Annotated in this window: 50 protein-coding genes and 1 pseudogene (1 of these 51 running past the window's edge); 29 read left to right on the top strand and 22 right to left on the bottom strand. The window is 66.1% G+C overall.

The window, feature by feature from the left end:
• A protein-coding gene (gene eccE, locus NN4_RS22840) for a type VII secretion protein EccE (RefSeq protein WP_147134953.1) crosses the window boundary here: on the bottom strand, positions 1 to 911 show its 5' portion. The gene continues 742 nt to the left of window position 1, outside the view; the window shows 911 of its 1653 coding nt (coding positions 1-911); the start codon lies at positions 909 to 911; the stop codon falls past the left edge of the window.
• A gap of 111 nt (positions 912 to 1022) precedes the next feature.
• Between eccE and eccB the strand changes: the two genes are divergently transcribed.
• Positions 1023 to 2510: a type VII secretion protein EccB gene (gene eccB, locus NN4_RS22835; RefSeq protein ID WP_147134950.1), complete on the top strand. Its 1488-nt coding sequence runs from the start codon at positions 1023 to 1025 to the stop codon at positions 2508 to 2510.
• A 4-nt stretch (positions 2511 to 2514) separates the two neighbouring features.
• Here the strand turns inward: eccB and NN4_RS22830 are convergent, their stop codons facing one another.
• The 3 genes from NN4_RS22830 to eccD all read right to left on the bottom strand — a co-directional run bounded on the left by NN4_RS22830 (position 2515) and on the right by eccD (position 6403).
• A complete protein-coding gene (locus tag NN4_RS22830; protein ID WP_147134947.1) occupies positions 2515 to 3315 on the bottom strand; it encodes a potassium channel family protein in 801 nt (266 codons plus the stop codon).
• 209 nt (positions 3316 to 3524) lie between these two features.
• Positions 3525 to 4940 carry a type VII secretion-associated serine protease mycosin gene (gene mycP / locus NN4_RS22825; RefSeq protein WP_246181022.1) on the bottom strand — a complete coding sequence of 472 codons (1416 nt, stop codon included), beginning with the start codon at positions 4938 to 4940 and terminating at the stop codon, positions 3525 to 3527.
• Positions 4937 to 6403 carry a type VII secretion integral membrane protein EccD gene (gene eccD, locus NN4_RS22820; protein ID WP_147134943.1) on the bottom strand — a complete coding sequence of 489 codons (1467 nt, stop codon included), beginning with the start codon at positions 6401 to 6403 and terminating at the stop codon, positions 4937 to 4939. Before eccD ends, mycP begins: the two co-directional genes overlap by 4 nt.
• 239 nt (positions 6404 to 6642) lie before the next feature.
• Here eccD and eccCa point away from each other — a divergent pair, with 239 nt between their 5' ends.
• Together eccCa and NN4_RS22810 are read left to right on the top strand one after the other, a co-directional pair.
• A complete protein-coding gene (gene eccCa, locus NN4_RS22815) occupies positions 6643 to 10677 on the top strand; it encodes a type VII secretion protein EccCa (protein WP_147134940.1) in 4035 nt (1344 codons plus the stop codon).
• 17 nt (positions 10678 to 10694) lie between these two features.
• Positions 10695 to 12134 (top strand): type VII secretion-associated protein, encoded by a 1440-nt coding sequence (locus NN4_RS22810; protein WP_186818579.1) that lies wholly within the window; start codon positions 10695 to 10697, stop codon positions 12132 to 12134.
• An 89-nt stretch (positions 12135 to 12223) separates the two neighbouring features.
• Here NN4_RS22810 and NN4_RS22805 read toward each other — a convergent pair whose 3' ends face one another.
• From NN4_RS22805 to NN4_RS22770, 8 genes are all read right to left on the bottom strand, one after another.
• The gene (locus NN4_RS22805) at positions 12224 to 12526 is read right to left on the bottom strand and encodes a WXG100 family type VII secretion target (RefSeq protein WP_147134934.1); all 303 of its coding nucleotides are present in this window, start codon (positions 12524 to 12526) and stop codon (positions 12224 to 12226) included.
• A 40-nt stretch (positions 12527 to 12566) separates the two neighbouring features.
• Positions 12567 to 12884 (bottom strand): WXG100 family type VII secretion target, encoded by a 318-nt coding sequence (locus NN4_RS22800; protein WP_147134931.1) that lies wholly within the window; start codon positions 12882 to 12884, stop codon positions 12567 to 12569.
• Between the two features lie 390 nt (positions 12885 to 13274).
• Positions 13275 to 14534, bottom strand: a complete 1260-nt coding sequence (locus tag NN4_RS22795; RefSeq protein WP_147134928.1) for a DUF7373 family lipoprotein — start codon at positions 14532 to 14534, stop codon at positions 13275 to 13277.
• Positions 14535 to 14539: 5 nt separating this feature from the next.
• Positions 14540 to 15727 (bottom strand): DUF7373 family lipoprotein, encoded by a 1188-nt coding sequence (locus NN4_RS22790; RefSeq protein WP_147134925.1) that lies wholly within the window; start codon positions 15725 to 15727, stop codon positions 14540 to 14542.
• Between the two features lie 148 nt (positions 15728 to 15875).
• The gene (locus tag NN4_RS22785) at positions 15876 to 17429 is read right to left on the bottom strand and encodes a serine/threonine-protein kinase (RefSeq protein ID WP_147134921.1); all 1554 of its coding nucleotides are present in this window, start codon (positions 17427 to 17429) and stop codon (positions 15876 to 15878) included.
• Between the two features lie 76 nt (positions 17430 to 17505).
• Positions 17506 to 18726, bottom strand: a complete 1221-nt coding sequence (locus NN4_RS22780) for a DUF7373 family lipoprotein (RefSeq protein ID WP_147134918.1) — start codon at positions 18724 to 18726, stop codon at positions 17506 to 17508.
• Positions 18723 to 19937: a DUF7373 family lipoprotein gene (locus tag NN4_RS22775; RefSeq protein WP_186818578.1), complete on the bottom strand. Its 1215-nt coding sequence runs from the start codon at positions 19935 to 19937 to the stop codon at positions 18723 to 18725. The genes NN4_RS22780 and NN4_RS22775 overlap by 4 nt, the downstream gene beginning before the upstream one ends.
• A gap of 85 nt (positions 19938 to 20022) precedes the next feature.
• Positions 20023 to 21228 carry a DUF7373 family lipoprotein gene (locus NN4_RS22770; protein WP_147134915.1) on the bottom strand — a complete coding sequence of 402 codons (1206 nt, stop codon included), beginning with the start codon at positions 21226 to 21228 and terminating at the stop codon, positions 20023 to 20025.
• Positions 21229 to 21374: 146 nt separating this feature from the next.
• On the opposite strand from NN4_RS22770, the gene NN4_RS22765 reads away from it, so the two are divergent.
• Positions 21375 to 22664, top strand: a complete 1290-nt coding sequence (locus NN4_RS22765) for an FHA domain-containing protein (RefSeq protein ID WP_147134912.1) — start codon at positions 21375 to 21377, stop codon at positions 22662 to 22664.
• A gap of 20 nt (positions 22665 to 22684) precedes the next feature.
• Here the strand turns inward: NN4_RS22765 and NN4_RS22760 are convergent, their stop codons facing one another.
• Positions 22685 to 24133 (bottom strand): neutral zinc metallopeptidase, encoded by a 1449-nt coding sequence (locus NN4_RS22760; protein ID WP_147134909.1) that lies wholly within the window; start codon positions 24131 to 24133, stop codon positions 22685 to 22687.
• A gap of 107 nt (positions 24134 to 24240) precedes the next feature.
• Between NN4_RS22760 and NN4_RS22755 the strand changes: the two genes are divergently transcribed.
• The 5 genes from NN4_RS22755 (at position 24241) to glmM (ending at position 31404) form a co-directional block, all read left to right on the top strand.
• Entirely contained in the window at positions 24241 to 26772 is a 2532-nt protein-coding gene (locus tag NN4_RS22755; protein WP_147134906.1) for an FHA domain-containing protein, read from the top strand.
• A gap of 76 nt (positions 26773 to 26848) precedes the next feature.
• Positions 26849 to 28633, top strand: a complete 1785-nt coding sequence (locus NN4_RS46235) for a hypothetical protein (protein WP_246181021.1) — start codon at positions 26849 to 26851, stop codon at positions 28631 to 28633.
• Positions 28634 to 28791: 158 nt separating this feature from the next.
• Complete coding sequence (gene rplM / locus NN4_RS22745) at positions 28792 to 29235, top strand: 50S ribosomal protein L13 (protein WP_135234871.1); 444 nt, start codon at positions 28792 to 28794, stop codon at positions 29233 to 29235.
• On the top strand, positions 29232 to 29747 hold the full coding sequence (gene rpsI, locus NN4_RS22740) for a 30S ribosomal protein S9 (RefSeq protein ID WP_107654233.1): 516 nt from the start codon (positions 29232 to 29234) through the stop codon (positions 29745 to 29747). The genes rplM and rpsI overlap by 4 nt, the downstream gene beginning before the upstream one ends.
• Positions 29748 to 30027: 280 nt before the next feature.
• Positions 30028 to 31404, top strand: coding sequence for a phosphoglucosamine mutase (gene glmM / locus NN4_RS22735; RefSeq protein WP_147134903.1), 1377 nt, complete (start codon positions 30028 to 30030; stop codon positions 31402 to 31404).
• Between the two features lie 40 nt (positions 31405 to 31444).
• Here glmM and NN4_RS22730 read toward each other — a convergent pair whose 3' ends face one another.
• A complete protein-coding gene (locus tag NN4_RS22730) occupies positions 31445 to 33100 on the bottom strand; it encodes an ABC-F family ATP-binding cassette domain-containing protein (protein WP_147134900.1) in 1656 nt (551 codons plus the stop codon).
• A gap of 259 nt (positions 33101 to 33359) precedes the next feature.
• On the opposite strand from NN4_RS22730, the gene NN4_RS22725 reads away from it, so the two are divergent.
• From NN4_RS22725 to NN4_RS22705, 5 genes are all read left to right on the top strand, one after another.
• A complete protein-coding gene (locus NN4_RS22725; RefSeq protein WP_107654236.1) occupies positions 33360 to 33551 on the top strand; it encodes a PspC domain-containing protein in 192 nt (63 codons plus the stop codon).
• A gap of 105 nt (positions 33552 to 33656) precedes the next feature.
• Complete coding sequence (locus tag NN4_RS22720; protein ID WP_135234874.1) at positions 33657 to 33965, top strand: DUF6802 family protein; 309 nt, start codon at positions 33657 to 33659, stop codon at positions 33963 to 33965.
• A gap of 106 nt (positions 33966 to 34071) precedes the next feature.
• On the top strand, positions 34072 to 34404 hold the full coding sequence (locus NN4_RS22715) for a hypothetical protein (protein ID WP_147134897.1): 333 nt from the start codon (positions 34072 to 34074) through the stop codon (positions 34402 to 34404).
• Between the two features lie 39 nt (positions 34405 to 34443).
• The gene (locus tag NN4_RS45785; RefSeq protein WP_222595138.1) at positions 34444 to 36336 is read left to right on the top strand and encodes a hypothetical protein; all 1893 of its coding nucleotides are present in this window, start codon (positions 34444 to 34446) and stop codon (positions 36334 to 36336) included.
• Positions 36337 to 36497: 161 nt separating this feature from the next.
• Positions 36498 to 36845, top strand: a complete 348-nt coding sequence (locus NN4_RS22705) for a hypothetical protein (RefSeq protein ID WP_147134894.1) — start codon at positions 36498 to 36500, stop codon at positions 36843 to 36845.
• Positions 36846 to 37030: 185 nt separating this feature from the next.
• On the opposite strand, the gene NN4_RS22700 is transcribed toward NN4_RS22705, so the two are convergent.
• Positions 37031 to 37888, bottom strand: a complete 858-nt coding sequence (locus NN4_RS22700; RefSeq protein ID WP_147134891.1) for a dienelactone hydrolase family protein — start codon at positions 37886 to 37888, stop codon at positions 37031 to 37033.
• Positions 37889 to 37924: 36 nt separating this feature from the next.
• On the opposite strand from NN4_RS22700, the gene glmS reads away from it, so the two are divergent.
• Complete coding sequence (gene glmS, locus NN4_RS22695; RefSeq protein WP_147134888.1) at positions 37925 to 39808, top strand: glutamine--fructose-6-phosphate transaminase (isomerizing); 1884 nt, start codon at positions 37925 to 37927, stop codon at positions 39806 to 39808.
• 157 nt (positions 39809 to 39965) lie between these two features.
• On the opposite strand, the gene NN4_RS22690 is transcribed toward glmS, so the two are convergent.
• On the bottom strand, positions 39966 to 41162 hold the full coding sequence (locus NN4_RS22690; RefSeq protein WP_147134885.1) for an MFS transporter: 1197 nt from the start codon (positions 41160 to 41162) through the stop codon (positions 39966 to 39968).
• Between the two features lie 138 nt (positions 41163 to 41300).
• Here NN4_RS22690 and NN4_RS22685 point away from each other — a divergent pair, with 138 nt between their 5' ends.
• A complete protein-coding gene (locus tag NN4_RS22685) occupies positions 41301 to 41792 on the top strand; it encodes a MarR family winged helix-turn-helix transcriptional regulator (protein ID WP_107654246.1) in 492 nt (163 codons plus the stop codon).
• 139 nt (positions 41793 to 41931) lie between these two features.
• On the opposite strand, the gene NN4_RS22680 is transcribed toward NN4_RS22685, so the two are convergent.
• Positions 41932 to 42363, bottom strand: a complete 432-nt coding sequence (locus tag NN4_RS22680; protein WP_228540937.1) for a cupredoxin domain-containing protein — start codon at positions 42361 to 42363, stop codon at positions 41932 to 41934.
• A 111-nt stretch (positions 42364 to 42474) separates the two neighbouring features.
• Between NN4_RS22680 and NN4_RS22675 the strand changes: the two genes are divergently transcribed.
• On the top strand, positions 42475 to 43923 hold the full coding sequence (locus tag NN4_RS22675; protein ID WP_147134882.1) for an NAD(P)H-hydrate dehydratase: 1449 nt from the start codon (positions 42475 to 42477) through the stop codon (positions 43921 to 43923).
• A gap of 607 nt (positions 43924 to 44530) precedes the next feature.
• The gene (locus NN4_RS22670) at positions 44531 to 44845 is read left to right on the top strand and encodes a putative quinol monooxygenase (RefSeq protein WP_147134879.1); all 315 of its coding nucleotides are present in this window, start codon (positions 44531 to 44533) and stop codon (positions 44843 to 44845) included.
• A 101-nt stretch (positions 44846 to 44946) separates the two neighbouring features.
• Here NN4_RS22670 and NN4_RS22665 read toward each other — a convergent pair whose 3' ends face one another.
• Entirely contained in the window at positions 44947 to 46158 is a 1212-nt protein-coding gene (locus tag NN4_RS22665; RefSeq protein WP_147134876.1) for a helix-turn-helix domain-containing protein, read from the bottom strand.
• Between the two features lie 222 nt (positions 46159 to 46380).
• Here NN4_RS22665 and NN4_RS22660 point away from each other — a divergent pair, with 222 nt between their 5' ends.
• From NN4_RS22660 to NN4_RS22620, 9 genes are all read left to right on the top strand, one after another.
• Complete coding sequence (locus NN4_RS22660; protein WP_147134872.1) at positions 46381 to 46743, top strand: hypothetical protein; 363 nt, start codon at positions 46381 to 46383, stop codon at positions 46741 to 46743.
• Between the two features lie 568 nt (positions 46744 to 47311).
• The gene (locus NN4_RS22650) at positions 47312 to 47569 is read left to right on the top strand and encodes a hypothetical protein (protein WP_147134866.1); all 258 of its coding nucleotides are present in this window, start codon (positions 47312 to 47314) and stop codon (positions 47567 to 47569) included.
• On the top strand, positions 47566 to 47760 hold the full coding sequence (locus NN4_RS22645; protein ID WP_147134863.1) for a hypothetical protein: 195 nt from the start codon (positions 47566 to 47568) through the stop codon (positions 47758 to 47760). Before NN4_RS22650 ends, NN4_RS22645 begins: the two co-directional genes overlap by 4 nt.
• A 6-nt stretch (positions 47761 to 47766) precedes the next feature.
• Positions 47767 to 47970, top strand: coding sequence for a hypothetical protein (locus NN4_RS22640; RefSeq protein ID WP_147134859.1), 204 nt, complete (start codon positions 47767 to 47769; stop codon positions 47968 to 47970).
• A gap of 106 nt (positions 47971 to 48076) precedes the next feature.
• The gene (locus tag NN4_RS22635; protein WP_147134856.1) at positions 48077 to 48679 is read left to right on the top strand and encodes a hypothetical protein; all 603 of its coding nucleotides are present in this window, start codon (positions 48077 to 48079) and stop codon (positions 48677 to 48679) included.
• Positions 48679 to 49323 (top strand): TetR family transcriptional regulator, encoded by a 645-nt coding sequence (locus NN4_RS22630; protein WP_147134854.1) that lies wholly within the window; start codon positions 48679 to 48681, stop codon positions 49321 to 49323. The genes NN4_RS22635 and NN4_RS22630 overlap by 1 nt, the downstream gene beginning before the upstream one ends.
• 77 nt (positions 49324 to 49400) lie before the next feature.
• Complete coding sequence (locus tag NN4_RS22625) at positions 49401 to 49832, top strand: hypothetical protein (RefSeq protein WP_147134852.1); 432 nt, start codon at positions 49401 to 49403, stop codon at positions 49830 to 49832.
• 130 nt (positions 49833 to 49962) lie between these two features.
• Positions 49963 to 50109, top strand: coding sequence for a hypothetical protein (locus tag NN4_RS45100; protein ID WP_186818574.1), 147 nt, complete (start codon positions 49963 to 49965; stop codon positions 50107 to 50109).
• Between the two features lie 2 nt (positions 50110 to 50111).
• Entirely contained in the window at positions 50112 to 50612 is a 501-nt protein-coding gene (locus NN4_RS22620) for a hypothetical protein (RefSeq protein WP_147134849.1), read from the top strand.
• Between the two features lie 130 nt (positions 50613 to 50742).
• Here NN4_RS22620 and NN4_RS22615 read toward each other — a convergent pair whose 3' ends face one another.
• The 4 genes from NN4_RS22615 to NN4_RS22600 form a co-directional block, all read right to left on the bottom strand.
• Positions 50743 to 51903, bottom strand: a complete 1161-nt coding sequence (locus tag NN4_RS22615; protein ID WP_147134846.1) for a coiled-coil domain-containing protein — start codon at positions 51901 to 51903, stop codon at positions 50743 to 50745.
• A 40-nt stretch (positions 51904 to 51943) separates the two neighbouring features.
• Positions 51944 to 52462 carry a hypothetical protein gene (locus tag NN4_RS22610; RefSeq protein WP_147134843.1) on the bottom strand — a complete coding sequence of 173 codons (519 nt, stop codon included), beginning with the start codon at positions 52460 to 52462 and terminating at the stop codon, positions 51944 to 51946.
• A 118-nt stretch (positions 52463 to 52580) separates the two neighbouring features.
• Positions 52581 to 53366 (bottom strand): helix-turn-helix domain-containing protein, encoded by a 786-nt coding sequence (locus tag NN4_RS22605; protein WP_186818573.1) that lies wholly within the window; start codon positions 53364 to 53366, stop codon positions 52581 to 52583.
• Positions 53367 to 53588: 222 nt separating this feature from the next.
• Positions 53589 to 54818 (bottom strand): cytochrome P450 family protein, encoded by a 1230-nt coding sequence (locus tag NN4_RS22600; protein ID WP_147134837.1) that lies wholly within the window; start codon positions 54816 to 54818, stop codon positions 53589 to 53591.
• Positions 54819 to 55166: 348 nt separating this feature from the next.
• Here NN4_RS22600 and NN4_RS22595 point away from each other — a divergent pair, with 348 nt between their 5' ends.
• On the top strand, positions 55167 to 56117 hold the full coding sequence (locus NN4_RS22595) for a helix-turn-helix transcriptional regulator (protein WP_147134834.1): 951 nt from the start codon (positions 55167 to 55169) through the stop codon (positions 56115 to 56117).
• 814 nt (positions 56118 to 56931) lie between these two features.
• A pseudogene (locus NN4_RS22590) lies at positions 56932 to 57671 on the top strand (insoluble domain protein); the annotation flags it as partial.

Below are 57671 nucleotides of genomic sequence, written 5' to 3'. Positions count from 1 at the left end.
CGCAGCCGCACCGCCACCGTGGTGCCGCGCGAGGGCGCCACCCACAGCTGGGCGAGCAGATCCGAACCGAGTCGCTTCGGGTCGACGGCCATGCCGATGTTCACGCTGTTGCCGATTTCGGCGTAACGCCACCGATGTTCGAGGGTGCGCGGATCGAAACCGCTGGTGATCTGCAGGACCGCCTTGCGGATTTCCGGTGCGGTCAGGATGCGGGCGTTGCAGTCGGCGTCTTCGAGCGTGCGCATGATGCGCTGGGTCGCGATGGTGACCGCGCGCGACGCGCCCTCCGCACCGCCGCCGCGCCGGGCCGCCGCCTCCGGGCACGCGACCGCGTCGAAGCTGATCGCCAGCCAGACGGTGCGATGCGCGGTCGCGGGCAGCGGCCCGAGCAGCGATTCGTAGATCTTCCCCGCGGGGGTGCCCGATCGGCTGCGGTGCCCGTGGCTGACGATGTCGATGCCGCTGAGCAGGATGTCGTGCTGATTCAGGCATTTCGCCAGTTCCGGCAGCGGCAGCAGGTGCGAGGCGTGCACGGTGTTGCGGGCGATCCGGGTCAGCCCACCGGGCGGGGCGAGCACCTCGACGACCGTCACGACTCGGCTGCCGTCCCAGTACAGCCCGAGCGAACGTCCGTCGGCGCCGCGGAAGTCGACGGTCTGGCCGATCGTGTAGTCCCGCTTGGTGAGGTAGCGCCACCAGGTGGCGATCCAATCGAGCACGGTGCGCTTGGCGATCGGGATCAGTGGAATCAGTGCGACGACGATGCCCACCCCGAGGGCAATCAGCGGTTGCAGTCCGGCAATCAACGCGACCGCCCCCGCGATGAAGCCGATCACCTGCGCAATCAACAGATTCTGCAGCGAGATTCGGCCAAGGAGCGGCCGTGGTCCCGCCCCGGCAGGTTCCGCCATCGTCGTCCCCCAAGTACCCGGTGTCGGCCCATAATAGTGGGCGAGCTGAACAAGAGTCCTCGGGAACTGTACTGTGTTGCGCGAATGTGAGCACTGTTCGGGGGAGGAATAATGCCTTCAAAACCCACCACTCGGTGGCAGGTGAGCGGCTACCGCTTTCTGGTTCGCCGGATGGAGCATGCGCTGGTCCGCCGGGACGTGCGGATGCTGCACGACCCGATGCGTTCGCAGTCGCGGGCCTACGCGGTCGGCCTCGTCTTGGCGATCGTCGTATTGGCAGGTTGCGGCGTCCTCGCACTGCTGCGACCGCAAGCCAAGATCGACAACAGCAAGATCCTGATCGCCAAGGAGTCCGGCGGCGTCTACGTGGTGATCGGCGATGTCGTGCACCCGACCCTCAACCTGGCCTCGGCCCGGCTGGCCGCCGGTGACGCGTCCAAGCCTGCGGTCGTCAAGGATTCCGAGCTGGGCAAGAAGCCGCGCGGCCAGCTCATCGGCATCCCCGGTGCGCCTGGTTCGCTGATCTTCGACAAAGCAGGAAAAGGGCGGGCCTGGACCGTCTGTGATTCGTTGAAGGCAGACGGCAGCGACGACCGCAGCACGTCGGTGTTGATCGGCGACCTCGAACTCGGCGACAAAGCAGCGGAAATGGGGAACGACAAGGCGCTGCTGGTCAAGGGCAAGAGCGCGACCTACCTCGTGTGGAACAAGACGCGTGCCCGGGTCGACATGAACGACCCGTCCGTCACCGGACCACTGAAGATCCGCGGTGCAACGCCGCGACCTATCAGCGAGGGCCTGCTGAATTCCATTCCCGAAGTGAATCCGATCGTGCCGCCGAAAATCGACGATCCGGGTGGGCAGCCCGACGGGTACTCGATCAACAATCTGAAGATCGGCACCGTTGTTCAACTCGGAGGTAAAGCTGATCAGAATTACGTGATCCTGCGCGACGGACTGCAGCAGATCAATCCACTGACCGCCGAAATTATCCGCAGTTCGCAGCCGAATCCGGGCCACAACACGGCAATCGGCGATTTCGAGGCCAACCAAACGCGCCCGTCGAAGGCGCTGAAGGTGGACACGTACCCGGCTGCCGCGCCGACGATCGTCCAGGCCAATTCCCGTCCGGTCAGTTGCTTGTCGTGGAAGCCGATCCCCGGCGCGGCGGGTAATGCCGATGTCGCCGTGCGCGCGACCCTGTCGGTGATCGACGCCAGCGATCTGCCGATGTCGAGCAAAGCCCAGCTGGTACCGCTCGCCCAGGCCGACGGCAAGGGTGACAACGTCGACTCCGTTTACTTCAAGCCCGGCTCGGGCGCCTTCGTGCAAACCACCGGCATCGAACCGGACAGCCGCCGCAAGGACAGCATGTTCTACGTGTCCGACACCGGTGTTCGCTACGGCATCAAGAACAACGATGCGGCGAAAGCGCTTGGTATGGACCCGGAATCGGGCGTTACGCCGGAACCCGCGCCATGGCCGATCGTGGGTCTACTCGCCGGCGGGCCGACGATGGGTCGCGAGGAAGCCATGGTCGCCCACGACGGTGTAGCCCCTGATCCGAACCCGGCCAAGCAACCCGTCGCCGCCAAATAGTCGGCTAACGGCCGTCCGCGACAACCGTATTCGAGCCGTCGGAGTTGTTCTGCAACGCGGCAACTTCGGCGCGCAACGAACGGAGCTCCTCGACCAACACACCGATCTCCCGATCCGTGCGGTCGGCGGTCTCCTCGACGGTCTTCAGCTGATCGATCACCCAGCTGGTCGTGGTGCCGATGGCGAAGGAGATCAGGCCGATGCCGAAGGTCATCAGCACCAGGGAGATCAGTCGACCTTCCACGGTGACTGGGTAGACGTCGCCGTAACCGACCGTGGTGACCGAGACCGCCGACCACCACAGCGCGTCACCGAAGCTCAGCACCTTGCTGCCTTCCGCGCCGTACTCGGCGTCGAAGAAGGCCAGGCTGCACAGGAACAGCACCAGTATCGAGCTGGTTCCGACGAACACCGACAGGCGAGACCGCTGAGTCAGCGATTGCCGGTTCAGGGTGCCGAGCACCAGCACCGCCGCTCGCACCAGCCGTAGCGGGCGAAACGGCGGAATCAGCACGATCAGCAACTCCATGGGATGGTTGCGCAGGAACTCCCACCGTCGAGTGGACAACGCGAATCGCGTCCCGAAGTCGATCGCGAACAAAGCCCAGATCGCAATGTCGACCCGGCTGAGCCACGCGTCCAGCTGTGGCGAGGCGCCGGTATCCAGCACATACCAGGCGTAGACGGCGAGAAACAGCACGGCGAGCAGCATCATCGGCACGCCGGTGGCCTGCTCCCACGCCTCGCGCCGGCTCAACCCCTCGGTATCGGGCGTGCCGTCGGCTGCTTGTTCTTGCTGCTTCATGGGGACTACCTGCATTGATCGGATCCGGCACCTTATGTACCGCAGTTCGCTGTGCAGACGCTACATGCCCCACGGCCATTGCTCGGTCGAACCCGCGAGTCGCCGATCGGAGCCTTCTGCGTCGGCGGGACACGCTCGGATCCAGAAAAGTATCAACCAGATCGATTGATCAGACGGGCCGCGGCGGAATTCGCTGAGGCCCTTCTGGATCACATGTCGTCGCCGGTGACACCGAATCTGCGGCGGATCGGGAAGGACGCGAGCATGCCCAGCGTGAGCAGGATCGCGACGGTTGCGCTGCCGATCAGGGCGATATTGCGGGCTCGGTTGTCCGGCGGCGGTGGGGGTGCGGGAACTGCCAGCTGTACCTGCTTGGGTTCGGCAGGCCGTTTCGGCGGAAGGGGTTTCGTGGTTTCGGCGGTGAGCGCCGCAATCGGATCGATCGCGCCATAGCCGACGTAAGGGTTCCAACCTTCACCTGGGGCGTGTGCGGTGGCCTGGATACGTTTGATCACTTCGAGTGCACTGAGTTCAGGGAAGCGGGCGCGGACCAGCGCGACAACTCCGGACACATAGGGCGCGGCGAAGCTGGTGCCCGCCAGCGGGACCATCCTTTCGCTGTCGTATATGCCGGTGATGGTGCCGTTGCCGCGCGCGTCGAGCGAGACGATGTCCTCGCCGGGCGCGGCGACTCCGACCCATGGGCCCGGCACGGTGAATTTTGAGGGCGCGCCATCCTTGTCGATGGATCCGACCGAAAGGACATAGTCGTCGAAACGTGAAGGTGTGACGTTGGTAGTGACGTTCTTCCACGGGTCGCTGTTCGGACGGAGCGGGTTGATGACGTCCGGGTTGCTCGGCTTGCAGTTGCCATCGGTATTGCCTGCCGCCGTCACTACCACGGCATCCTGTTCCAAAGTCGCGTAGCGCACGGCGGCACCGACCGCGTCGTCGGCTGGTTGCGTGCTACCGGGTACGCACAAGACCAACGAGATGTTGATTACCGAAGCATTCATATCGGCGGCTCGACGGATCGCAGAGGCGAGCGCGTTGACGTTGCCGTATCCCTTTGGCGGATCTTCCGGTTTTCTGTCCTGTCGGCCCGGCACGTCGTAGAACTTGCTCGTCTGCCGAATCGACAGAATGCGCGCGTCGGGTGCGACTCCTGAAAAGCCTTGCCCCTCTACGTGTTTCGCCCCGATGATGCCCGCTACGACCGTCCCGTGGCCGTCGCAGTCCTCGCTCACACCGTCGCCGGGCTCCGCCACATAGTCGCCACCCGCATCCAAATCGGGCAGGCGAGGATGACGGGTGACACCGGTATCGATGACCGCTACCAGTTGGCCTTCGCCGCGGGAAAACTCCCAAGCATGTTCGAGGTTGAGCGCAAGCTGCGGCAGGGGGGTGGCGGGGCCATCCCCGCCCTGCTGGGTAGAGGCGCAGGGAGTGTTGGCGGGGTGTTCGGTCTTGTCCGGCGGCCGTGCCGGGTCACCGGGCGGCAGCAATGCCGGATTGACCGGCGGCGGCCGATCAGCATGTGCCACACCCTGACTCGCTCCCACCCCGAACGAGACACTTAATGCGAGCACCGCCGCTGCCGCACCGGTGCGCAGGATCCGGTTCACAGCCCGCGGACGAGGGAGTAGAGGCTGGCCACCCAGAAGACCAGGGGGAGGACGGCGGCTACGAAAGCGTATTCGAGGAGTTCGACGCCGCGGCGCATCGGCGGGGTGGCCGACTGGTTCGGGATGATGATGCCGAGGATCAGGGCTGAGATGAGGATGACCATGGCGGCGCCGAAGACGGCGAGGGGCTGGTCCATCGCGAAACCGGCTCCTACCAGCATGATCAGCACGATGCCCGCGCCACCCGCGATGAGTACGACGGCTTGTTCGGCGCCCGCGTAGGTGCGGCTGCGGAACATCAGGACCACCGCGCAGACCAGGGCGAGCGCGATGCCTTGCCAGTACGGGTTCTCGGCTTCCGGGTCGGTGCTGGCGAGCGCGCCGACGACGGTGACCAGGGTGGTGGCGGCGACCAGGCCGGCCAGGTACATGCGGGCCCGCTCGGACTTCACCCGCAGTGCTTCCATGGTGGGCAGCGCGCGGTGATCGTCGGGGTCGTCTTCGGTCGGGTCGATCGGGGTGCCGGGCGAGGGGACCGGCGGCAGTGGCAGTTTGGCCAGCAGCATGGAGATCCGGGGTGCCAGGGCGAGTCCGGCGAGTCCGAGGGCCGCGGCGCCCGCGCCGATCGCGCGTTCCGGCTGCCCGGTGAGCATCCCGACCAGGGCGGCAGGCACCGCGTAGAGCGCGAGGGTGGCCGCGCCGATGAACAGCGCGAGGCCGACGCCGCTGACCCGCCACGCCAAAACCGCGGTGGCGCCGAACAATACGGCGCCGAGCAGGATGTGCGGCCAGCCGTAGTGATCGGGCACGTAGAGCATGCCCGCGGTCAACGCGGGCGGCAGCGCGCAGCCGCCGAGCACGAGTGCGGTCGAGGTGTCGCCGTACATCCGGCTGAGCACCATGGACGCGATGACGAGCAGGATCGCGACGGCGAGCGCGACCGAACCGCTGACCCAGGAGGGCAGGGCATCGGGGGAGAGCAGCAGACCGAGACAGCCGACGAGCATGGTGAGCGCGGCGAGCACCGAGCCGGTGATCCGCGCGACCTTCGGGGTCCAACTGCGGTAATGGTCGGTGTCGGCGATCGCGACGTTGTACATGATGTCGTCGAACAGCGGCGTCGGTGCGGTATGCGAGGCGCTCTCCAGCATGAGCAGCTCGCCGTCGCGGACACCGTGCTCGCCGAGGCTCAGCGAATTGGAGAAGGGGGGATGACCGATTCGGGCGAGCACCCACTCGGCCGGCTCGAAGCGCTCGCCTTCGTTGTCGAAGTCGTTGCTGCGGCTGTGTTGTGCGACCATGTCGACGACACTCGGGATCACCAGGGCAACAGGCACGTCGACCGGGATCGCCATATCCACCTGGGTGTGTTTGGCGAGAATCGTCACCCGGGCGAGATCTGGTGCGCGGACGATGCCGTGCGCGGAGTTTTCATCGATGTGGTCAAGTCGCGCGTGCGTCAAGCTTCCCCCAACTCGTCTTCTACCTCGTATTTTCGCAAACTCGAGAGCCGACGTCGAGTTTGCGAACCCACGTTTCGGGCAGCAGAATGCTGGTCGAACTGTACGACATGTCCGCTGCTGCCTCTACACTGAGCCGGAATCACAGCAGTCGAGGAGGGGGATTCTCGCACCATGAGGGAGCGTCGCGTCCGAATCATGTGCCCGCGCATTCCGGCGCCGGGCGGTAGCGAGGTGCGGGAATGAGTACCGTACGGTTCCAGCGCCGCGCACGTAGAGAGATGCCGCGCTCGCCCGGCGGTGAGGTCACGCTGCAGCCGCCGCCCGAGATCCCCCGGGTGACCCCCGGCAATCTGCTGATGAAGCTGATGCCGGTCGTGATGATCATCGGCATGGTCGGCATGATGGCGCTGCTGTTCACCCAGGGCGGCGGCATCGGATCGAACCCGATGAGCATGATGTTCCCGCTCATGATGATGTTCTCGATGGTCGGCATGTTCGCAGGTCAGGGCGGCGGCAAGGGGGCCAAGGCCGCCGAGGCGAACGAAGATCGCAAGGACTATCTGCGCTACCTCGACCAGGTACGCCGGGACGTGGACAACACGGCCACCCAGCAGCGCGCCTCGGTCGAGTGGAGCCACCCCGAACCGGGTCTGATCTGGATGCTCGCCGGCACCAGCCGCATGTGGGAGCGCCGCGCGGGCGACAAGGATTTCTGCCACGCCCGCATCGGCGTCGGCGGCCAGCGGCTGGCGACCCGCCTGGTCGCGCCGGAGACCGGACCGGTCGAAGAGCTCGAGCCGATCGCGGCCGTCTCGCTGCGCCGCTTCGTGCGCGCGCACTCGACCGTGCCCGACCTGCCGACGGCGATCGCGGTCAAGGGTTTCGCGACCATCGCGCTGGACGGCGACCGGGTCGAGGCCAGGGACATGACCCGCGCGATGTTGTTGCAGCTGTGCATGTTCCAGGCGCCGGACCAGGTGCTCGTCGCGGTGGTCTGCGGCCCGGACACCGCGCGGGAGTGGGAGTGGACCAAGTGGCTCCCGCACACCCAGCACCCCGACGCGCAGGACGGCATCGGCACCCAGCGCATGTTCTACGGCTCGATCCGGGAGGCGATGGCCGGGCTGCAGCCGCTGCTCGGCAACCGGGTCCGCTACTCGCGTAACCAGCCTGCCAACGCGAACATGGTGCACATCGTCATCATCGTGGACGGCGGACTGCTGGAAGCCGAGGAAGATCAGCTGCGCGAATCCGGCTACGAGGGCGTCACCATCATCGACCTGTGCGGGTACGCACCGCGACTGGCGGTCTCGCGCGGCATCAAGATGATCGTGGAGAACGGTGAGTGCGTCGGCCGCGGCGCGACCGGTAACCAGGAGCGCTTCGCGCTGATCGACCGGATCAGCCCGCAGCAGGCGCAGCAGGTGGCCCGCAGGCTCGCGCCGTACCGGGCGGCGACCCAGCGCAGCAGCGACGTGGAAACCGATGACTCCGAGGTCATTTCGACCTGGAGCCAGCTGATGGGCCTCGGCGACATCGGCTCGTTCAACCCCGAACACGCCTGGCGGCCGCGCTACGGCCGGGAGCGGCTTCGGGTGCCGTTCGGCGTCGGCGCCGACGGCCTGCCGGTCGAACTCGATATCAAGGAAGCCGCCGAGAACGGCATGGGCCCGCACGGGTTGTGCATCGGCGCAACAGGTTCCGGCAAGTCGGAGTTCCTGCGCACCCTGGTGCTCAGCTTGCTCGCCACCCATTCGCCGGACCAGCTCAACCTGGTGCTCGTCGACTTCAAGGGTGGTGCGACCTTCCTCGGACTCGACAGCGTGCCGCATGTCGCGGCCGTCATCACCAACCTGGAAGAAGAAGCCGACCTCGTCGACCGCATGAAGGACGCGCTGGCCGGTGAGATGAACCGCCGTCAGGAGGTACTGCGCGCCGCGGGCAACTTCGCCAACGTCTCCGAATACGAGAAGGCCCGTGCGGCAGGCGCCGACCTGGATCCGCTGCCCGCCCTGTTCGTGGTGCTCGACGAGTTCTCCGAACTGCTCACCCAGCACCCGGATTTCGCGGAACTGTTCGTGATGATCGGCCGGCTCGGCCGCTCGCTGCACGTGCACCTGCTGCTCGCCTCGCAGCGCCTGGAAGAGGGAAAGCTGAAGGGCCTGGAGAGCCATCTGTCCTACCGGATCGGCTTGAAGACCTTCTCCGCCAACGAATCCCGTCAGGTGCTCGGCGTGCCCGACGCCTACAACCTGCCGAACAATCCCGGTGGCGGTTACCTGAAGTCGGACTCCGGCGAGATCGTGCGGTTCCAGGCGTCCTACGTCTCCGGCCCTTACGTCGGCGGCGGTTCGCAGCGCGACATCACCGTCGCCACCCAGTCTGGCGAGATCGACATCAAGGCCCGGCCGTTCACCGCCACCCACGTGGATTTCCGTGCGGTGGACCGGGTTCCGCTGCCCGCCGAGCCCAGCGCCGCCGACCAGCAGGCCGAGGACGGCGAGCAGGTCTCCAACGTGCACATGCTGGTCTCGCGGATCAACGGCCACGGCCGTCCCGCGCACGAGATCTGGCTGCCGCCACTGGACGAGGCACCGACGCTGGACCAGCTGATCCCGCGCTCCATCCTCACCGGCGAATACTCCGCGGTGGCCACGCTGCGCGCCCCGATCGGCATCGTCGACCGGCCGTACGACCAGCGGCGCGACCCGCTGGTGGTCGACCTGTCCGGTGCGCGCGGCAACGTCGCCGTCGTCGGTGGCCCGCAGTCCGGTAAGTCGACCGCGCTGCGCACGCTGATCATGGCCATGTCGCTGACGCACACCGCCGAGCAGGTGCAGTTCTACTGCCTCGACTTCGGTGGCGGCACACTGATGAGCCTGCAGGGCCTGCCGCATGTCGGTTCCGTCGCAAGCCGATTGGACGCGGACCAGGTCCGGCGCACCGTCGCCGAGATGACCACCATCGTGCGGCAGCGCGAGGCCCGATTCCGGCAGCTCGGCATCGAGTCGATGACCGAGTTCCGCAGGCTGCGCGCGATGGATCCGTCCAGCAGCCCGGCCGCGACCGGCGCGCACGAGGACCCGTTCGGCGATGTGTTCCTGGTGATCGACGGCTTCGGCTCCATCCGCCAGGACTTCGAGATGCTCGAACAGGTGATCATGAACCTGGCGGTGCAGGGTCTGTCGTATGGCGTGCACATCGTCATCGCGCTGAACCGGTGGGCGGAGGCGCGGCCCGCGCTGAAGGACCAGATCGCCACCAGAATCGAACTGCGCCTCGGTGATCCGATGGATTCCGACCTCGGCCGCAAGTTCGCCTCGATGGTTCCGCAGGCCCGCCCCGGCCGCGGTATGACGCCGGACTGCCTGCACATGCTGACCGGTCTGCCACGGATCGATGGCAGTTCGGACCCGACCAATATCGGTCAGGCAGTCGGCGAGGCGGTCTCGACCATCGCCCGCCTGACCCCGGGCCGGCCGGCCCCGCCGGTGCGCATGCTGCCCGAGGAGCTGCCGCGCGAGCAGCTGCTCTACCTCGCGGGCGACTGGCCGTCGCAGGTCGATCAGTCGGTCAAGTGCATGCGAATCCCGATCGGTATCAACGAAGCCGAGCTGGCCCCGGTCTACCTCGACTTCACGGTGAGTCCGCACTTCCTCGTCATCGGCGACACCGAGTCGGGAAAGACGACGCTGCTGCGGTCGATCGTCGAGGGCATCGCCGCATCGAACACCCCGGACCAGGCGCGGATCATCATGGGCGACTACCGACGCTCGATGCTCGGCACGGTGCCGGAGGGTTACCTCGCCGGCTACGGCTCGACCGCACCCCAGTTCACGCAGAACATGGCCGATCTCGCCGCGTACGTCAGCAACCGGACGCCAGGTCCCGACGTGACGCCACAGCAGCTGAAGGATCGCTCATGGTGGAGCGGCCCCGAGCTGTACGTCGTCGTCGACGACTACGACCTGGTGGCCACCTCCAGCGGTAATCCGGTCCAGGCGTTGGTGGAACACCTGCCGCACGCCCGTGACCTCGGCTTCCATCTGATCATCGCGCGGCGCTCCGGTGGCGCGGGACGTGCCATGTTCGAGGCGACGCTGGCCAGGATGAAGGACCTCGGGTCGGCCGGCCTGATCATGAGCTGCAGCCGGGACGAGGGTGTGCTGATGGGGACGACGCGGCCGAGCCCGATGCCGCCGGGCCGCGGCACGTACGTCACGCGCAACAGTGAGGGTCTGATCCAGACGGCCTGGATGCCGCCGCAAACCTGATGGCTACCGTCGAGCTGGTGGTCACCGACACGCGCGTCTGGGCGCGTGGCGCGACGACGCACTGGGACGTGGCACCGTCGATCGTGTTGGGCAGCAACGGGTTCGACCTGGTGGTCGGGGAGTCGCTGACCCCGCCGACACAGGTGAGTTCCGTGGTGCAGTACGTGCCCGCCGAGGCCGTCGCGTTGCTGCCGCGCGTTCCGTCCGTGGTCGACGGTCTGGTCGCGGTGTTCGGCGCCGTGTTGGAGAATTTGCGCGTCAGCGCGCCGTGCGAGCGGATCACGGTGATCTGTCCGACGGAATGGGGTGCGTCGCGTCGTTCCGTGCTCGACCAGGCGGCTCGGCGGTTCACCACGGACGTGGTGTTCGAGGAGTTGGCGGTGCGGGCCGTCGCGTCGGACGAGGGCACCAGCCACAGTCGGCGCACATTGGTGCTGGAATTCGGTGCGCTCACCACCACGGCCAGCACGGTCATCCGCAGCCATCAGGGTGTACACGTCGAATCGTGTGAACATGCGCCAACTCTCGCGCTCGCCGAGATACTGCCGGAATCCAGCGGCTTCACCACCCTGTGCGCGCTGCTCGACCGGCTGCTCGATGGTCAGCCTGCCGATCTGGCGCAGTCGGTGGGTGTCACCGATGCGGCGAAACTCGATGTACTTCGCGCGGCCGTGCAGCAGCGGTGTGGACCGGGTGTCGCGCTGCGGGCGCTGACCGGGCCCGATCTGATCCGCGGGCACCAGACCGAACCGATCCAGCAACCGGAGTTGCCGGCCGCGCTGCCGCAGACCGAATGGATGCAGCCGCTGCGCGAACGTGCTGCGGCGCAACAGCCTCGGCGCAACGGGCTCGGTTATGTGAGCGCGGCTGTTGCTGCGATTGTCGTTGTCGGTGCCGCTATCGTCGGCGGGGTTGTGCTGCTGAATGGACCCGATGACGGTCCGACTGCCGCGCCTGGCACCTCGGCGCCGAGTAGCGAATCGGTGCCGAGCAGTACCGCCGGCCCGCCTAGCAGCACTGTTGCCATCGGGCCGGAAACGTATGGGCGCATTCGTTTTCAGGTGCCGGCTGGTTGGCATATGGCGTCGGCTCCCGACACCAGCGGTAGGTCCCGGGTCGAGCTGTCCCCGGACGATGGTGCCCGGCTACGTGTCACAGTGACGCAAACGCCGGTAGCGCCGGGGTCGAGCTATGAGCAGGTTGCGGCGCGGCTCGAGACGCAGATGAAGCAACGGCCGGCCGGGGTGATGTCCGAGCTCAAACGCGATGTCGTCTACGGGGGACGATCCACTCTCGCGTATACCGAACGGCCCGGTGACGGTTCTACTGTCCGCTGGCATGTGCTGCTGGAGTATGGAATTCAGGTCAGCATCGGCTGCCAATATGCCGACAACAATTGGCAGGCGCTCTCGACTACGTGCGAGACCTTCGGTAGTTCGGTCCGCGTGATTCCGTGAATTCTGGTGCGGTAGCACTGCGGCAGTTCACATAATTCGGGCCCCCGGCAATATGCTTGCCGGGGGCCCGAATTGGCCGAGACAGGATCTCAGAAGAGGTTTGCCAAGCTGGTGTCGGTGGCCTGCAGATCGGTGTTACCGCTGCTGACAGCCCGACCGGCGGTCTCCAGCGTGGCGTTCAGCTGGGTGACGCTGGTGTTCCACTGCGACTGGAGCTGAGCGAAGGCCTCGTTGGCGTCACCCTTCCAGTAGTTGGTCACGAAGTCGGTGACCTGCTTGTGGAAATCCTCGAGCATGGCCGTGATGTTCCGCGCTTCGGCCACGATGGACTGCGCGCCAGCCTCGACCGCGCCGAAGTTGGAGGAAATTGTGCTTGGGTCGTTTGCTACCATCTGGAGCTTCTCCTTGGTATCTGGTGGTTCGGCTGAGCGATCAGGGCAGGTTCAGGCTGGAGGCCTGCTGTGCCACCTGCTGGGCGAACTGCTCGTCCTGAGCCGCGAAGGACTTACCCGCCTTGCTGAGCTTGTCGGCGGTCTGGTCCAGCGTGTCGTTCAGCTTGCGCGCCTGGGCGAAGTAGTTGTCCATCAGCGCATCGAACGCCGCCCGTGCCTGGCCCTGCCAGGTCATGGTCGTGTCGTCCGACTTCTTATCCAGCAGGGTGATCGCCTTCATCAGGTCAGCGTGACGATCCCTGGCGTTTTGTGCGAACTTCTCGATGAGGATTTCGTTCGCTTCGAGCTGTCCTGCCATTTTGGCTCCTTCTCGGTTTCCCGTCTCGGCCAACGGCAGAAGCCCCCAGTTGGCCTGTACATCTGATTGGACGCTCGGTAGGTCTGATCGGTTCCATCCGACTCGAGAAAGTTTGGATCTCCCCCAACGGAGACCAGACTCCAGCGTCCTTCGACCTGCCCGCCCGTGCTGGCGGGGCCGCGTATGGGCCGCTCGTCAGGCTATGGACGTGGTCGATATGGCATGTTTGCAGCGCCAGCGCTCGGCTCCCCTCCTTCCCCCTGCTCGCTGATGTTCTGATTGGCGAGTGGGCTGGCTGGTTGTACCTTACCCAACCACTATGGCTCCCGCTACAGCAGATCGTGGGTATATCGGCAAGGAAAGAGCCGGGGTGTGGCCGGAGTCGACGTACTACTGGCTGTTGGCGAGCAGTGCGTACTGAGCGGCCGCGCGCTGCTGTGTGTCCTGCAGTTGGGTGCTCCAGACATAGCCCACGTAGTTGCGGTACCGAACGGCGCAAACCCAGTCCCTGACGTACCCCTCCGTCGGAAGCTCGGCGCATTTACTGTTCGGAACTCTGGGCGGTGCCTGACTCGTATCCGGTGCGTCGAGAATCTTCGACCAAAGAGCCTGCGCCGAGTCGATATCCCGCGCTCGGATCAGAATGGCTCCGTCCAAGAATCTGCCGATGCCCTTACCGAAGCTTTGGGCGATTCCCCTGGTGTAGCTGTTCGTTGTCGACGAGTAGGCGCTCGAGAAGACGAAACGTTCACCGTGTGCGTAAAGATCTTTCGCCGCAGTGCGGTCTGTCTGCCAATGTAGAAATCCTTGCAGTTTGTATGCCGCGAGACTGCCGACACTGGGTATATCGAGTTTGCCTGGATTGAGGATTCGACGAATGTCACCCTCGGGGTCGAGGTCCAATCGCAGGGCCTGTTCGGCCGACAGGGGCGCGAGGGTGTCGAGCATCGGCAGCTGTGCCGTGTAGACCTTCTCGGCAAGGGCGGTCAGGTCGGCGAGGTCGGGCCTGGCTGTGGAGATAAAGGTATTGACCACATAGTTTCCGTGCGCGACGACCGAACCGATCGTCGGAGTGCCGGGCCGCCAATGGGAATGCGCCCGTGGGTGCTTCGCGAGCTGCACACGCTCGTTCTGGTCCGAAGCCACGGAGAAGTCAGCCTCTTCGAATTCGGCCGCAGCCCGTTCTGCGGACCCTGGGTCAGGAAACTGCATGACCGCCACGGTGGTGAGCGTCGCATCCGGCGCCACGGCCACGTGCGGCTCCGCCCGGAAATCGCTACTACCGGAAGCGAATCCGAACAGCATCTTGTGCCGAGCCGCGATCGATACACCCGGTTCCGCCAGGACGTTCTTGACATCGTCGGGCTTGGCGATTTCCTGCACGCCGGTGCCGTAGCGCAGCTTGGCGTCGATATCGATACCGGTCACCACATGGTTTGCCAGGCGCGAGATCGCCAGTGCTGTTCCGCGGCGCACCGAGTGCGCGTATTCGGAGTAGGTATCCAGCGGCTCCGTAGAGTATTGGCCGACGTCGAGGGAACGGACATCTATCTCACCTGGCTGCGGTGTCCCGGTCATCGGCGCGCCGCACCCGGTGGCGATGAGCAGCACGAGGGCAGCGGGCACGTGCCGCATACGTAGGTTGATCATGCGGCTCATTTCGCTTTCGTGAGAATCGCGTACTGCGCCGAGATCCGTTGCTGTACATCGATCAGCTGGCCCGACCGCACCTCTGCGGTATAGCGGTCGTAGGACACCACGCAATGGAATCTGAGGACGAGCGAATTCTTCGCCCGGAACTCACGGCAGCGTGCGTCGGGCAGATTCTTCGGCGGGTCGATCCGGCGATATAGTTTGCTCAATTCACTGTGCCGGTCCCGAATGAGTTGCGCGCCTGCTGAATCCTCGGCCCGGTAGACGTTTCCGGCGGAGTTCGCTATCCAGTCGACCCCGGCTTCCTCGAAGAGCTTCTTATCGCTCAGCGGATCATCGCTCATATGGAGCGCACCGGTGCGGTCGTAGAGGCCGGGAGGATTGCTCCAATCGTCTTCTCTCGGTCGAGTCAATGAACGCCCGAGCATGCCGTCGCGGTCGAGAGGGACATCTGTCAGCTTGTCCCGTGGCGTCGGGCGGAACTCGCGAAGCCGGGTACCCACCGTATCGAAGCTCTTCTCGGTGAGCGCGACCATGGCGGGTAGATCGGTGGTCTCGAGCAGGATCTTGGCTCGATCTCTGATCGTGGTGTAGATGACGTACTGCCCGCTCGCCTGGAACGCGTAAAGCTCCTGAGTCCCCGGTTTCCAGAACGCGAATGCATCCGGACGGTTGCCGATGGCGACGGGTGCGCTCAGTCCCTTCTTCTCGGCGACTGCCTGTGCGAGAGCCGGTGCGGCCAGTGTGGCGGCCTGCTGATCGGAGAACAACAGCACGGTATTCGTGAGTGACGTGGCGATCAATATATCGCTCTCGGAATATCCGAGGCTGTAGAAGCCCGCTATGAAGCCTGGTGTGATCGCCCGGAAAGGGTCGGCGGAAAGTTCGAGGGCATAGACGGTTTCGATGAATCCCAGGGTGACGTTGGTGCCGGAGCCGGACTGGACGGTGAATCGCGGGTCGATGTCCATCGGCAACGGAACAAAGCTGGCGAGGCGTTGGCCTTCGCTCAATCTCGCGCGGTCGAATCCGGGCTTGCCGATTTCGCGTGGTGCGGTTGCGTAGCTACCAACGTCGAGGTGGCTGACATCAACGACCGGCGTCGGCGGCGGTGAATCCGACCCACACCCAGCTGCGCTCACCGACAAGGCGACCAGTCCGGCTGCCAGCATTCTGAGTGGTCTCCGCATCGTTCCCTCCATCGACCGGCAAGCGGAGGGCATCCGACGAACAGCGATCCCCCCGGAATACGTTCGCGCGCTGGTCAAGCCTGCGGCGACGACGTATCGCAGTCGGCAACATAGCATTCGAAGTGGTTGCCCCGCGATACCGCTCGGGCTACTTCACCCGCTTCTGCAGCAGCGGCACCAGCTTGTCGAGCAACACCTGCTCCGAGCCGGCACCCCAATTGCGGAACGCCGCTACAGCTTCGGCATCGTCCAGCGGGATGACCGTGGCCCGAGTACCCGCGACCTGATAGGGCAGTCCGCGCAGCCCGCCGCTGCCAGCGTCTTCGTCGGTCCGCACCGCTAGCACGAAGCTGTCCGCGTTGACCTCGAGCGACTCGGCGTTGGGCAGCACGCGCAACGTCTCATCACCCTGTTTGGGGTAGTTGGGGTTATAGACGAAACCCAAGTCTTCGAGGAACTTCGTCTGCGCCGAACCGCCCAGGAAAATCGAGACCTGTTTGCTCCGTGGCACATCCACCACGGTGATGGTCTTGCCGCGGAACGCCGGATTGGTAGCCCGGGCCTGTTCGATCGACGGCAACGAACTCACCGCGACGGTCGAACCGGCCGAGACAGTGCCGGTGGCGGCACTGGTATTGGCGGAGTCGTTCCCGCCCAACGTCCAAATCCCGATGCCTACGGCCAAGGCGACGACGACTGCACCGGCACCTGCGCCGACGAACCACCGTTTCCGAGAACTGGGCGGAGCGGACACCACTGCGTGTGGTGACGAAACCGCTACGCGCGGGTCGGTATTCGGCCGCGGATCGAAGACCTGGATGGGATAGGTCGGCGAGGTGTTCGTGGGGGCGGGATTGTGCCCCGGGATGAGCGCGCTCGCGGCCGCGTCGGTGAATTCGCGGCAGGTGTTGTACCGGTCGGTGGGGTCTTTCGCCAGCGCCTTGGCGAAGACATGATCGATGGCGGGCGGTAGCCCGGGGTCGACGGCGGTGGCCAGCGGGGGTGGCTCGTGCAGGTGGCCCATCATGACCAGCGCGGGTTGCGTTGCCGGGTAAGGGTTTCGGCCGGTGAGCAGCTTGAAGAAGGCGCAGGCGAGGCTGTAGATGTCGGCACGATGGTCGAGGTGGCCGCCGACCAGCTGTTCGGGCGGGGCGTAGGCGATGGTGGCGACGAAGCTGCCGGTCTGGGTGAGTTCGGTGGTGTCGTCGTTGGATTTGGCGACGCCGAAATCGGTGAGCAGGACGCGTTCTTCGTCACCCTCGCTGGAGGAGAGCAGGAAGTTGGCGGGCTTGACGTCGCGGTGCAGCAAGCCTTTTCGGTGCGCGTAGTCGAGGCCTTTGCCCACCTCGGTGGTAATGCGTAGCGCGCGTAGCGGATTCATCGAATGCCGGTCGCGGGTCAGTTCCGCGGAGGCGTCGGTGCCGTCGACGTACTGCATGGCGATCCACAGCCGGCCGTCTTCTTCGCCACGGTTGTAGACCGACACGATGTTCGGATGGTCGAGTCCGGCGGCGAGATTGGCTTCGCGCTCGAAGCGGGTGCGGAATTCGTGGTCGTTGCTGAGTTCGCCGCTGAGCACCTTCAGCGCGTCCATCCGCGGCAGGCTGGGATGTTTGGCCAGGTAAACGGTGCCCATGCCGCCCGCACCGAGCACGCCCTGGATGCGGTACCCGCCCACGATGGTGCCGGGGCTTATCGCCATGATCCACAATCTCCTGAGTCGGTGCTCCCCACGCGGCAGCATACTGGACCGCTCGGGATGGGACGGCGGCGTCGCATTACCGGCTGTTGGCGAAGATTGCGTACTGCGCGGCGGCGCGTTGGTGGACGTCGAGCAACTGGTTGCCGGTCACGAATCCCGCGTATTGGCGGTAAGCGACGACACAGGTGAATCGCTTCATCTCGAAGTTGAAGGCCTCTTGCCTGTGCTCGACGCAGGCCGAATCCGGCACATTCGGTGGTGCTGCGGCATCGTTCGCGACCGGGGCGGGTGTGAGCCTTTCGGCGACAATTCTCTTCGCCGCCGCCGCGTCGGGTGTGCGGGCCACGATTGTTCCGTCGGATACGGCGAAGCGGTCGGCGTTCATCGCGCTGAAGCGCTGTTTCGCGACGCTCAAATCATCGGCGTACTGGACGATTCCGCGCAAATTGTAGAGCGCTTGCGTGCCTATCGCCGGTCGTTCGAATTTGTTCGGATTCAATGCGCGGCTCAGCAGATGATCCGGGTCCCATGGCAGCTGATAGGTCTCTTCTTCGGTGAGCGGCTTCAGCTGGTCCAGCACCGGAAGCTGAATGTCGTAGGTCTTTTCGGCGAGCGCCGTCAGTGCGGGCAGGTCCGGCCCGTTGGAGGAGACGAGCAGTGCGACGACATAAGGGCCGTGGGCGAGGGTGGTGCGCAGGAACGGCGCATCCGGCCGCCACTGTGCCCGGGCCGCCGGGTACTTGGGCAGCGGCACCCGCTGGTTGTCGCGGTTGGCGGCGAGGTCGGCGTCATGGAACTCGGCCGCTGCCGCCGTTGCCCGCTCGACGTCGGGAAACTGCATGACCATCGTCGAGATGGTCGTGGTGTTCTGCCGGGTCTTGACCGGCCAGCCGGACGGAATGATCGACGTCTTCTGATCGAAACCGGTTGTCCGGAAGCCGAACAGCAGTTTGTGCCGCGCGGCGATCGGTTTCAGGTCGGGTTCGATGCCGAGTTCGGACGGCAGCGAGCCGCGGGTGATCTCGAACGGCAGCTGGCTGTATTTCAGTTTCGGGTCTATTTCGTAGGCGGGTACCACGTAGTCCGACAACCGCATCGCCGCGATGTGCGGCATGGTGATGAAATCCGGTTTGTAGTCGTCGTCGTGCGCATTGAGCGGCTCGGTCGGGTAGGACCCGGTATCGAGCGTGCGAATGTCGATCTCGGCGGGTTCGACGGTCCCGGGCATGGTGGATCCGCAGGCCGTGAGGCCCGCCGCGAGCAAGGCGGCGAAGGGGATCAGGAACGCGCGCCTCATCGGGCATTCACCAGCACTGTGTATTCGGCGGCGATCCGCTGTTGGGCGTCCAACAACTGGTGCGACGCGGAGAACGCGGCGTAGCGGTCGTAGGACACCGAGCAGTAGAAGCGGATCGCCAGGTTGCCGCGCCCGATGTACTCCTTGCATTCGGCAACCGGCAGGTTGGCGGGGGAGTCGGCCTTCTTGAATCGCTTCGTGAGCCCACCGAGGTCTTGCTGCAATGTCGTGGCCGCGGCGGCATCACGGGCCCGATAGAGGTCGATCCCGTTCGCCGCGAAACGGTCGACGCCCGCTTTCTCGATGTCGCGCAACACCTCGGCGGCGTTATTGGCGAAATGGATAGCGGTGCGGCCGTGGTACGCACCGGGCGGATTGAGCCACGAGTCCTCTCTGGGGCGTGCGATGGTGCGGTTCAGCATGCCGTCCAGATCGATCTGCAAGTTCATCAGCTGGTCGGGCGGGGTCGGTGTGAACTTGGTGATGGACGGAACCACCGTGTCGAGGCTCTTCTCCACCAGCGCGATCAGGGCGGGCAGGTCGACCTTCTCGATATAGATCTTCAGATAGTCGTAGACCCACGTGTAGACGACGAATTTGCCGGTGGCGAACCATGATCCGATCGACTGCTGGTTCGGCTGCCAATGGGCATATGCCGCCGGATATTTCGGGATCGGCACGGCGGTGTTGCGCTCGCCTGCCTCGTAGTCGACCCGTTCCAGCGCGGCGGCCGCGTCCTTGGCCTTCTGTTCGTCCGGGAAGACCATGACCGCGTTCATCAGATCAATGCCTCGGTTCTCGGCCTCGGTGCGGCCGAAGCTCTGAAAGCCGGCGACGAAATCCGGGGCGGCCTCGGCGAATCGGTCCACCGCCATCACCTTGCCGAGGGCGGCTTCCGGATCGACGAACACCGTTGCCATGAACGGATTGCCGTGCACGAAGCGGGGATCGATGTCCAGTGCCGCGGGCACGAAATTGCCGAGCCGTTCCGCTTCGATAATTCGAGCCTGGTCGTGACTTTTCACGGCGCCTAACTGACGCGGCTTCGTATCGTAATTTCCTACATCGAGCCTGCTGAGATCGATGGACGGAGGCGGGTTGTTCGCACGCTGCTCGTCGGACCCGCAGCCACCGCTGACGACCACCAGTGCTGCCGTCGCGACCAGGGCATACGTCGTTCGGCGCGGCATCGTCTTCGCGTGCGGCTGCAAGGTCCCTCCCCTGACGGACTGTGGTTCCCGCGGAATCCTACGTCACCGCGTGCCGCGGCACCCGACCATAATGTTGCGGACCGCCTCACAGACTGTTCGCGAGCAGCGCGTATTCGGCCGCCACCTTCTGCCGGACATCCGGTTCTTTGTCGCTGGTGACGACACCCACATAACGTTTGTATGCGACGTAGCACCGGAACTTGTATTCGCGTTCCGGATTGCCCTTGCTGTTGAGCTGCAGACATTTCGCACCGGGCACGTCCTTCGGCGCCCCCAGCGTGTCGTAGTGTGCGCCTTCGCTTTCCATCAATCCGGCGGCCAGTTCCTGGGCGGCGGCGCTGTCCCTGGTGCGCGCGACGTAGCTGTCGTCGGCGATGGCCTGGCGGTCCACGCCCGCCTCTTGGATCAGGCGCAGGTGTGCCGATTCGTCGTCGGCCCGGTGCACCATGTGGTGCGGGCCGAAAATAGCGAAGGTGGCGGTGTCGGGGGTGCGGTTCTTGCGGTCGCTGACGGCGACGCGGGCGAGCAGCCCTTCGGGGTCGACCGGCAAGTCCTTGATCTTCGCCTGCGGCGTGGCCTGGAACTTGTCCAGCTGGGTCAGCTCGGCGGCGAGGGATTTGTCGACCCACTCCACCAGGTCGGTGCTGTCGGCGTGGGGGCGCTGGATGAACAAGGAGATGACGAATTCCTTGTGGGCCATGAAGGTGCCGACGGTGGGAACGCCGGGGCGCCAATGGATGTAGGCGTCCGGGTATGTGGTGGACGGTAGTTTGCGGTTCTCCGGTGAGATGGCGATGTCGACGTCCTCGAGCTCACGCGCGGCGAGCTTCGCGATCGCCGGGTCCGGGAAGCGGAACAACGCGATGGTGACCGCGGTGGCCTCGGGGGCCGGGTTGGTCTGTCCCTCGGGGTCGGGGCGATCGGCGCCGCTGGCGGCGTAGCCGGTGATGAGTTTGCGATCGTCGAAGACCGGCTTGGAGGACTTGGCGACGAAATCGAGCGCCTGCTCGGCGTCGGCGACCACGGCGCTGCCCCGGCCGACCTTCAGCGACGGGTCGATCTGCACGGTCGGGACCACCGCGTCGGACATTCGCATGCCCTCGACCAGCGCGGCTTTGTCGCCCGCGTCCTGGTCGTACCGGTGGCGGTCGACCGCGTAGGTGCCGACTTCCAGCTGGCGTACGTCGATCTCGCCCGCGGTGGCGGTGCCCGGCACGCCGCCGCATCCGGTCAGCAGACCAGCCACTGTGATACACGATGCGACCAGCGCGATACGTGATGTCCGAACCATGACCGGCCCCTCGTTTCCTCCACGTGCTGCCACTGAAGTTACCGGACGGACGCCGGGCAGGGGGCCCGATAGTTGTGGGATTGCAATACCCTGGGTCGTGTGCAAACGACCCCGCAACGCCCGCTTCGCCGAGGCCGATTCCTTTGATGGACCGGCAGGTCGAGGTCGTTGTCGGTAGTCACGCGGTGGCGCGCGTCGCGGGGGCGGTGGTGGTTGTCGCGCATCGCGGACGGGGCAGGCCGGCCCAGGATTCGCCGGCCGCGCTAGCCCTGGAATCGCTGGCCGAATTGGTTCGTACGGCCACCGAGCACGAGCCGAACGGGCCGGGGGCGTTGGTGGCGCGGGAGGCCACGCGCTGGTTGATGAAGCATGCCGAGCAGATCAGCCCGGGGGAGCCGATCGACTTCGGGATTCTGTCCCGTGCAGCGAACGGCGGGGTGGCGATTTTCCTGCACGGTGCGGTGACTGCGGTGCTGGCCGGGGACGGCGCGGTCGAGCGGTACCGGGGCAGTGACGCGGCGTTCACCGTCGATCGGGTGGCCAACGTGCCCGCTCGGGCCGTCGCGTTGTTCGTCGACGACGCGAAGGGGCGTATTCCCGAGCTGCCTGCGGAGCGCGGCATCGGCTGGCTCGTCGAGGGCATCGCACAGGCGGGTGGCGCGATCATCTGGTCCGACGGGGCGCGGGCCCGGTCCGGCGCGGTACGTGAAGGAGCGCATCGGCGCAACGAGGAGGCGCCGCTGCCGACCGCGCGCATCGACCACGACCCGCCATCGGAGTCGCAGCGAGAAGCGGAGCCGCCCACCGGAAGTCAGGCGGCGACCGCCGCGCACCGGACCGGCGGTACACCGGACCCGCAGCACGCGCCGACCCAGCTGCGCGGTACCACCCCGGCCCCGCCGCCCGACCCGGACCTGCAGCGCCGACTGGAAGCCACCGCGAAGTCCACCGCGCTCACCGTCAAGGTGATGGGATTCAAGTGCGCCAGAGCGCATCCCAGCGACCCACGGGCGGCGTTCTGCACGGTGTGTGGCATGCCGGTGGACCAGACCCAGCCGTTGATCGAGGTGGTCCGGCCGCCGCTGGGCATGCTGATCCTCGATGACGGCATATCCTTCGTGCTCGCCGCGGACGCGGTAATCGGCCGCGACCCAGAGCATTCCGATGCCGCGCAACGTGGCCTGGTCCCGTTGCGGGTGGAGGACTCCTCGGGCGGCATGTCCCGCGCGCACGCCGAGATCCACCTCATGAATTGGGATGTGACCGTCGTGGATCGCGGCTCGACCAATGGAACCCGCACCCGTTTGCCCGGCTACCGCGACTGGATTCGCCTGGCCCCCAACCAATCCATGGTGCTGGTCCCGGGCGCCGAGGTCATGCTCGGTAATCGTGTGCTGCGCTTCGAGCCGATGGCCCCGCCACCGTTCGGCGGATGAGAAGCGAACCCATCTTCAGGTCAGGAATACCTTGACATGCAGGTCTTTTCGCCGTTGATCACGCCGGCGCGGAAGGCGTCGACGCGGGCGAACCCGCTGCGCACGGTGTTGCCCTCGGTGTCACTGGCCGCCAGGCCGTCGGTGAGCAGGCCGGAGACGGCTTCGTCGAGATCGCCTGCGGCCAGGCTGATGTCGCCTTGGCCGGAGCTTCGGCCCGGCTGGGCGAGCTTGCCGGTGATCACGCCGGACAGGCAGGCCGCGCGCAGGCCGGTCTTGGCGCCGACGAGCTGCTGACCCTGGTTCTGCTGCACCGCAAGGGTGTAGCGGGAGATGAAGACGATGTAGCCGTTGTAGTCGCCGGTCACCTTGAGCGGCAGGGGGTCGTCCACATCCCAGTTGGAGGCACCGCGCTGGGCGAGGGCGGGGATGTCGGTGCCGATGGTGTTCTTCTCGGGGCAGTAGCTGACCGGCTCGGTCGGCACCCCGTTGCGGCAGGTGATCTTGGCGCCGGAGTAGTCGTAGGTCGGTGACGGCTTGGTCGGCAGCAGCGCGGCGAGGGCCTTGCTGAGCTCGATCAGCGTTTCCTTGTTGATCTCGTATTCGCCGCGGCCGGTGTCGTCCTTGAAGTCCTTCGGTAGATTGCCGCGCCGCTGGGTGATCTCGTCCATATCGATGCGCTTGCAGCCCTTCGGGCCGTCGGTGAAACCGACCTGCACGGCGGTGACGCGCTCGAAGGCCGAGCCGTGCACGCTCTCCGGATCGTCGGGGTCGGAGTCGCGGATGGCCACGGTGGCGGCGAGCACCGAGTTGAGGCCGTCGGAGGTATTGATGGTGAAGTGCTTGGACTTGCCCTCCGCGACCGAGCGCATGAACGCACCGGCGAAGCAGTCCGCCTGCTGCTCCTTGACGATCACCGGATCCTTGGCGCCGACCAGCTTGGCCATGGTCTGCACCGCGTGCCCGTACTCGTGCGCGAGCACCATGACCACGGCCATCTTGCCGAAGGTCTCCGTCATGGCGGGCAGCAGCACCGAGCGGTCCCAGCCGATGGAGTTGTCCAAGCGGCAGTACGCGGCGTTCACCAGATGAAAGGTGGTCTCCTTGCAGAATTCGACGGAATCACTGCGCGGCGCCTTCGCGCTCCAGGAGATGAGCTTCTCGACCGGCTGAAAATCGGCGTTCTGGAACTCTTTGCCGAACTCGGTGCGCCAGTAGGTCTGGATGTCCTCGACTGCGTTGAGGGCCAGGGTGTCCTCGGCGCTACCGTCCCCGTTGGTCGCCTTCAGCGAGCTGTCCTCGACGCCGGGCCGGGGGCCGCTGGGACCGCTGGTGGTTGGCAGTCCTGCCACTTTGAACGGGTCGTCGTAGATCGAGACGGCACGGCCGTCGATGAGTCGGGTACAGCCCGCGACCAGCAGCACGACGATCAGCGCGGCGGTAATGGTCGCCGTCGCACGGACTTTCGGCAAGGATCCCCCTCATCGGCCGGTATCGCGTTCACATCGGTCGCCGGATCGGGGTATGAGGCGCGTCGGGGGCACCGCCGATGTCCGGGTGATGGAATAGTATCCGCTGCATGTCTTCACCGGGGGCGCAGACCATCACCGTGCGCCATGATGGAAACGAACGAGTCTTCGATTCGAGCCAGCAGGTCACCATGGGTCGTGCGCCGGAGGTGACGCTGTTCGTCGACAGCCCGCTCGTTTCGCGGGTGCACGCGACGCTCGCATGGCAGGGTAGCGCCTGGGTGTTGTCGGACAATGGAAGTACCAATGGCGTGTTCGTCGACGCGCGCCGGCTGACCCAGGCGGTCTCGATCGATCGGCCCACGCAGGTGCGGCTCGGCGACGCGATCAGTGGACCGTTGCTACATCTGCTGCCCGCTAATCCGCAACCCCCGCAGCGCCCTTCGGTACGGCCACCGCAGTCGGGTCAGCAGCCGATGTCCGGCCAGCCGATGCCGGGTCAGCCGATGCCGGGCCAGCCCATGCCTGGTCAGCCGATGTCGGGGCAGCGGCCCGCCCAGCAGTTCCAGCGGCCGGCTTATCAACCGCCGCAGGATGCGCCGCCGCAGGTCAATATCAATATGACGACCCGGGCCGACACCTCGAACATGCCGCCGGTGCGCGCGCGGGCGTCGACCGCGGCGGTCGCCAGGGCCGATCGGCTGCCCGCCGGGGGCCTGTCGATCGGCCGCACCACCGACAACCAGATCGTCGTCAACGATCCGCTGGCCTCGCGCAAGCACGCGCGTCTGGTCGCGGCCGCCGACGGGCTGACCATCGAGGACCTCGGCTCGGCCAACGGCACCTTCGTCAACGGCCACCGCCAGCAGCGGGCGGTGCTGCGCGAGCGCGACATCATCACCATCGGCAACATCGACTTCGTCGTCCAGCAGGGCACGCTGGTCCTGCGGCAGAAGCCGGTGGCCGAGCAGGGGCTCGCGGTCCACGGGGTCGGGTTCACCGTCGAGGGCAACAAGCAGCTGCTGGTCGACGTCAATATGCAGGCCAGCCGGGGCACGCTGACCGCGCTGATCGGTCCGTCCGGCGCGGGCAAGTCGACGCTGTCCAGGCTGATCGCGGGTACCACGCAGCCCTCCGGTGGTGTGGTCACCTTCGAGGGCCGCAACCTGCACGCCGAATACGAGGCCTTGCGCTCCCGGATCGGCATGGTGCCGCAGGACGATGTGCTGCACCGTCAGCTCACCGTGCGCCAGGCGCTCGGCTACGCGGCCGAGCTGCGGCTGCCGCCGGACAACAGCCGGGCCGACCGCCAGCAGGTGATCGACGGTGTGCTGAAAGAACTTTCGCTGACCGAGCACGCCGACACCAGGGTGGACCGGCTCTCCGGCGGCCAGCGCAAGCGCGCGTCGGTCGCGCTGGAACTGCTCACCGGACCGTCCTTGCTTATCTTGGACGAGCCGACCTCGGGCCTGGATCCGGCGCTGGACCGGCAGGTGATGGTGATGCTGCGCGAGCTCGCCGACGCGGGCCGCGTGGTGATCGTGGTGACGCACTCCATCGCACACCTGGACATGTGCGACCAGGTGCTGCTGCTCGCGCCCGGCGGCAAGACCGCCTACTGCGGCAACCCGGCCGGCGTCGGTGCCGCGCTCGGCACCACCGACTGGGCAGAGATCTTCGCCAACGTGGCGGCCAATCCAGATCAGGCGTTCGCCGCCTACCGATCCAGGCAGGCGTTCGCGCCACCGCCACCCCCGCCACCGCAGCAATACGGGTCCGCGGGCTCGCCGCCGCAATCCAGTGGCGGCAAACAGTTCTCGACGCTGTGCCGCAGGCAGATCCGGTTGATCCTGGCCGACCGCGGCTATCTGTCGTTCCTGGTGATCCTGCCGTTCATCCTCGGCGCGCTCTCACTGGTGGTGCCGGGCAAGGACGGTTTCCAGCGCGGGGCGTTGAAGGCGTTGCCGGACGGCACCTTCGTGCCGACCGGCGGCGGCGAGACCCAGCAGCTGCTGGTGGTGCTCATCCTCGGCGCCTGCTTCATGGGGTCCACGCTCACCGTGCGCGATCTGGTCGGTGAACGCACCATCTTCCAGCGGGAACGCGCGGTCGGGTTGCTGCCATCGGCGTACTTGTCGGCGAAGATCGCGGTGTTCAGTATCACCGCGCTGCTGCAGTCGGCGGTGCTGGTCGGCATCGTGCTCGCGGGCAAGAAGCGGCCGGGCGAGGGTGCGGTGCTGGCCTCCGGCAGCGCCGAGCTGTACATCGACATCGCGTTGACCGCGGTGTGCTGTGTCGTTGTCGGCCTGCTGCTTTCGTCGCTGGCGAAGTCGAACGAGCAGGTGATGCCGCTGCTGGTGGTCGCCATCATGGTGCAGCTGGTGATGGCCGGCGGGTTGATTCCGGTCACCGGTCGCGTCGTGCTCGAGCAGGTGTCCTGGCTGTTCCCGGCGCGCTGGGGGTATGCGGCCGGAGCGTCGACGGTGAACATTCGCGAGGTGTTCCTCAACGCACAGCCCGACACCCTGTGGCAGCACACGGCGAGCATCTGGGCGTTGGACGTCGGTGTGCTGTTGCTGATCACGCTGGTGCTCGCCGTCATCACCTGGCGACGGCTGCGACTGAAGTCCTCGGCCGCGTGATGGGCGAGCGATTTTGCGGCCCCGACCGGGGGCTCCGGACAACAGCAAGCATCTCGGCCACACACCAGGCACACTTATGCCTGTGACGGTGCGAGTAGGGGCGGTACATCTCGGCTGGGATGTGGTGTCCGTGGCCGCGGGTGGCGGTGGCACACCGATCCGCCCGGTTCAGGTGGAGGGCATGTGGACACCGCCGGCATATTTGCTGGCGGATTCGTCGGGACGGTTGCACACCGCCGGCGTGGACCGGCAGCGCCCGGACCTCGGCATGGCCATCGCCGACGTGCGCGACATCCTCGGCCACCCGCAGATCGTGGTAGCCGGCGCGACCTGGCCCGCGGAGCTGGTGTTCCGGGCCCGCATGTACAACCCGCTGGCCGCCATCGGCAAGCACCTGCGCGGCAAGCCGGACCTGGTGGCGCTGCCGTACCCGGACGGCTGGCCGGACGAGAAGGTCGAGGTGTACGCCGCGCTGGTGGAGCAGCTCGACGTGACCGTCGAGCCGCTGCCGGAGAGCATCGCGCTGTCGGGGTACGTGCGCGCGCTCGGACTGGTGCATCCGCCGGATCAGGCCAGGCCGCACGGCATCGGCGCGACCGGCGTGTACTCCGACGGCCGGACGATGCTGGTGGTCGCGGTGCACGGCGACGACGAACAGCCGACCGAATCGGTCGACGTACCGGTGACCGTCGAGTCCATGCGCGACGCCAGGTCCGCGGACAACGTGGTGATCGAGGTGATGGCCGCGGCCCGCTCGATCGGCGCGGACACCTCGACCGTGCTGCTGTCGGGCAACGTGTGTTTCAACGACGCGCTGCGGTTGGCCTTCCAGAATCATCTCGGCCATCGGCTGCAGGTCGCCGATCATCCGATGCACGCACTGGTGCTGGGTGCGGCCCACCTGTTGGTGACCGATACCGAATCGGCAGAGCCGGAGCCGGTGGGCAGACATGCCGAGCCCGCGCAGCCTCGGGTGGATCCCACGCAATTCCAGGACCCCGGCCCGCAGTTCCGCGATCCGGCCGGGCACTACCGGGCCGAGTCCGCGCCGCAGCAGGCCGCGCCCGGACAGCGCCAGGCCGGTGCCGCGCATCGGCAGGCCGAATCGGCACAGCGCCAAGCGGAGTCGTCACAGCGCCGAACGGACTTGCCGCAACCCCACATGGATCCGTCGCCGCCGCGAACGGTGCCGCCGGTGCAGTACGGGCCTGGCTACCCGACGACCGGCGAGGATCCGACTACGCGGATCAGCCGGGACGAGGTGCCGCGCGGGCTTCCACCGAATCTCGCCGAGCTGGGCGGCCGCTTCACCCGGCCGCCGGGGCAGTACCCCGAGAACCAGCCGGCTCGGCCGCCCGCCGATCCGGGTAGCCAGGGCGGGCCGCCGCCCGGTCAGCGCTCGTATCAGGCGCCGCAGTCCGATGCCGCGCCGGAGCGGCCCAAGCCGTGGCAGGAACCCGAATCCGACGACGACGAGGACCGGCCCCGCAAGGGCAAGCTCTGGAACAAGATGAAGGACAACCTGTTCGGGGCGCACACGGTGGTCGGCGCGGTGGCGCTGGCCGTGGTCGCGCTGCCGGGCGGCGGTGATCGCGTCGAGCTGACCGCGGCCGAGGTGACCCTGACGGCGGCACCGGGACCACTCGCCGCGGCCGACCCGATCGCCTGTCCACTGACGCCCTACGTGACCAACGAGGTCCGGCCGGGCATCTCGTCCGCCCGCGGGCATGCGTCGGGTGGCCGGCGCAACGATCGGGGTGTCGTGGATCAGGACTGTGAGCAGCCGGGCATCGACACATTGCGCTACCTGCTGCCCGGGCCGCGGCGGGCCATTGATCCCGGTCCGCCGATCCAGATCTGACGCGATTTAGACCGTCCGATCCGGGCTGGTATTGTGGCTCGTTGGCGTATGGATGGCCGGGCAACCGGCTGTGCAATCGAAACCCGGGTCTCCACCGGCCGCCGGGAGCTTCGACCACATGCCTGGCCGGCAACACCGACTACAGACAGGGAAGCACTGTGCCTACGTACAGCCCCAAGGCGGGTGACGTGACCCGTCAGTGGTACGTCATCGACGCCACTGACGTAGTGCTCGGCCGTCTCGCCGTGCAGGCAGCGAATCTGCTGCGTGGCAAGACGAAGCCGACCTACGCACCGAACTTCGACGGTGGCGATTTCGTCATCATCATCAACGCCGAGAAGGTTGCCATCAGCGGCAACAAGAAGGCGGACAAGCTGATCCACCACCACAGCGGGCACCCGGGCGGCCTCAAGTCGCGCACTGTCGGTCAGGTGTTGGAGAGCCGTCCGGATCGGCTCGTGGAGAAGGCCGTCAAGGGCATGATCCCGAAGAACAAGCTCGGCAACGCGATCGCGGGCAAGCTGAAGGTCTACGCAGGCCCGAACCACCCCCACGCCGCTCAGCAGCCCATTCCGTTCGAGATCAAGCAGGTGGCCCAGTGACCGCTCCTGAGGAGTTCAACGAGGAAGCCGTTGTCGAGGACTTCGACGCCGTTGAGGTTGTCGAGGACGGCGAAGGCTACGAAGAGGCCGAGGTCGCCGCGGAGACCTTCGCCCCGGTCGTGATCGACCGCCCGGTGCAGACCGTCGGCCGCCGTAAGGAAGCCGTCGTCCGCGTGCGCATGGTGCCGGGCTCCGGCAACTTCGTGCTCAACGGCCGCACCATCGAGGATTACTTCCCGAACAAGGTGCACCAGCAGCTGGTCAAGTCGCCGCTGGTGACCGTCGAGCGGGCCGAGAACTTCGACATCGTCGCCCTGCTGCACGGCGGCGGCCCGTCGGGACAGGCCGGCGCCCTGCGTCTGGCCATCGCCCGCGCGCTGATCGAGGTCACCCCGGACGACCGCCCCGCCCTCAAGCGGGCCGGCTTCCTGACGCGTGACCCGCGTGCCGTCGAGCGTAAGAAGTACGGTCTGAAGAAGGCGCGTAAGGCGCCGCAGTACTCGAAGCGCTGATTTCGGCCTCGTCGACCACCGTCATCCGGCACCCTGGAGGTGCCGGGGGCGGTGTGGTCGTCGGGCAAGCTGTACGAGAGCAGGCGCCAGCACGGCTGGTCGCCTGCTCTCGTGCTGTATAGAATTTGCGGCGCCCACGGGCCCTACGTGGTTACACAGGCTGCCTCCTCCGGGCCTGACGCGGACGCCGCAGATCAACCCGCGGCGTTCTCGGGGCCCTCTGTGGCAACAGGCTGTGGCCTTCGGGCGCGCCGCGGATCCACCGATGAGGGGCTGAGGTATGGGACGTTTGTTCGGCACCGACGGAATCCGTGGGTTGGCCAACGAGTCGTTGAGTCCGGAACTGGCGCTGCGCGTTTCAGGTGCGGCCGCCCAGATTTTGAGCAGTGGCAAGAAGCGTCCCCTCGCGGTGGTCGGCCGCGACCCGCGAGCCAGCGGTGAGATGCTCGAGGCCGCGGTGACCGCGGGGCTGACCGCCGCCGGGGTGAACGTGCTGCAGGTCGGCGTGCTGCCGACGCCCGCCGTCGCCTACCTCACCGGCCTCTACGACGCGTGCTTCGGCGTGATGATCTCCGCCTCGCACAATCCCATGCCGGACAACGGCATCAAGATCTTCGCGGCGGGCGGGCACAAGCTCGACGACGCCATCGAGGACCGCATCGAGGCGCTGCTCGCCGAGGACACCCCGCTGCGGCCGACTGGGCGCGCCATCGGGCGCGTGGTCAACGCGTCCGGCGCGCGCGACCACGGAGTCGCCATCCCAAAGCAGTACAGCGTCGCGAGCACGCACGAGCGGTACGTCGAGCATTTGGTCGAGGCGACCGCGCAGGATCTGTCCGGGCTGACCGTGGTGGTCGACTGCGCGCACGGCGCGGCCGCCGAGGTCGGGCCCGCCGCCTTCCGCGAGGCGGGCGCGACGGTGATCGCGATCAACGCCGAGCCGGACGGCCTCAACATCAACGATGGTTGCGGCTCAACGCATTTGGACACCGTGCGGCAGGCGGTGCGCGAGCACAACGCCGACCTGGGCTTGGCCCTCGACGGTGACGCCGACCGGTGCCTCGCGGCCGATGCCGACGGCAATGTCGTCGACGGTGACGTCATCCTGGCGATCCTCGCCCTCGACATGCACGAGGCCGGTGAGCTGGCCGAGGACACCCTGGTCGGCACCGTGATGAGCAACCTCGGTCTGCACATCGCGATGCGCGAGGCCGGAATCACCTTGCTCACCACCGCCGTTGGCGACCGGTACGTGCTGGAGGAACTGCGTCGCGGCGGCTTCACGCTGGGCGGGGAACAGTCCGGGCACGTGATCTTCCCGAAGTTCGGCACCACCGGCGACGGCGTGCTCACCGGCCTCAAACTGATGGCCAGGATGGCGCGTACCCGGCGCAGCCTCGCCGAGCTTGCCACCGTATTGCAGACGGTGCCACAGGTATTGGTGAATGTGCCGGTCAGCGACAAAGCCGTGGTCGCGGCGGCGCCCGAAATCCGCGACGCGGTACAGGAAGCCGAACGCATCCTCGGTGATTCCGGCCGAGTCCTGCTGCGTCCCAGCGGAACCGAGCAGCTGGTCCGGGTGATGGTGGAGGCCACCGATCCCGCGCAGGCCAGGCAACTCGCCGACGATCTCGCCAAGCGCGTCGCCTCGGTCTGAGCCACGCCGGTTGGCGGCACATCGAGTGATGTGCTGCCGGTCAGGTGGTTTCGGTGAGCTTGCCGAAGTCCATGTGCCAGCGACGGGTGGACTGGACGGTGTCCAGCATCCGCCGATCATGGGTGACCAGCAGCAGTGTGCCGGTGAAGGATTCGACGGCCTGCTCGAGCTGTTCGATGGCGGGCAGGTCCAGATGGTTGGTCGGCTCGTCCAGGACGAGCAGGTTCACGCCGCGGGCCTGCAACAGCGCGAGGGCGGCGCGGGTGCGTTCGCCGGGGGAAAGGGTTTCGCAGGCGCGCAACGCATGTGAGCCGCGCAGCCCGAACTTGGCGAGCAAGGTGCGGATCTCCGCGTCCGGCCAGTCGGGCATCTGCGCGCCGAAAGTGTCGGCCAGCGAGGTGGTTCCGCGGAACAAGCCGCGGGCCTGATCGACCTCGCCGATCTTCACGCCGGACCCGAGCGAGGCAGCTCCGTTGTCCGGCTGAATCTTTCCGAGCAGCAGCGCGAGCAGGGTGGATTTGCCGGAGCCGTTCGCGCCGGTCAACACGATCCGGTCGGCCCAGTCGACCTGGATGCTGATCGGGCCGAGGGTGAAATCGCCCAGGGTGACCGTAGCGTCGGACAGGGTGGCCACCACCGACCCGCTGCGGGGCGCGGCGCCGATGGTCATCCGCAGCTCCCACTCCTTGCGCGGTTCCTCGACCACGTCCAGGCGTTCGATGCGCCGTTGCGTCTGCCTGGCCTTGGCGGCCTGCTTCTCGGTGGACTCGGCGCGCATCTTGCGGCCCGCCTTGTCCGAGTCGACCTTCTTCGGGTCGCGCACCTTGCGGCGGGCGTTGCGCACACCGTGTTCGAGCCAGTTGCGCTGCATCTGGGCCCGCGCCTCCAGGCCGGCCTTGGTGTCGGCGAACTCCTCGTAGGCCTCGCGCGCGTGCTGGCGGGCGATCTCGCGTTCCATCAGGTACGCCTCGTAGCCGCCGTCGTAGAGGCCGACCTGCTGCTGGGCCAGATCCAGCTCGACGATGCGATTCACGGTCCGCGCCAGGAACTCTCGATCGTGACTGATCACCACCAGCGGCACCCGGACACCGGTGACGAACTGCTCCAGCCGGGCCAGGCCGTCCAGGTCGAGATCGTTCGTCGGCTCGTCCAGCAGCAGAATGTCGAAGCGCGACAACAACACCGAGGCCAGACCCGCGCGTGCGGCCTGGCCGCCGGACAGGCCGGTCATCGGGGTGTCGAGGCCGCTGGGCAGGCTGGCGATCAGGCCGAGATCGGCGGCGATCTCCTCGGCGCGCTGGTCCAGATCCGCGCCGCCGAGGGCGAGCCAACGCTCGAGCGCAGGCGAATACTCGTCTTCGCCGCCGTCGGCGATGCGCTCGGCGGCCGCGTCCATGGTGCGCTGGGCTTCGGCGACACCGGTTCGGCGACCGAGGAATTCGAGGACCGTCTCGCCGGGTACCCGTTCGGGTTCCTGCGCCAGATAGCCGACGGTGGCGTCGGGTGGGCTCAGGGTGATGCTGCCGGTGGGGGTGTGCCGGTCCGCGAGCATGCGCAGCAGCGTGGATTTGCCCGCGCCGTTCGCGCCGACCAGGCCGATCACGTCACCCGGTGCCAGGGTGAGATCGAGGTCGTCGAACAAGGTGCGTTCGCCGTGGCCCGCGGAGAGGCCGCGCGCATGCAAAGTGGTACTCACGACTCCGCCTCGCTGGCGCTCGGCTCCGTCGCGCGCACCGGCACGCTGTATTTTCGGTTCACTCGCTGACGCTCCCTCACTTCCTTAAGTCTGCCGTGTCAAGCCTGCCTGCCATGCACCCGGTCGGACTTACTCGGGGTCACACCCTGAACTGGGGTACGGGGAAATCAGGGTAGGTATCGGTCCACGGAGCGATGCGCGACCAGGCGCGGCTGGGCAGAGTGGAGTTCGAAGAGATCACCACCAGAGAGGGAAGATCATGACCGCACCTGCCCGCCGTTTCGCCCGCTCCAGCCACGACAAGTGGATCGCCGGAGTCTGTGGCGGCATCGCCGAGTACCTCGGCTGGAATGCCAATGTCGTGCGCCTGCTTTTCGTGGTTTCGTGCCTGCTGCCCGGTCCGCAGTTCATCCTGTACCTGGTGCTGTGGCTGCTGATGCCGAAGAAGTGAGGCACAGGGGGCTGCGTCGAGCTCCCATGGATGTCAGGATGGAGCGATAGCGCTGTTGTCGGGTGACCGGATGAACAGCATCACGAGTCCTGCTGAGGAGGAGTAATGATCACCTCGGGTGAATTGCCGGGTCTGGAACTGCCCGGCATCGACGCATCCTCGTCGCTGGATGGTCTCGGCGCGATCGAGCTGCACCACCCCACCCAGGACATCGACGGTGACGGCACCCTCGACACCATCACCACCAACGGTGCCGACGCCATGCAGGTGTGGACCGACTACGACCACGACGGTCTCGCGGACCATGTCACGGTAGTGGAGAAGGACGGCGACTACGCCGCCTGGGAATTCCATCGGCATCCGGACGGGTCGTCGGAGTGGGTGCGGACCGACCACGGGAAGATCGGCAGGTAGTTCCGTCGGCGGGGTCGTCGCGACCCTGCGGATTCGATGGAACCGAACGCCGGGTGCGCGCGTCGAAGGAAGTATGGCGGCACTCGGCGAACACGGAGGGGCGTAGATGACCGGCGATCCGAGCGGCATGGTCGGGGTCCAGACGGGGGAGTTGGGACGGCTCGCCGCCGATCTACGGATATCCGGGCAGGTCGTGGCGCAGCGATCGAAAGACGTGACCGACAACGCGTTCGGACCCGGCGACGCCGGCGCGCACTACGCCGAGCACGGCAAGCAGATCCAGCAGGGCTTCGAGCGCATCGGCAGCTGGATGCGGAGCTGGGCCGAAGCGACGATCACCACGGCGGACGCGCTCGGCGCCTCGGTCGTGCGGTACTCGGACACCGTGCAGGAGACCGCAGGCGACATCGCGAAGGCCGGCCGTGACATCCAGCCCTGAGCTCCGGGACGCCTACACCGCGACGGCAGGGGAGTAGCCGTGGTTTTCACCGTGCCCGCACACGCGCCGATCAAGGAGTACCTCGACATCGGCTCCCGAAGTCTTGTGTACTTCGAACATTTCGAGCCGCGCTACCGTCGCGCCTTCGGTGACCCGCCCGCCGACCTCGCGAGTTACGCGCAGCTGCATCAGCGCTTCTACGAGCAGAACGGGCTGAACGAGGACAAGCTGTACAACGCCTCCGCCAGGCTGCAGGAGGTACTGCAGGACGCCGGGGTGCAAGTGGACAGCCAGCGCGTTTCGGCGCAGGCGCTGCCGTCGCTGTGGCAGGGGCAGGCCGCCGATGCCGCCATCGACATGCTGAATCAGCAGGTCGGGCGGGCCGACGCCGACTGGAAGACGGCCGGGACGGCCTGGCGGGCCCTGGCAGGCTCGATCGCCGCCTTGCGCAGCGCGGTGAAGATCAAAGCCGATGTCGTGGCGCACATCCTGGAGCATGGCGAGGCGGTGAAGATCGACGGGAAGACCCCGGAAGACGTCGACGACATCATCTCGGGCACGTCGATCTCCTTCAGCAACATCACCCAGAACAGTCTGCTCAGCAAGCTGTGGCGGATCTTCCCGGAACTCGCCGAGGGCAACGTCGCGCAAGACATCGTGCTGTTGATTCCGGGCACCGACTATCGGGATCGGATCCAGCAGCGGTGTCGCGACTGGCTCGACAAGGTGTTCCAGCCTGACTACACGGCCAAGGTGCGCAAGTTCACCGATGTCTGCGACCTGACCGATCAAGGGGTCGAGAACGTCTATGAACCGCTTATCGGTGCGCTGAATCAGGTGCCCGACACGGCTTATCCGCGTCCGGCTGGGATGCCGGAGCAGCCGAAGAACGAGGGCGCGCCGAAGGACACCGCGCTGCCCACCCAGCCCGGAAATCCCACGGCGCCAACCGTTCCGGCCGGCACACCGGCGACACCTGCCTCGCCCGCGCCGAGTGCGCCTTCGTCGCCGAGCACGCCTTCGTCTCCCGCTTCACCCTCGGTACCGAGCACGCCCGCTTCGCCATCGACCCCTGAATCGCCGTCGACGCCTGCTTCGCCGTCGAACCCGGGCACTCCGGTGACACCCGGCGTGCCGTCGACACCGACCGTGCAGCCGCCGAACACATCGTCGCTGGAGGGCCTCCCGGCGCTCAGTCAGGTAGCGAATCAGCTGTCGCCGTTGGCATCCGGGATCGGTGACCTCGTCGAGGCGGGGATCAGTTCACTGACCGGGATCATCAAAGACGGCGTCGACGGCGCGGTACAGATGGTCGAGGACGTCATCGATCCGAGCCAGGCGGACCGGGATCACGACAGTAAGCCGGATGGTAAGCCCGCCGCCGAGTTCGATGTCGCCGGTAAGCATCTGAAGTTCGAGATGGGTCCGGACGGCCAGCTGACGTTGATGATGTCCGAAGCCGACGGGAAGACACAGGAATTCAGTCTGCGGCTCGATGAGCACGGGATGCCGATCCTCGAGATGAGCGAGCCGAAAGATGACTCGCCTGCGGACAAACCGTCGTCCACCGATCCCAGCCAGTCCGCGCCCTCCGCAGAGAAGCCGTCTCCCACCGACTCGGTGCCGCCCGCGGGTAAGGTGCCCAGCGACCCCAGCCCCGCCGCGCCGCCCACGGACAAGTCGTCGCCCGCCGAACCCGCTCCGGCCGCACCGGAGCAGAAGAAGTCGGTCGAGCAGCCCAACGCTGCCGAGGAGAACACCGGCCAACCGGGCGGTCGCCCCGGTGCCCCGCCCATGCGGCGCGAGGAAGACGGCGAGCACACGCCCAAACGCATGCCGGGCGAACAGAATGCGGAGGCGCCCTTCGACAGCGGCGCGGAATTGGCCGAGGCAGGCCCGATGGGCGACCTGGCCGAAGCGGGTCCGCTGTGAGCACGCCACCGCGCAGTGGGGAGCCGGAGGCCTGAGGTGCGGCCGAGTCAGGTAGTGAGCGAGCGCTCGGTCAGCCCGGTGCGCTCGGATAGTGGTCGGGTCGAGCGGCGGTGCGGAGCCGCCAGCTGATATCCACCTGCGGATCGGGGAGAATCGACATCGTGAGTTATGCCGAGGAGATCGAGCGCGTCGCCGAGGAATGCCGCCGCCGCTCGGCACAGCTGCTGGACGAACTCGACGAGATCAACCGCAAGACCGCGGACACCAGCCGGGAACTCGCCGATAAGTCCGCCGCCGACCTGCGCGAGTTCTGGACAGCGCACTCGGACGAGCTGGAGAAGGCACGCGCCGAGGCCGAAGAGAAAGAACGCCTGGAAACCGAGGCCCGCGAACAACGCGAAGCCGTCGCCCGCTCCATCGCCGCCCGCAAAGCCAACCGCGACGTGCTCCCGGTCGACCAGGAAGACGAAGAAGCCGCGTTCTACCAGCGCGAAACCTGGCTGATCTAACCGCCGAGCCGACGGCCCAGGTGGTGTGATTTGGCATCGAGGCGTGTCGCGCCCCAGCCGCCAAGGTGATCGCGCCGGTGGCGCGCTATCAGTATGGCGACACGGTGCACCCAGCCGCCGACTGCCCACGTGGTGCGATCCAGCGTCGGTCACGTTGTGTCCGAGCTGCCGATACGGTGCTGGCTCTAGCGGCGGAGCAAGCTTGCGAGCTGACCGACCTTCAACTTCGGCGGCTTGGTCTCGTCCTCGGCTTCCGGATCGACGACCACCGTGTGCGGGATCTCCGCCTCCGGGTCGGCGAAGGGACGGTAGGTCTTGTCGCCGGCGACGGTGGCGAGCAGGTAGCCCGCGAGCAGGGCTCGGGTGGTGCGGGCGGTCTTGGATTCGTGCTTGCCCGCGCCGACGGCGGCCAGCACGCGGCGACCCTCGATGATGCCGTTGTGCGAGGCGCCGTCGATCGCCCGGAACACCGACGGCCCGCCCCATGCGGTGGCGAGCGGGATCGCGTTGGAGCTGACCGAGGCGAGATCGGTGGCACCGGCGAGAATCAGCGCGGGCGTGTCGAGGTCGGGTGCGAGGTTCTCCGCGGACGGTGCGGTCGGCGCGGGGAACAGTGCTGCGACTGCGGCGACCTCCCGCTGGGTCGCGGCGATGACGGCGGCCCCGGCGCCCATGCCGTGCCCGACCAGGGCGAGCCGGTCGGGGTGCACGCTGATCGAGCCGTCACCGAGCCGCACGCCGGTGCAGATGTCCAGGGTGGTGAGCAGATCGGTCGCCAGGCCCAGGTGTGACGGAATCGGTCCGCGCTCGGTATCCGGCGCGGCGGCGACGAAACCCCAGGATGCGAGATGCTCGAGTAGCGCACGGTAGTTGGCGGCGCCGGTCAGCCAGCCGTGCCCGAACGCGACGGCGGGCAGGTTGAGCCCGGATTCGGGCGTGAACACCACCCCCGGCTGCCCGGCGATCGCCAGATTGCCGCGCAGCACCCGATGGGGGCCGCGGCTGGTCAGGGTGCTCAGGAGCGATTTCACAGACGCCGACACGACGAGAACGTTATCCGATAAGTACTCTGGTGAGCCATGTGCGGAATCGTGGGGTACGTCGGATACCGGGACGCGCTCGGCGTAGTCGTTGACGCGTTGCGCCGCATGGAATATCGCGGCTACGACTCCGCGGGTGTGGCGATCGTCGACGGCGCGGGCGCGTTGGCAGTGGAACGCAAGGCAGGCAAGCTGGCCAATCTGGAGGCCGAACTCGCCGAAATCGGGGTGACGCGGTTCGCGGGCACCACCGGAATGGGGCATACGCGCTGGGCAACGCACGGCGCGCCGACCGACCGCAACGCGCACCCGCACCGCGATGACAGCGGCAAGGTCGCCGTGGTGCACAACGGGATCATCGAGAACTTCGCCCCGCTGCGCCGTGAGCTGGAGGACGCCGGCGTCGAGTTGCGCAGCGACACCGACACCGAGGTCGCCGTGCACCTGGTGGCCAGGGCTTATGCCGAGGGGCCGACGGCAGGCGACTTCGCGGCCAGCGCGCTCGCGGTGGTTCGCCGGCTGGAAGGCGCGTTCACGCTCGTCTTCACCCATGCCGATCACCCCGATCTGATCTTCGCGGCGCGTCGGTCGACACCGCTGGTGGTCGGCGTCGGCCGGGGCGAGATGTTCATCGCCTCCGATGTCACGGCGTTCATCGAGCACACCCGCGAGGCGGTCGAGCTCGGGCAGGACCAGGCCGTGGTGATCACCGCGGACAGCTACACGGTCACCGACTTCGCGGGCGACGACGCGACAGCGCGCACCCGCCCGTTCACCATCGACTGGGATCTGGCCGCCGCCGAGAAGGGTGGCCACGACTACTTCATGCTCAAGGAGATCGAGGAGCAGCCCGCCGCGGTCGCGGACACGCTGATCGGGCATTTCGCCCACGATCAGGACGGCGGCGGCCGGATCGTGCTGGACGAGCAGCGCCTCGCCGATCAGGAGCTGCGCGACTTCGACAAGGTCTTCGTGGTCGCCTGCGGCAGCGCGTATCACTCCGGACTGCTGGCCAAGTACGCGATCGAGCATTGGACCAGGTTGCCCGTCGAGGTGGAGCTGGCCAGCGAATTCCGTTACCGCGACCCGGTTTTGGATCGTTCGACGCTGGTGGTGGCGGTTTCGCAGTCGGGCGAGACGGCCGACACGCTCGAGGCGGTGCGGCACGCCAAGGAGCAGAAGGCGCGCGTGCTCGCGATCTGCAATACCAATGGCGCGCAGATTCCGCGTGAGTCCGACGCGGTGCTCTACACCAGGGCCGGGCCGGAGATCGGTGTCGCCTCCACCAAGGCGTTCCTGGCGCAGGTGACCGCGAATTACCTGGTCGGGCTGGCTTTGGCGCAGGCGCGCGGCACCAAGTACCCGGACGAGGTGGCCCGCGAGTTCGCCGAACTGGAGGCGATGCCGAAGCTGGTGGCCCGCGTGCTGGAGACGGCACCGCAGGTGCGGGCGATCGCGCGCGAGCTGGCACACGTGTCGACGGTGCTGTTCCTCGGCCGTCACGTCGGGTACCCGGTGGCGCTGGAGGGTGCGCTCAAGCTCAAGGAGCTGGCGTACATGCACGCCGAGGGTTTCGCGGCGGGCGAGCTCAAGCACGGCCCGATCGCGCTGATCGAGGAGGGGCTGCCGGTGATCGTGGTGATGCCGTCCCCGAAGGGTCGTGCGGTGCTGCACTCCAAGCTGCTCAGCAATATTCGGGAGATCCAGGCGCGCGGCGCGCGCACCATCGTGATCGCCGAGGAGGGCGACGACACGGTCCGCCCGTTCGCCGACGATCTGATCGAGATCCCCTCGGCGCCGACGCTGTTCCAGCCGTTGCTCTCGACGGTGCCGTTGCAGATCTTCGCCGCCGAGGTGGCCCAGGCGCGCGGCTACGACGTGGACAAACCCCGCAACCTGGCCAAGTCCGTCACCGTCGAATAGTCCGTTCACCGAAACGCCCCGAACCATCCAGTGGTTCGGGGCGTTTCGCGTTCGGGGTGGACTCGCCTTCCGCTGAAGTGGCACAGTGCGAGTGATGTTTCTGTCGCGGGCCGCTCACGACACCGAACCCGGCGACACCCGGCACCCGGCATGCGGGTCAGGGACGGGCGACTACCAGGGATTCTGCTGGGGCCGAGGCCGTTTCGGCGGTGGACCGGCGCTCCAGGACACCGGACCAGACGGCCAGGGCCAGCGCGGTGAGTACCAGGACGACGCCGACCCAGTTGGGGGCGGTGTAGCCGAAACCCGCGGCGATGACCAGGCCGCCGAGCCAGGCGGCGATGGCATTGCCGAGATTGAAGGCGCCGATATTGACCGCCGAGGCCAAGGTCGGTGCGCCAGAAGCCTGGTCGAGCACCCGCTTCTGTAGCGGCGGGACGGTGGCGAAGCCGAGCGCGCCGATCAGCACGACGGTGACCGCGGCGGCGATCTTGTTGTGCGCGGTCAGGGTGAACAGGGCGAGCACCACGGCCAGGCCGCCGAGGGACAGGTAGAGCATCGGCATCAGGTGCCGGTCGGCGAACTTGCCGCCGATCAGGTTGCCCGCGAAGAAGCCGAGTCCGAACAGCACCAGCAGCCAGGTGACCGAGCTGTCCGCGAAACCGGTGACCTCGGTCATCATCGGCGCGAGATAGGTGATCGCGGCGAAGACACCGCCGAAGCCGAGCACGGTCATCGCCATCGCGAGCAGCACCTGCGGGTTGCGGAAGACGGCGAGTTCGGTGCGCAGCCTGGCGTCCTGCGGCGCGGGCTGTTCGGGCACCAGCAGCGCGACGCCGACCAAGCCGATCAGCCCGACCAGCGCGACGATCAGGAAGGTGAGCCGCCAGCCGAAGTGCTGGCCGAGCAGGGTGCCGACCGGCACGCCGACCATGGTGGCGACGGTGAGTCCGGTGAACATGATTGCGATCGCACCGGCGCGCCGCTCCGGCCGCACCACGGTGCCCGCGACGACCGCGCCGATGCCGAAGAACGCACCGTGCGCCAGCGAGGCCACGATCCGTCCGGTCAGCATCAGTCCGAAAGTCGGTGCGACGGCAGACAATACGTTGCCGGCCACCAGGAGCAGCAGCATGCCGAGCAGCATCCGCTTGCGGGCGACCCGCGTGCCGAGCCCGGTCATCAGCGGCGCGCCGACCACGACGCCGAGCGCATACCCGGTGACCAGCATCCCGGCGGTGGGGATGGACACCGCGTAGGTGTCGGCGATGTCGGGGAGCAGTCCCACGACGACGAATTCGGTGGTGCCGATTCCGAATGCCCCGAGTGTCAGGGCGAGGAGTGCGAGCGGCATGAGCGGGAGCCTCCACGATAAGTTGCGCCTGAGCCTTACGGGCGTAAACAATAATTGCAGACGCGCGATAATTGCAAGCGCGGGCTATCGCGATAGTCATCTACCCTGGAGGGACAATCCCTACGCGGAAGGAACGCAATGACCGCGGATGCCGCCCTGACCGGCTTGGCCGATGGCTGGTACGCACTCTCGCTGCTGCACGATCGGATCGAGGCGCACATCGAACGGGCGCTACAGGCAGGCCACGATCTGAGCGTCCGCGAGTACTCGCTGCTGGTCGTGCTCAGCCGGCAGCACGACGGGCCGGGCGGTCACCTACGGATGAACCAGGTCGCCGAGGCGGTCGTGCTGAGTCAGAGCGCGACGACCCGCCTGGTCACCCGGCTGGAGGACCGCGGGTTGCTGCAGCGCTACCTGTGCCCCGACGACCGTCGCGGCATCTACACCGACGTCACCCCGCCGGGTCTGACGCTGCTGGAACAGGCCAGGCCGACCCACGACGCCGCGCTCGCGAGTGCCCTCGGTCAAGCCGCCGCCGATCCCGAGCTGGCACCGCTGGTGGCGGCCGTCGAAGCGCTCAACACCAGCTCGGCGCGCAGTCCGCGCACTCGGCAATACCGACCCGTCTGACCCTGTCTGGCGGAACAACTCTGCGCAACCTGGTCCCGCTCGGCGCAAGCCGTGAAGCGGTCTCGCGAGGCAGAGTGCCTTGCCCGCTCGACGCCGGCCGCGCGGTCAGGCGTCGGGTGGGACGTGGCGCAGTCCTGGACTACTGAACGGTGATGGTGCCGCGCATCTCGGGATGCAGCGAGCAGAGGTAGCGGTAGGTGCCCGGGACGGTGAAGGTGTAGCTCCAGTCGCCCTTGTCGATGATGGGGCTGTTGAGGCCCATGGCCTTGTCGCCGATGCCTTGCACGGTGTGCGGGGCCTTGTCGGCAAAATGCCAGGTGACGGTGTCCCCGGTCTTGACGGTGATCTCGGCGGGGGCGAACTTCATGTCGTCCACCGCGACCGTGACGGCGGCCGGTTTCGTATCGCCCGGCGGCGTCGTGGCCGAGGTCGTCGACTGCGGTGACCGCTTCGTGGTGGTCGCGGCGGAATCCGTGTCGCCGCCACCGCACCCGGCTACCAGCAGCGCCGCGACCAGCGCGCATCCGGTGACTACCTGCGTTGACCTGGCACGGCGCTTGACCATAGACATGATGGCCAAGCGTAGTCTGCTGGAGTTGCGGGCCTGCGCGGCGCTCTCGGCGCCTCGGCACACCCGCGGTGATCGACAAGCAGTGCCGAACAACCCAGTGGAGGATCGCCCATGTCCACGCAGCGGGGCTATTTCACCGCCGACGAAGTGCGCGCGGCCGAGGCCGAGCTGTTCACCCGGGTGCCGGACGGTGTCCCCATGCAGCGCGCGGCCCACGGCCTGGCCACCGTCGTCGCGGGCGAGCTGCGGGTGCGCACCGGCGGGGTCGCCGGACGCTCGGTCACCCTGCTCGTCGGCTCCGGCGACAACGGCGGCGACGCGCTGTGGGCCGGATCGATGCTGCGCCGCCGGGGGGTCGCGGTGACCGCAGTACTGCTGAACCCGGACCGCGCCCATGCGAAAGGTCTTGCGGCGCTGCGCAAGGCTGGTGGACGGGTGCGCGACGAGGTCGGCGCGCCCGACTTGGTGATCGACGGCATCGTCGGCATCTCCGGTCACGGTGCGTTGCGTCCGGACGCCGCGGAACTCGTTGCCGCACTGGAGGTCCCGATCGTTGCCGCGGATTTGCCCAGCGGGGTGGATCCGGATACCGGCGCGATCACCGGCCCGGCCGTCCGCGCCGCCGTCACCGTCGCGTTCGGTGCGTACAAGCCGGTGCACGTGCTAGCCGCGCCGCACTGCGGGCGAATCGAACTGGTGCCCATCGGTTTACAGCTGCCGGAGCCGAAGCTGGCGGCGCCGGCGCCCGCGTCGATCGGCGCGAGCTGGCCGGTGCCGGACGAGCACGACGACAAGTACACCCAGGGCGTCACCGGCGTCTGCGCGGGCAGTGCCGACTATCCGGGTGCCGCGGTGTTGTGCACCGGTGCCGCGGTGCTGGCGACCTCGGGCATGGTCCGCTACGCCGGAACCGGCAGCGCCGACGTGCTCGCCGAGTTCCCGGAAGTCATTGCCACCCAGCACGTCTCGGAGGTCGGCCGGGTCCAGGCCTGGGTGTTCGGTCCGGGCGCGGGCACCGACGCCGACGCCCGCAAACGGCTCACCGAGATCCTCGCCACCGACCTGCCCGTCGTGGTGGACGCCGACGGCCTCACCATGCTCGCGGCAGAACCCGAGCTGGTACGCGGACGCTCGGCCCCGACCGTATTGACCCCGCACGCAGGCGAATTCGCCCGGCTGACCGGCGCGGAAATCGGCGCGGACCGAGTAGCAGCGGCGCGCGCACTCGCCGAGGACTGGCGGCTCACCGTCCTGCTGAAGGGCCGAGCCACCGTCGTCGCCACCCCCGATGCCCCTGTCCTCGTCAACGAGGCAGGCGCATCCTGGGCCGCCACCGCAGGCGCGGGCGACGTCCTCTCCGGCATCATCGGCGCCCTGCTCGCCGCGGGCCACACCCCCGCTTGGGCCGCCGCATCCGCCGCCCGGGCCCACTCGCTCGCCGCCAACCTCGCCGCGCACGAAGGCCACCCTGAAGCCGCCCCGATCTCGGCGACCCCCCTACTCCACCACCTTCGTCCCGCTATCCGCACCCTGCGGTCCCTCGCCCGACCCGAGCTCTGACACAGCGGAGCAGCACCTTCGGCAGGGAATTCGAGCCCGCCAGCACGGCGGATCTGACACTGTCGCCGCAGCTGGAGGTCGCATCTCAGTGCGTAATAGTCCATCGGGTCCGCTTGTGCCACAGGACACGGCCGCGGCCACTCACCGCAACCCGCCATGTCCACGCGAATAGACTCCACAGAACACCACGGGACAACTGATATCGAAAGCACATGGGTAACTCCATGTACTTACATCAACTAGCTTCCGGTTGGTGTCGTTGTCAAGGACCTCCCAGCGTTGATGTGGTTGATTGCATAAGTTCCTGACCAGCTGATACGGCGAAATCTTGACCAGCACCGGCTGTGATGTTGGTGGCTACCGTTGGCGCGTGTGGATGTCGTTGGTAGACGTCAGCCATTAAATGGCGGGATTGATGACAAGCCGCGTCATATGAGCAGCAACCACGCCGCGCACGCCGCCATCTGCTGGGGCCAGTGCCAACGCTGGCACGACTTGACGCCACGAGTGGACGCAGAGCCGTCCTTCTCGCGCTGGGCAAGCCGACGAAGTCAACGAGAACCAACACCCGCAGTTTGGAGCGTGACTAATCAGATACGGTCAGTCGATGTTTGCACTCGTGGTGAAGTTCAGTCTGATCGACGCCGAGAAGGCGGCGGGTTTTGACCAGCTCGTCGCCGAGACCGTTGCGCGCATCGCTGAATCCGAACCCGGCACTCTCGTCTACGCGACCCACACTGTTGAGGAAGAGCCTCTCTCACGGATCTTCTACGAGGTGTATCGCGACCGGGAAGCGTTCGACGAGCATGAGCGCCAGCCGCATACTCGCCAATTTTTGAGCCAACGCGACGAGTACATCGCGTCACACCGCGTTGAGGTTCTGACACCGAGGGCCACTAAGGGACTGCCAGTAGCCGAGTAGCTACAACCGGTCGGCCAACCCGCACCACACTGCGAACCCATGCAATGTTTCGACCGATAGCCGAATAGCTACAAGCGGTCAGGGTCGTATCTGTGCTGACGTCAGACATCGAGCCCCAGCTTGGCGGCCAACTTCTCGGCGTCCCGCCGAACTGTCTCACCGCCATTCTCGACCAGATCGGGCACCACGGACCTGGCGAACAGCGAGAACCCGAACGTATCAGGGGATTCGTTGCTCGCTTTGGTGAGCAACGAGACTGCGGCGAGGGGCTCCTCACGCATGTAGTGTGCCCGTGCCGTTTCCGAGGTATGGAAGCTTCTGCGGGTCGCCGACGGCATCTTGGTCAGGTCGACTTTGGCGGCCTGCCGGATCGCGTAGCCACTGTGCATGAGGTCTGCCTGAATGGTGATCATGTAGGCGTCCACCATCGGCTGCCCGAACATCAGCCACGGGTGAACATAGTTCTCTCCAAGCGCCTTCGCAGCGCGATCGGCCTCGTCCCAATGGTGCAATGCATCGCCTTCACGCCCAATCTTCGCGTACGACAGCGCCATCGCTAGGCGAAGCAGACCCCACATCGCGAGATCGTCGCCCTCCTTTTCTGGATTCAGCAGCTCGCACATCTGTCGCGCCAGATCGACCCGAGCTTCGGTCTCTTCGCCCGCGTCCCGATAGACGTGGTTGACATACCAGGCAGCAGCGGCCATCGCGTGAGGATTGTCCGCATCCTGCGCCGCAGTCATCGCCCGGTCACCTGACATCAGGATGAGGGATGCGGGTGGCTGGAACGAGAGATAAAGCTGCGTCAGGTGGTAGACCTGCGCAAGGGTGGCCTGGGCTTTGCGCCGGTCGTTGCCGTCCATCTGACGCACCGAGACTCGGACATCGCGCAGTAGGTCGGGGAGGATCGTCGCTATTGCCGAACGTTGGTATGCGGCCCCGTGCCACAGCGCCCATGCTTGGCGCGTTCTCGCCGAGATTGCCTCCGGCGTCAGGTCCTCCTCCGAGCTGCGCGGCGACGTCGGATACGAGACCAATGCCTCTGTGACCAAAGGCAGCTTGTCGTGAGATGCCTTCGAATACAGTGACCGCGTCAATGGCTCGTCGCCGGTGAGCTGCGTCAGGTCGGGGATATCGAGGATCTCGGCCAGCTTGATCAACATCGGCAAGCGGGGCTGTTTGAGACGCCCCTCTTCCAGGTGCCTAACCCAGCTCGCCGATCGTCCGGCGAGTCCGCCGAGCACTGGCCGGGTCATGCCCGCCTGCTCCCGTGATCGTCGTAGGCGTCGGCCGAATTCGTTGTCGCCACTCATGATGCAAGTCCAGAGGTAGGGGCTGGGGAATAGGCGCACAGTTTGTGCGCATCACCCATTGTGACACGGGCCACCGTAAGTGGGTACCCGACGTCGGACCTCGTCCCGGTCGCCCCCGACCACCCCGGACGCCTGTCGAGAAGCTGCCGTCGGCTGCACTCCAACACACCACACACCTGGGGTGTCAGGTGCGTTCAACCGACGAGCGAGGAGGCGTAGGCGATGGGTTCGGAAGACGAAGAGAGCCGCGACGACATGACGCCGCAGCAGAGCTACTACGCGGAGTTGTTTCATCTTGAGCAATTCGGCACCCCGGAGCAGGTTGCCCAGTTCTCGGCTGGTGGGCCGCCGCCGCCCAGGAAGGCGGACGGGGTGACCGGCAAGATCCTGTTCTACGAGGCGAACATGCCCACACTTGAGGAGTTCGCCGGGCTGCTCGCGGAGATGGAAACGAGCGGCTGGATTACCAGTGAAGTCCGAGAGAAGGTCGAGGGGCTGCCGCGTGCGCAGGGTGTTGCCGAGCTGAAAGTCCGCATGGTCGAACCGGATTGCGGCCAGCCATCACCAGCGGCCGGGACCGAGTGACCCGGCATGGGAAACAGCGAGCTTCTCCCTGACAACCGGGCCGCAGCGCTGGAGTCACAGCGCCGGTTCTATCAAGTCACGTGCGGGTTGCCCGCCCGAGTGCGGCCTGACTTGGCACGGGTCGTGTTCACCGTCGGCAGCGTCGGGGCGGTCATGATGCCCGCCCACCTCGGCACACGGGTCAGAGCGGGCCTGCTCGTCCCCGACAAGGAGCAGGTCGTACCTATCGTTTCGCACCCGCGCTCGAAACGGTGGTGGTTTCTGGTGCACCCGGACATACCCCGTGCGGCGGCGTTGCTCGCCGAATTGTTTCGCCATCACGTCTCGGTCGTTCCGGTCGGTTACGAGGTCGCGTTGCCGTCGCCTTTCGGTTCGGAGATCGGGCGTCGAGAGTGGGTGCGAGAGCCCAGCAGCGGATTCCGGCCGTCAGGGGTGTTAGTTGTCGAGGCGACTCGTGCTTGCCTGTCGCCGCTGAGGCGGTGAGCCCATGCAACCCATCGCTATCGGGTGTCTTCGGCTCACCCCCTCGCCCCAGTTCTCCCGCTTGTACGGCGGCACGCTGAGGCTGATGGCCGCCACGCACGGCTATTTCCTGATGTCGGTAATCGAGTTCGACCACAGCGGTGACGCGCAGACGCACAACGCGCTGATGGCCGACTACATCCGCGCGGCCAAGGCCGAGGCCGTGCTCGCCGCGGGTCTCGAGCATCTCGCCGGAGGTGAGCACGCGATCACCGAACTGTGTGTCTTGGTCACCCCCGAGCAGACCTATCCGCGTGGGCATCACTGGCCATCGCACGTTCCCAATGCGGGGAGTGTGCGATGAGCGCGCTGTCCGATGAGGATGTCGAGGGTTGGTTGCGGAGCAAGCACGACGCACTCGTGCAGGGCTTGGCCGAGGTACTCGAGGTCGAGGCCGGCCTCGCGGAGAAGATCGGTTGCCGTCTGGACGGAACCAGCCCCAGCCACGCGAATGAGATCGCGCTCTACCGGACAACCGAAATCGCGGGGGTGTGATGGCAGATGCGGCCCAGCACCCCGCCTCGTCGTATCCGGCACATTCACATCGAATCCGGTGCGCTGAAACTGGATTTCGCCGCGTCGGCCGAGCAGGCCGCCAATGTCGCCGAGGAACTGGCCCGGGGCTGCCCGGAATTCGTGGTGAGCGTGGACGACGAGGTCCACCCTGATCTGCCGTCATTGCCGTGCGCCGACCTCTGGGACTAGCCCACCGCCGCGTCCTGCGCACCTATCGCCTCGCCCCAGCAACCTCCCAATCCGAAAGGCCCTATCCCCCATGCCCGATGACCGACCCGTGTACACCGTCTATGGCTTGAGCCCGGATCGACCGATCGCCGTGAGCCTGCCCCCCGTCGAGGCCACCGGCGGCCAGCCGCTACCGGATGCGGGACCGTTTCTGCGGGTGTGTGCCGGGGTCGCCGAACCGAGCACGGCGCTGCTGCGGTGCGTGCGGGAGTTGGTGGGCATGTGGCGCTATGCCTACCAGCAGCAGCCACAGGACAAGACCGAGCTCGACAAGTTGCTCAATCTCGCGGTGTACATGCTCGACCACGAAGCGAGCGGTCACACGAAAATGATTGTTCCCGAACCTGATTCGCTGATCAGCCCGTCGTCCTACGGCGACTGGGCGGCCTGGCTGGTGTGGAAATACGTGCTCTACGCGCTGCGGCGGCAAGACCCAGCCCATGCCGATCGCGACGCCGCCGAATTGTTGTGGTGCATCGAGGCGTTCAACCACCTGGTCGCTGACGTGCGAGCGGGGCGGGTGCGCCTACCCGAGGCCGCAGGGGTGTTCCCGCCGAAACCGGTGTCGCCGGACAGTCCGGGCAGCGACACCGCGACCACCCGCCCCGCCGCGAGCGACAACAACCCAAGTCACCGATCACCCGCCGACCGCGAAAGCCAGCACCGCTGATGCCGACCAACCGCCCCCGCCCTATCCGTACCGGCCAGCCGCACCGCACCCGTCGCCATCTGCTCGCTGCCGCCACCCGGCTGCTCGCCGATCCCGGCTACACCGCCGTGAGCAGCGATCGCATCGCCCAATACGCCGGATACACCCGAGGCGCGGTATACCGCCACTTCCCCAGCAAAGCCGACCTGGCCAGCGCCGTGCTCGACCGAGTGTGCGAGCTTGCCATCACCCGGACCACCCGCCAGCTAGCAGCACTACAACACGACGGGCACCTCAGGACCTTCGAAGAATTCGTCCAACTGGTAACCAGCTGGATCGAGACACTCGTCCGGGACCCGAGATGGCTGCGGGTGGAAGTGGCACTGGCAACCGACCGCAGGCGGCACCCGGGCGAACGCGGCAGTTGCTCGAGCACCTCACAACGGTTCACCCGCCTCACCACCACGTCCAGCTCGGTGTTGACCGCCACCGCTGCGGCCATGGGCCACAAACTCGCCGTCGAGCCGGACACGATCGCGATCTGCCTGGCGGCAACGGTACTCGGCATGACCATCGGTCGCGACGACCCTGACGCCGCCGAGACGATCGAGCCCCTCGTGCGACACCTGCTGCGTAGCAGCGAATCTCACACCAACACCATCTGATCGACGCAGTCGAGGTAACCCTTGGCGCGGCAAACACGATTACCGCGCCTGCCCGACGAAGGACTGTAGGAAGGGCTGTGATCATGATTTTTCACCGAAAAACCTGGAAAACGTGGAGCCGCAATGGGGTATTCCATGTGAGCTATCGTCGGCCGAGGCATGTATGCGAATGCGGGGGCGAGCCATGGCTGAATCTTTCGCAATGCGGTGCCGTACGCATCAACGACGACTCGGGCGATATTGAGTTCGTGTCGTGCCGGTCGTTGTGGTGTGCGCTGGAGTGGGTCGCTTTGCTCGACGGGCGCATCGTGCCGCACATGAACAAGCTCGGCGGCACGTGTGCCTGGTCCGGGTTGCGTGTCGTGGACGACAGAGACACATGGCCCGCAGGCAGGTTGCAACCCCTGGAACAGGGTCTCGACTCTCCACCCTCAATCGACGGAGGGGCGTCCTGTGAAGGTGCCGCGCGCCTGACTGCGGCCCGGCAGGAAAAAAGTCAGCATGAGTGAGGACACCTCGAGCGCGGTCCGGGACTGCGAGTGCGAGCCGTGGATAAAGTTGTCGCACTGTGGAGTTGGAATGCACGACGGGGCGGGTCGACTGTTCAAGGTCCGCTGCCCTTCGATTCTTTGTTCGGGGATGGTTCCCCTTGTCGACGGGAAGATCAGTTTGCACGAGGGGACGGTTCCGGGTGCGTGCCCGTGGATCGGTATGCGGGTGGTCGATGACACCGCCGATCTCGACCCTGACTACCTGACCAAGCTCCGATCGAAGCGGGTGCTGTGAGCGTGGGGATCTTCGAGGTTCTGCGGCGGCGGGTGACCATCGAAGCCGCCCGTGCGGGGTACGGGATACGTCGCCGGAATACCCCGCCCTACGGGTGGGAGTTGTTCAGCGCGAACGAGCACGAATCAGTGGTGTCGGGGGCGGCGCTGGTTCATCTCGAGCGCTGGCTGGCCGACCGCCGAGCGAACACCAGCAACGGCACCAGTAACGGCAACGGTGGTGATGGCGACACACCCGTATTGCGGTTGGCGTCCACCGACCGCCCGTGGGCGGGGTCGGAGGAGTACGAGCAGGCCAGGGCCGAGTTCCGGGGTGCGGCTACGGTTTGGGAGGAAGCGGGAGAGCCACAATCCGGTCCGATCCTGGAACAGCTCGCCGCGGCACGTGAACGCTACCTCTGTGCTACGCGCCCCGAGGCTGTCAACAGTGAGGTCCACGTCGGTACAACCACGACGGGCAAGCATGGCTTTACAGCCCCACCGTGCGTGTCGGATCCAAATTAGGCTGTGTTCGGCTAAATCACTGGGACCCAAGCAAACCTCGAAGCCCGTACAGTCTCGCTCCTGCTATATGGAACGCATACCAAATTGCCGGGGGTGGGGCGCCTACCCCAGGGCCTTGGGCAGCGAGTAGCTAACGGCCATCACGTGTTATGCCTCGAGTACGGTCCGGTCCTTGCCCTGTACCGCCGCGCTCAACCCCCGGCGCATGGCCGGGCGGCTCCAGTACCGCCCCTTGCGGGTGAACTGCCTGCCCTAACCAGGCGAGCCTTTCCGCCTCCGTCATACGGCTTTGGCGCTCCTTGAATGCAGCGTCTCGCGCCTTGTTCAGCTCCGACAACTTGGCGGCGCGCTCGCGTTCTTTCGTGGCTTCACGTTCTGCCGCTTCCCGTTCGACGCTGGCCGCGTCGGCCAGCTCGGAAGCAACTCGGCCACCAATCTCGACAGTTTCTCGCTCCTGGGACTGGCTAGGCGCTGGGAATGGGAATTCTCTCGCCACCCGTTCGGCGGATTCCCTTGCGACCCGGTCCCGTTCGGCTTCCGATGCTGCGCGTTCCCGCGCTACCCGCTGGAGTACGTCCAGCGTTTTCCGTTCCTGCGCTACTCGTTCAGGGGCATCGGCCCGCCCCCGCGCGGCAGCTTCCCGAAACTGCTGCATTTTGCGGTTTTGCTCAGCACGTTCCTTCGCCAGCTCGACAGCTTTCTGCTGCGCTACACGCTGCCGTTCCTTCTCTGCCCTCTCCAGCGCTCGGGCCTCTTTCTCCTTGGCCCGCTTCTGCTTCTCGAGATGCTTACCGATCGTGAGCGCTAGACGCCGCTGCTCACGAGTGATTTCCTGGACATCGAACTGACGGCCCCATTTCTTATTTAATTCCTGGAATCTGTCGAGTACCTCACGGTCAACCCTAGCGCCTTGGACTACTGTCCAATTTATTTGATAACCCAGCTTGAGTAAGTGCTCCTCTTTTTCGAGCTGTGGAAGCGCCTTCTCCTTATCGACCCTGCCCGCTTTATACTCGTTCCCGTCTCGGAGCAACACATTAGCCACATCGTGAACCCTGGGACCTTTGGGCGTATCGTGGCGTACTTCCTTCTCGTAGCCGCGCTCTGGTGTCTGACCGCGCAGCAGAGCCATGCCGTCGCGGAACCGGTTGCCCATATCTCGAGAACGCTTCCATTGATCCCTGGACTTGCGGTAGCCCTCACGATCCCTGGCATTGAGCCCTTGAAACCATTTCCCGCCGACATATCGGGTGTAGTCCGTTTCTAGCCTGTCGTTCCATTCATAACTCATGGCTCCCCCAGAGCCTTGCACAGCTAGAGATCAGGCTGGGTCACTCGATCAGAGGTGGCCGACCGGATGCGACCCACTTCCGATAAGCCTCCTGACTGTTCGAGAAGATCCCAGAAAGGTAATCTCCCCAATTCCGATGCACGGTAGCGGTCGTCAAATTGGCAACGTCCAGATACGCGTCAACCCACTCATGTCGGATTGCGGGACCAAAGCTCATATAACGGCCGCCATTCATGCTCGGAACATTGAACCAGCGTCCCTCAAAATTCCTGCGGAACACTTCACCGATAAATCGGGTCAACTGGTCCGCCACTCGATGATTCTCCGAAAGCATGGCCTCATCCACTGTCGAGAATCGTTCCAGCACGAACCGCTCGACATGATCCAATCCCTCAACCGTCCAAGGATTGTCAGGCATGTCCGGAGCAGTCTCGTTCAGGAACGCGTCAAGCTGCGCGTTCATATTCTCGGGCTTGAGCCATTCCAGCCACTTCGGGTCCTGTTGGTCCTGTTCTATCTGCTCAAGCTCAGCCTTCGTGTACGCCCTAACTTCGCCCACATCTACCCCTTCTCGTCATGGCCCGAACAGGCCAGTATCCCCCGTCAAGGTCGTAGCGTCCGGGGTTCATCCGACTTGAACGTATCGTTAGTCGACTTGACACGGGGCTGAGTCGGTTTTACAGCGTGTCGGTGGCCCGTGTCGGGCTTTCGGGTGTGCTGGGGTTTCGGGGACCGGCGTAGGGCTTTGGGATTGCGGTTGTGAGCAAGATGGTCATGTCCTCGACCATGGGAGCGAAGCTGAGCCAGTAGGACACGATTTCGTTGTTCGGGGGGTGTCGGACGTGGAGCAGGGAGTCGCTGTCGCGGCCGTAGTTCACGTCGACACTTGATGCCCACATGCGACGAAATTCGTTATTGGGGCCGAGATGGCGTAGGAGGTCGCGGGCTTGTTGGGAGCGTCGATAGCGGCCGAGGATTGCTTTGATGTAGGCGATATTCCATGCGGCCTCCTTCTCCCAGTCGACCCAGACTTCCTGTGCGATGGGGCTGAACAGCCACTCGGCGATCGAGCACGTCTTCTCGAGACCGGGCATTGCCGATAGGAAGAGTTCGTTGCAGGCCAAGACATTCCAGAACGGGTCGAGGTATGCGGCGAGATCGCCGCGCTGCTGAAGGTCGTCGAGATGGCTCATCCAGTCGCGGTTCGAGGTCACTCGTTCGCGGAGTCGTTGTGTTGGCATCAGATCTGCTGGGGGAGAACGTAGTTCGCGGAGGTGGCGTGTTAGGAGCGAGTCGACGTCATAGCCGTAACCGGAGGCGAGCGCGTCCAAAGTCTCGAGCTTCGGTGTTCGCTTGCCCGCCTCGATTTCGTAGAGGTAGGAGTAGCTGATGCCGTGGCACTCGTGGGCGGTCAGGCGTGTCAGCCCTAAGCCTTCACGGATCAATCGCAAGGTGGTTCCCAACGTAGGGATGGTCGGTCGTGGCACGGTGGTACGTGCACGGTATGGACGGTGGACCATGCGGAGCCTCTCCTTTCATCTGGTTTCGCGAGGCGGGCGGGAGGCGAGCAAAAGTAGGCAGCGTTTCGGTGTGGGGGTACCGGGCGGCAACTCCGGCGGGGCTTCGGGCACTGGTGTAAGTCGCGGCCCCGCCGGAACCGTTCGGCGATTCGTGGCGGCCGGGGTTCAGGTGAGGTGGACCGGGAGGGTGGTGTGTCCGTTGGAGATGAAGCTGTTGATGGTGGCCAGTTGTGCGGTGTTGTCGGCAGCCAGGCGCATGTTGGGGAATCGGTCGAACAGTGCGGGTAGTGCGATGGTGGCTTCTAGTCGAGCCAAAGGGGCGCCGAGGCAACGGTGGACGCCGTACCCGAAAGACATGTGGGCCTTGTTGGTTCGGTGGATGTCGAAGTGGTCAGCGTCGGGGCCGTAAGTGCGCGGGTCGCGGTTGACTGCGGCGTAGGAGACCAGGATCGGGTCGCCTTGGGCGATGATGACTCCGTCGATGTTGATGTCTGCGACCGCGTAGCGCAGGGGAACATAAGCGGCGGGTGCTTCGAGGCGAAGTGTCTCCTCGACTACGTCGGCCCAGCAGGCTTGGTCGGCTCGCAGGGCACCGTGCTGGTCGGGGTGGGTTAGCAGGGCGAAGATCGCGTGGTCGAGCAGGTTTACGGTGGTTTCGTGGCCAGCGCTGATCACCAGCAGCAGAGTGCCGATGAGTTCCTGCTCGCTGAGTCCGGAGCCGTCGGGTTCGCGATGACCGATCAGCTGGCTGGTCATGTCGTCGCCAGGGTGGGCGCGTCGGTAGGCGACCAGATCGGCGAACAGGCCGTATATCCGGTCGTTGTTGGCTTCGGATTGTTGCGAAGTGCGCGGTGAGGTGTCGAAAAGTTCATCGGCGCAACGTCGTACGGGTGGATAGAGGTGGTGGGGTACGCCCACCAGCTCCGAGATCACCCGGATAGGTAACGGGTAGGCGAAAGCCTCACGTAGATCGACCGACTCGCCATGGGGAGTGCCGGCGAGCTCGGAAAGTAGCTCGTGGGTGATGGCTTCGATCCGGGCGCGCATGTCCTCGGTGCGTCGCGAGGAGAAGGCGGGAGAGATGATTCTGCGCAGTCGGCGGTGATCTGACCCGTAGGCATTGAACATGTTGACCGGCGACACCCACGGGTATAGCGGCCACGCGGAAGTGATTTCACCGCTGATGAACTCGGGCCAGTGCTGGCGAGGGTCCTTGGATACTCGGGCGTCGACCAGGAGTTTCTTGAGCAATTCGGGGTCGGTGATCGCCCACGCCCGGACCTCGCCGGGCAGCTCGACCAGAGACAGGGGTCCGCGGGCACGGAGGCGAGCAGCTTCGCCGTGGATGTCGGTTCCGTTGGGGTCCAGTACGATGAGGCTGGTTTGGTCGTTCATCAGATCTCCTGAAAAGGGCCGGAGTGCCCAACTGTCGCGAGCGCTCAGCTCAGGTTGTATTCGACTGTCACGCAATGCTATTCAGATTTCGGAGAGCAAATCGACCGGGATCTCGTACGGAAGTGCCGGATTTTTGCACAGTTTGGCCTCGGAGCTGGGGCCAGCGCTCTCATGCTGCGGGTCAGGGATTGCCGGATTCTTCGACATTGCGTGCCGGATTTTTGCACCCGGGGTTCGTCTGGTGGACGCACCGGCGCACCGGCGGCAGACTGAGGGGTTGGTTCGAAGCAACGGTGCTTGGAATCGACTTACCTGAACCGTGTGGAGGATAGATAGGACAGGGGCACCGTGACCAGCCAACGCTACGAACTTCGGCGCGAGTCCACCCTTTGGGTCCCCAAGGGCGACCGGTCCGATTTTTGGGCTGAGCGGGTCCAGGAGAATCAAGGTCGCATCGGTTTGAGCTTCGACTTCGGCGATCACCGAGACTTCAACGGGCGGACATGGGTCCAGGAGTGCGGCAATGATGTGCTCATCGAGTTCGCCTCCACCATGATCAATTACCGTCGCACCAAACAGCACGTTCGTACCGACGATGACCGCAGTGGTCGGCTCCTTATCGTGCGCGAAGGTCGTATGGCTCTGAGGCAGAACGACGACGTCACTGTGCTGGAACCTGGCGAGGTAGGTCTGTACTCGATGGGTCGTGATATGGATGTTGCTCACGACGACACCGCTCGGGCGGTTGTCCTCAGCATTCCTGACAGCGATCCCATCGCCACGATGCTCACCGACCAGCCGCCGCTGAAGATGGATGCGCACCGCCCTCTGCTCGGGACAGCCGTCGGGATGGTGAATTCGCTTGTCGAGCATCGCGAGACGATGACGGGCAACGACTTCACGCAGATCAACGCCTACCTGCGCCAGATTCTGGCGAGTTCGCTCGATGACCGCCAGGCCCCTGAGCTATCCAGGCTGGAGCGACTGGCGCAGGAAGTGCTGGTCTACATCGAAATCAACTCCGATGATCCGACCGTCACTCCCGATTCGATTGCGAAGCACTTCTGCTGCTCGTTGAGCCAGCTGCACAAGGCGCTGAGAACTGCTTCGACCACGCCCGCGAGAATGCTGCGCGAAACCAGGCTGAAACGAGCGAGGCGTCGACTCGAGATCGGTACCGGCACTATCACTCAGATAGCATTCGGCTCCGGTTTCGGTTCGGCCAGTGCCTTTCGCGAAAGCTTTCGCCAACGGTACGGGCAATACCCCGGCGAATGGCGCATGACAGCCGGTCATTGATCCGGATCTCAGTGCCGCGTTGTGCCGACGATAGAGATCGGGCACGCGGATCAGCGCATCGACCGTGTACTGCGCCGGTACCGCAGTCTTGTGGGCCGGGAGTGCGTGGCCTGCGGCCTTGCGATGCAACCGGTTGTGATGGCTCGAGACTCGAGGGGAGAACCGCTCGGCCTGCGCCACTGATGACGCTGGGGCACGGGCCTTGGCTCATGTGCCAGCCGGGTCTGGCTGTCGGTTGCCTGTAGGCAGTCTGGCCGGGTGTGCAGCAAATGATGTCACTAGGAAAATACTGTCACGTTCCTATCGTCAAAGGTGGCGCGAACTCCCAGCGTATGGCCGCTATTGCTAATTGACGAACTGATCGTTAACGAAAAGTTGGATAGTGAAACCTCTAGATTGCAGGTCGTTTCCCGGTTTGGATGAGAAGCGCAAGTCCCAAACCGATTGAAAGGAAACCGCATTGGATCCCTTCCAGATACTTGCGTGGATAAATGCTGGACTGTCGCTGGCGTCCAGCGGCCTGTCTGTCGCCGCGCAAGTGTTGTCGCTCGTTCTCCCGTTCATCTGACATTGACACCTAACTCCTGAGAAGTCGCCTCCCAGTGGCGCATTCGCTCCTGGGAGGCGCTTCGCAAGCGCGAGATCACACGCAACCCATCCCACCCGAAATCTTCACCTTCACCACGAAGGGCTATTTGGCATGTCCAATTCTTTGAACACTCGACGCCACCGTGTAACCCATTCGCGAGACAGAATCAGCGAGCCTGGGAATCGTAATCGGCTGTGCTCGAACGCTTCCCGTGGAAGTAGGTCGGTGCTCGCGAGCACGCTGCCCATGGTCATCGTGCTGGTCGCGGTAGCGGGTCCGGCCGTAGTCGCAGAATCCGGTTCCGGCGCTGCGATGCCGGTCGTGTTGTCGGCGGCGATCGGTGCGCCCGCAGTGATCACTGATCAGCCTGGTGTCACCGGTCCCACGCAGCCGGGCACCGCCACCCCACCTCCTCCTCCGCCCCCGGAACCCGCCCCGACCCAACCGCTGTACTACTCGCAGCCGCCCGAGATCCGCAACGAGTCCGGGACCCGCCCGCCACCATCAACGGACCAGCCGGTGGAGCCGATCGCGCTCGAGGACCTGCACCTGCCCGAACCCGTGGCCCCGGTAGCGCCGATCGAGCCACCGGAGAACACAATTCGGATCGGACAGTGGGAGGCACCGCGACCGGACTGGCTACCTCCGGAGTACGCGGACGCGATCAACGACACTGCCGCAGGCGCTGAGGCGCAGGTCGCGACGGCCCTGGATTCGATCGGTATCCCGGCCGGGCGGTCAGATCGGGTCAGCGGTGCGACCTTGGGTGGTGCCGCGCTCGGTGGTGCTGGTGGTGCGGTCGTCGCTGGCGCACCGGCTGCGGCTCTCGGCGCGATTGTGGGCGCTCTCGCTGGTGGCACCGTAGGCGGAATCGCCGGTGCTCTGGTGGGCACGGTGATACCGGTACCGGTCCTGGGAACAGTGACCTCCGGGGTTGCGGGGACCGCCGTGGGGGCTGCGGCGGG

The sequence above is a fragment of the Nocardia ninae NBRC 108245 genome (genome assembly GCF_007990755.1).
Classification (GTDB): domain Bacteria; phylum Actinomycetota; class Actinomycetes; order Mycobacteriales; family Mycobacteriaceae; genus Nocardia; species Nocardia ninae.
The sequence above is the reverse complement of the archived record's forward strand: the minus strand, read 5'-3'. Positions and strand labels throughout refer to the sequence as shown.

Coding starts and splice junctions, on each gene's coding strand:
- NN4_RS22800 (WP_147134931.1), bottom strand. CDS start 12,884: ATGGCAGGACAGCTCGAAGCGAACGAAATCCTCATCGAGAAGTTCGCA.
- NN4_RS22670 (WP_147134879.1), top strand. CDS start 44,531: ATGTTTGCACTCGTGGTGAAGTTCAGTCTGATCGACGCCGAGAAGGCG.
- NN4_RS22830 (WP_147134947.1), bottom strand. CDS start 3,315: ATGAAGCAGCAAGAACAAGCAGCCGACGGCACGCCCGATACCGAGGGG.
- NN4_RS22805 (WP_147134934.1), bottom strand. CDS start 12,526: ATGGTAGCAAACGACCCAAGCACAATTTCCTCCAACTTCGGCGCGGTC.
- NN4_RS22630 (WP_147134854.1), top strand. CDS start 48,679: ATGCCGACCAACCGCCCCCGCCCTATCCGTACCGGCCAGCCGCACCGC.
- glmM (WP_147134903.1), top strand. CDS start 30,028: ATGGGACGTTTGTTCGGCACCGACGGAATCCGTGGGTTGGCCAACGAG.
- NN4_RS22755 (WP_147134906.1), top strand. CDS start 24,241: ATGTCTTCACCGGGGGCGCAGACCATCACCGTGCGCCATGATGGAAAC.
- NN4_RS22685 (WP_107654246.1), top strand. CDS start 41,301: ATGACCGCGGATGCCGCCCTGACCGGCTTGGCCGATGGCTGGTACGCA.
- NN4_RS22660 (WP_147134872.1), top strand. CDS start 46,381: ATGGGTTCGGAAGACGAAGAGAGCCGCGACGACATGACGCCGCAGCAG.
- NN4_RS22675 (WP_147134882.1), top strand. CDS start 42,475: ATGTCCACGCAGCGGGGCTATTTCACCGCCGACGAAGTGCGCGCGGCC.
- NN4_RS22795 (WP_147134928.1), bottom strand. CDS start 14,534: ATGATCAACCTACGTATGCGGCACGTGCCCGCTGCCCTCGTGCTGCTC.
- NN4_RS46235 (WP_246181021.1), top strand. CDS start 26,849: ATGCCTGTGACGGTGCGAGTAGGGGCGGTACATCTCGGCTGGGATGTG.
- NN4_RS22615 (WP_147134846.1), bottom strand. CDS start 51,903: ATGAGTTATGAATGGAACGACAGGCTAGAAACGGACTACACCCGATAT.
- NN4_RS45100 (WP_186818574.1), top strand. CDS start 49,963: ATGGTTCCCCTTGTCGACGGGAAGATCAGTTTGCACGAGGGGACGGTT.
- NN4_RS22665 (WP_147134876.1), bottom strand. CDS start 46,158: ATGAGTGGCGACAACGAATTCGGCCGACGCCTACGACGATCACGGGAG.
- NN4_RS22780 (WP_147134918.1), bottom strand. CDS start 18,726: ATGAGGCGCGCGTTCCTGATCCCCTTCGCCGCCTTGCTCGCGGCGGGC.
- NN4_RS22715 (WP_147134897.1), top strand. CDS start 34,072: ATGACCGGCGATCCGAGCGGCATGGTCGGGGTCCAGACGGGGGAGTTG.
- glmS (WP_147134888.1), top strand. CDS start 37,925: ATGTGCGGAATCGTGGGGTACGTCGGATACCGGGACGCGCTCGGCGTA.
- NN4_RS22770 (WP_147134915.1), bottom strand. CDS start 21,228: ATGGTTCGGACATCACGTATCGCGCTGGTCGCATCGTGTATCACAGTG.
- NN4_RS22690 (WP_147134885.1), bottom strand. CDS start 41,162: ATGCCGCTCGCACTCCTCGCCCTGACACTCGGGGCATTCGGAATCGGC.
- NN4_RS22645 (WP_147134863.1), top strand. CDS start 47,566: ATGAGCGCGCTGTCCGATGAGGATGTCGAGGGTTGGTTGCGGAGCAAG.
- NN4_RS22640 (WP_147134859.1), top strand. CDS start 47,767: ATGCGGCCCAGCACCCCGCCTCGTCGTATCCGGCACATTCACATCGAA.
- NN4_RS22600 (WP_147134837.1), bottom strand. CDS start 54,818: ATGAACGACCAAACCAGCCTCATCGTACTGGACCCCAACGGAACCGAC.
- eccCa (WP_147134940.1), top strand. CDS start 6,643: ATGAGTACCGTACGGTTCCAGCGCCGCGCACGTAGAGAGATGCCGCGC.
- NN4_RS22765 (WP_147134912.1), top strand. CDS start 21,375: ATGGACCGGCAGGTCGAGGTCGTTGTCGGTAGTCACGCGGTGGCGCGC.
- NN4_RS22790 (WP_147134925.1), bottom strand. CDS start 15,727: ATGCGGAGACCACTCAGAATGCTGGCAGCCGGACTGGTCGCCTTGTCG.
- NN4_RS22680 (WP_228540937.1), bottom strand. CDS start 42,363: ATGTCTATGGTCAAGCGCCGTGCCAGGTCAACGCAGGTAGTCACCGGA.
- NN4_RS22650 (WP_147134866.1), top strand. CDS start 47,312: ATGGCCGCCACGCACGGCTATTTCCTGATGTCGGTAATCGAGTTCGAC.
- NN4_RS22720 (WP_135234874.1), top strand. CDS start 33,657: ATGATCACCTCGGGTGAATTGCCGGGTCTGGAACTGCCCGGCATCGAC.
- eccB (WP_147134950.1), top strand. CDS start 1,023: ATGCCTTCAAAACCCACCACTCGGTGGCAGGTGAGCGGCTACCGCTTT.
- NN4_RS22725 (WP_107654236.1), top strand. CDS start 33,360: ATGACCGCACCTGCCCGCCGTTTCGCCCGCTCCAGCCACGACAAGTGG.
- NN4_RS22785 (WP_147134921.1), bottom strand. CDS start 17,429: ATGGCGATAAGCCCCGGCACCATCGTGGGCGGGTACCGCATCCAGGGC.